We start from the raw sequence: 57,183 nt of genomic DNA, 5'->3' as shown, positions 1-57,183 counted from the left end.
ACGAACAGTGGCAATAGCCCATCGCCTCCGGCTCGCCATCGGCCTCGATCTCGACCGCGCCGCAGAAGCATTTGCCCTGATAGAGCGTCATGAGTGTTATCCCTCGTGTTTGTTTTGGATGTTGGACCGGCATGCTGACACACCTGAACGCTGAAATGGAATCCTAGAATGCAGCTCGCGGCGGGGAACATCTGGTGCAGCGCGGCGGTCGTCGTCCGTGATCCGCGACACGGAATGTTGCGGCGGGGGATCTGACGCATGGCCCCATACCCGCGCGGCGGCTTGCTAGGGAACATCAGGTGCCGTTAGCTCTGGCGACAACAAGGATCGAGGGAGCCGACGCCACGATGGGACCGCTTGCGGGCATCAAGGTCATCGACATGACCACCGTGCTGATGGGGCCGTATGCCGCCCAGACGCTCGGCGACTACGGCGCCGATGTCATCAAGGTGGAATCGCCGGAAGGAGACGTCACCCGCAAGATCGGCCCGTGGCATCATCCGGGCATGGGGCCGGTCTATCTCAATACCAACCGCAGCAAGCGCGTGATCTGCCTCGACCTCAAGAAGCCCAGGGGACGCGAGGCCGCGCTGCGGCTCATCAAGGACGCCGACGTCCTGCTCTACAACATCCGGCCGCAGGCGATGGCGCGGCTGAACCTCGGCTATGACGTGGTCTCCGCGCTCAATCCGCGGCTGGTCTATGCCGGTGTGTTCGGCTTCGGCCAGGATGGTCCCTATGCGGCCAAACCGGCCTATGACGACCTGATCCAGGGCGGGGCGGCGCTGTCGCATCTGATGGCGGTCGCCGGTGACGGCACGCCGCGTTATGTGCCCAATGCGCTGGTCGACCGCATCGTCGGCCTGACGGCGGTCGGTGCCATCTGCGCCAGCCTCGTGCACCGTGACCGCACCGGGCGCGGCCAGCGCCTGGACGTGCCGATGTTCGAGACCATGTCGGCCTTCATCATGGGCGACCACATGGGCGGGCTCACCTACCAGCCCCCGCTCGACAAGGGCGGCTATGCGCGGCATTTGTCGCCCGACCGCAGGCCCTACAAGACCGCCGACGGCCATATCTGCGTGATCGTCTACAACGACAAGCAATGGGACGCGTTCTTCACCGCGTCCGGCCGCACCGACCTGCGCGCGGATGACAGGTTCAACAGCTTTGCCCGGCGTGCCGCCAACATCGATTTCGTCTATGCCGAGCTCGCGCGCATCTTTCAGACGCGCACCACGGCCGAATGGACCGATCTGCTGGATGCCGCCGATGTGCCGGTCATGCCGATGCACGACCTCGAAAGCCTGCTGAACGATCCGCACCTCGTGGCGACCGATTTCTTTCCCGTGGTCGAACATCCGACCGAAGGTCCGATCCGCAGCACCCGCGTGTCCGCGACCTGGTCCGAGACCAAGGCCGAGCCGCTGCGTCTGGCGGCACGGCCGAACGAGCATGGCGCGGTTATCCTGCACGAGCTTGGTTTCTCGGACGAGGAGATCGCCGCGATGATCCGCGACGGCGTGACGACGCCGGCGCCTGCCAGGGAGTGAGACGATGGATTTCGCGCTCTCCGCCAACCAGGAATCGATCCGCGATGCGGTGGCCAAAATCTGTGCTCGCTTCGACGATGCCTACTGGCTGAAGAAGGACAAGGAGGGCGGTTTTCCCGCCGACTTCCACAGGGCCTTGGCCGAGGCTGGCTGGCTCGGCATCTGCATCCCGGAGGCGTATGGCGGCTCCGGGCTCGGCATTCTCGATGCTGCGATCATGATGCGCACCATCGCCGAATCCGGCGCCGGCATGTCCGGTGCCTCGGCGATCCACATGAACGTGTTCGGGCTCAATCCGGTCGTCGTGTTCGGGACCAAAGAGCAGTGTGCGCGGATGCTGCCGGGCATCGTCGATGGCAGCGAGAAGGCCTGCTTCGCCGTGACCGAGCCGAACACCGGCCTCAACACCACCCAGCTCAAGACGCGTGCCGTGCGCAAGGGCGACCGCTACATCGTCAACGGCCAGAAGGTGTGGATCTCGACCGCGCAGGTCGCCGAGAAGATCCTGCTGCTGGCGCGCACGACGCCGCTGGAGGAGGTGAAGCGCCCGACCCATGGGCTCAGCCTGTTCTACACCGATTTCGACCGCAGCCGGATCAAGGTGCACGAGATCGAGAAGATGGGCCGCAAGCCGGTCGACTCCAATGAGCTGTTCTTCGAGGATGTCGAGATTCCGGTCGAGGATCGCCTGGGCGAGGAGGGGCGCGGCTTCGACTACATCCTGCACGGCATGAATCCGGAGCGTATCCTGATTGCCGCCGAAGCCGTCGGGCTCGGTCATCTCGCACTGTCGCGCGCGTCGGCCTATGCGAAGGTGCGCAACGTGTTCAATCGCCCAATCGGCCAGAACCAGGGCATCCAGCATCCCCTGGCGAAGAACTGGATGGAGCTGGAGGCCGCGTGGCTGATGGTGCTGCAGGCCGGCTGGCAGTACGACCAGGGCCGGCCTTGCGGCCCGGCGGCGAACGCCGCGAAATATCTCGCCGCCGAAGCCGGCTTCCACGCCTGCGAGCAGGCGGTGATGACCCATGGCGGCTTCGGCTATGCGCGCGAGTATCACGTCGAGCGCTATTTGCGGGAATCCCTGATCCCCCGCATCGCCCCGATCAGCCCGCAACTGATCCTCAGCTTCATCGCTGAGAAGGTCCTCGGTTTGCCGAAGTCGTATTGAGATGGGTTCTGACTGAGATGATGAACGCAATCGTGATGGACGCACAATGCCTGCATTCCCGCCCCCCTTGTGGGGGAGGGGCAGGGAGGGGGGTACCCCACGAAGGCTCGTCGTGCGGCCATCCCCACCCCCGACCCCGCCCCACAAGGGGGAGGGGAGCGCAGCGGCGCTCGTGGTGGGGACCATGACCTACATCACCGGCACCGGGCTTACCTCGTTCGGCAGGCATGACGGCCGCTCGTCGCTCGACCTGATGAGCATGGCGGCGCAGCTTGCGCTGGATGATGCCGGGCTGACGCGGCGCGACATCGACGGCATCCTGTGCGGCTATTCCACTGTGTCGCCGCACATCATGCTCGCAACCGTGTTCGCCGAGCACTTCGGCATCACACCCTCTTACGCCCATGCGGTGCAGGTCGGCGGCGCCACCGGGCTCGCGATGGTGATGCTCGCGCATCACCTGGTCGAAGCCGGCGTCGTCAGGCACATGCTCGTGGTCGCCGGAGAGAACCGGCTGACCGGGCAGAGCCGCGATGCGTCGATCCAGGCGCTGGCCCAGGTCGGCCATCCCGATTATGAGCTGCCGCTCGGGCCGACCATCCCTGCCTATTACGGCCTCGTCGCCTCGCGCTACATGCACGAATACGGCGTCACCGAGCATGACCTCGCCGAGTTCGCCGTGCTGATGCGGGCGCATGCGCTCGATCATCCCGGCGCGCAATTCCATGAGCCGATCACCATCGCGGACGTCATGGCATCGAAGCCGGTGGCGCGGCCGCTCAAGCTGCTCGACTGCTGTCCGGTGTCCGACGGCGGCGCCGCCATCGTCGTCAGCCGCGAGCCGACCGGAGCGATTGCGGTGCACGTGCGCGGCTGTGCCCAGGCGCATACGCATCAGCACGTCACGGCGGCGCCGGCCCTGAGCGAGCTCGGCGCCGAAATCGCGATCGCGAAGGCGAAGGCAGCAGCGGGTGTAGACATCAAAGACGTCGACTACGCCGCCGTCTATGACAGTTTCACCATCACGCTCTGCATGCTGCTCGAGGATCTCGGCCTCGCCGGCCGCGGCGAGGCGGCGGCGCGGGTCAGGGCCGGTCATTTCAGCCGCGACGGCGCCGTGCCGCTCAACACCCATGGCGGGCTGCTCAGCTACGGTCATTGCGGCGTCGGCGGCGCCATGGCGCATCTGAGCGAAGCGCATCTGCAGATGACGGGGCGCGCCGGACCTCGCCAAGTCCGCGAAGCAGCGCTGGCGCTGCTGCACGGCGATGGCGGCGTGCTGTCGTCGCATGTCAGCATGTTCTGGGAGCGTGTGCGATGAGCGAATCGTCCGACTGGACCAGGGGGGTTGCAGCGATTCGCTTTCAGCGCTGTGCGTGCTGTGCCCACCTGCAGTATTTCCGCCGCGGCTTCTGCGCGGCCTGCGGCTCGCTTGCGCTCACCGATCACGCGGCGACGGGCGAAGGTACCATCTATGCGGCATCATTGGTCTGTCGTGCCGCGACGCCGGAGACGCGCGCGCATGTGCCCTACAACATCGTGCTGGTGGATATGCGCGAGGGCTTTCGCATCATGGCCCATGGCGACCACGAACTTGCGATCGGCGATCTCGTCATGGCCCGCTTCGTCACCTTCGCAGGCGGCATCGTGCCGTACTTCGGGAAAGTCAAATGAAGATGGGGAACAGAACGACGTCTGAAAAGGTCGACCGCGGGCGGCCGAGGCGGGACGATACGCATGAAAAATTCGTCCCGACCCGGATCGCCGCGCGATTGACACAATACTGTTACGCTACGCCTACTAACTCAAACGCAACTCAACTCGGTCGTTCGCGTGAGCAATCAAGCTCACATTCCTACCTACGGGCGATGAAGAAACTGCGACGCAGAACCTCCAGACAGCCCTTCATCGCCCGTAGAACAGGACGCTGGCGATGACGATCATGGACGTCACCGCCAGCATATGCGCGAGTGCCTCCGACGTTGCCCTCTTAGTGGCTTCCTTCATGCCGTTTCCTCCCTGGACACTGGACACGACTCTCCGTGGCGCAAATACACACGCTACGTCGGCTGGAATTTTACTCGGAACACCCCACTTCGACGTTCGCTTCGCGAGTCCCCACTCGGCGTTCATCGACGGTTCAGAACATCGTCGGGTAATGCGGCGTGAATTGGGCTCGCTTATGGTTGTCCTGCGACCGAGTCCCGGTAACGTTTAGGCGAGCCCGTACAAATACGAGTGATGCGAATTATCGACCAGAAGCCGTTAGTTACTGTGAATTACAACCTTGAGTATTTGTTTGCTTCGACCGCGTGCGACGCTTCGATGACTGACTTCGACGCACTGAAATCAGTCTGCCGCGAGCAGGTTGAGCCGCGCATTGGCGACCGTCAGACGCTCGGCCAGCAGTTGCGCCAGATTGCGCATGATGCGCTCGCCGGCTTTCGGATGGCGCACGCGGAAACGCTCGAAATCCACCAGCGAGATCTCGAAAGCGGTGGCGGAGAAATCCGCGACGACGTCGGCGGAGCGCACGGGCTCCAGCAGCGCCATCTCGCCGAAGCATTGCCCCGCCGTCAGCGTCGCCAGCCGGATGCCGTCGGGCAGGGTGACGTGGACGACGCCGGAGCGCAGGAAGAAAAGCGAGGCCGCAGCATCGCCGGCCGCCAGGATGCGTTCGCCCTGTTGATAGTGCCGGATGGTCGCGAGCGCCGCGAGCTCGTGGCGCTCGTCCGCGGAGAGCCCGGCGAGCAGCGGCTGCTCGGCGAGCTCGGTGGTTTCGAGGAAGTCGATCGCCCCGCCATAGCGATAGACGATCTGGTCCTCGGCCCATTCGATCGCGGCGTCGAGCAGGTAGAAGTCGCGGACGTTCCTGATGTCGCCGGTGCGGGCCGCGATCTCCTGCCATTCCGGCGAGCTGCGGCGGATGCCCGACAGCACGACGGTCACGTCGAAGTCGGCGAGCTCGTGAAACAGCTCGGAAAGCAGGCGCACGCCTGCTTGTGTCATCGCGGTGACGCGATGGAGGTCGACGATGACGAATTGCGGTCGCGTGCTCGCCGCAAGCTGGCGCGAGACGTAGTCGACGTTGGAGAGCGACAGCGTGCCGACCAGCTCGAGCACGCGCACCGCGTCCGGATGTGCGGCGAGGATGTTGCGCTCCTGCGCGCGGCGGCTGCGTCGCGACGGGCTGGCGCCGATGTCGTAGTCGGCGATGATCGTGGTGCGCGCATCGTCGGAACGGTTGAGCATGTGCAGGCCGTAATGCGCCGACAGCGCCTCGCAGACCTTGATGCCGCGCACGCTGTTGCCGTGACCGTCGAGCCTGGGCGAATAGCTGCCGAGCCCGAGCCGCGCGGGCAGGCTCGCCAGGATGCCGCCGCCGACGCCGCTCTTGGCGGGAATGCCGACGCGGTAGATCCATTCGCCGGCGAAGTCATACATGCCCGACGAGGTCATCACCGACAGCGTGCGCGACACCGCATAGGGCGTCACCACCTGCTCTCCGGTGACGGGATTGACGCCACGATTGGCGAGCGTGGCCGCCATGATCGCGCAGTCGCGCGCGGTGACGAGCACGGCGCATTGCTGGAAGTAGACCGCGAGCACGTCGTCGACAGGCTCCCTGATGACCTCCGACGTCCGCAGCAGATAGGCGATCGCGCGGTTGCGATCGCCGGTGGCGGCTTCCGACGCGAACACCGCGTCGTCGACATCGAGCTTGCGGCCGGCGAAGCGGCCGAGCGCGTCGCGAATGGTCTCGAAGGCGTCATTCTGACGTGCCTTGCGGATCAGGCCGCTGCACGCGATCGCGCCGGCATTGACCATCGGATTGAACGGGTGGTTCTCCGCATTGAGCCGGATCGAATTGAAGGGATCGCCGGACGGCTCGACGCCGATCACGCGCTCGACCTCGTCGGAGCCGAGCGTATCGAGCGCGAGCGCGAACACGAACGGCTTCGACATCGATTGGATCGTGAACGGCACGCGGCTGTCGCCGACCTCGTAGACGTGGCCGTCCAATGTGGCGAGGCCGATGCCGAAATGCGCCGGGTCGGCCTTGCCGAGCTCGGGGATGTAGTTCGCAACGGTGCCGTCATGATCGGGCCAGAAGTCGGCATGGCAGGCCGACAGGAAGCGCTGCAGCGGCGGCATCGCGGCCGTCGCCCAATGCTGCGGATGTCGGATCGGCCTCGGGTGGGTGGTCATGGCAAGCTCGGCGGGAACAAGGTCTCGCGCCGGTTATGTCGCAGCCGCGACGGCGCAGCCAGCCCACACTTGTCGCAACGCTGGTCAAATGTTGCCGCTGCTCACCGATTGAGCGGGTTTGCGGGCGCGATGACCGTCCCGTGTTGCCATGCGCGAGAGGCGATGCCCATCGAAAGCCGCCGCTGCGGTACCGCGCGTTGGAACCGGCGACGATCGTCCCTCCCGCATCCTGCAGCCGATTGCCTGAGGATGCCGAGTCTTGTGCCAACACGCTGAAGAATGGCGGGTTTTGGAGACGGTCTGCTGTTGTGACGGCAAAACGGCTGGGCTAGCTTGTTCAACAAGCGGAATATCATTCCGCATGACGGAATTGGTGGGAAACGCATGGGACGACGGTCTGAGCGATTGAGCAGGGGCAGCATGCTGCCCGGAGATCTCGCCGGCGAGGGCGAGGTCATTCAGGTGGTGTCGCGGGCGTTCGACGTGCTTCGCTGTTTCGAGGGGCACGAGGCGCGGCTCGGCAATCTCGAAATCTCCAACCGCTGCGGCCTGCCGCGGTCGACGGTGTCGCGGCTGACGCACACGCTGACGCGCATGGGCCAGCTGGTCTACCTGCCGCGCGATCAGAAATACCGCATCGGCCCGAGTGCCGTGGCGATGAGCACGTCGATGACCAGAGGCTTGCAGCTGCGCAATCTGATCCGGCAGCGGCTGCAGGACGTCGCGGAGCAGTTGCCCGGCACCGTCGGCTTCGTGATTCCCGATCGCTTCCACCTCGTCTATCTGGAGTTCGGCCGCGCCGCGAATGCGCTCGGACTGCATGAGACCACCGGCAGCCGCATCTCGATGGCCTCGACCGCGGCCGGTCATGCCTATGTCGCCGCGCTCGAGCCGGAGGTCGGCGACGCCTTGCTGGCCGAGATGGAGCGCGAGATGCCTGACGCGGCCAAGCTGCTGCGGCCACGCCTCGAGCACAACAGACAGTTTCTCAAGGAGCATGGCTACGTCGTGGCCTGCGGCCTGTGGAGTCCGCACATCAATGGCGTCGCGCTGCCGCTGTGGTCGCCGCAATACCAGACCTATGTCGTGCTCACGATCGGGCTGTTGTCGGCGATGTACGACGAGCAGCGGCTGCATGACGAGGTCGCCCAGCCGATGCGCGAGCTCGGCCGCAGCATCGCCGCGCTGCTGCAGGGCGCGGAAGCCGACGTCTTCAACAACCGGATGGACAGAAAACCGCTCCAGGTGAACGCGAAGACTAACCACAAGAACAAGACCATCACCGGGGCAGGGGGAACGAATGAGTTGGCAGCCGGAGCTCGAGGAACTGGCCCGGCGCGAGGCCTTCGCGCGGGAGATGGGCGGGCCTGACAAGGTCAAGCGTCAGCACGACCAGGGCCGTCTCACCGTTCGCGAGCGCATCGACGGCGTCGTCGATCCCGGCAGCTTTCACGAGATCGGCGCGGTCGCCGGCCTCGGCGAGTATGACGAGCAGGGCGAGCTCAAGCACGTCACGCCCGCCAATTGCGTGTTCGGGCGCGCCCGCGTCGACGGCCGCACCGTGGTCGTGGTCGGCGACGATTTCACCGTGCGTGGCGGCTCGGCCGATGCCTCAATCGCCGCCAAGCCGTTGATGGCGGAGGAGATGGCGCACGACTTCCGTCTGCCCATCATCCGTATCATCGAGGGCTCCGGCGGCGGCGGTTCGGTCAAGACGATCGAGACCAAAGGCGCGGCCAATCTGCCCGGCGGCATCGGCGGCAATCGCTGGTACCGCTACACGACCGAGAACATGTCGCTGGTCCCGGTGGTCGCGCTCGGCCTCGGCTCGGTCGCGGGGCTTGGCGCAGCGCGGCTCGCGGCGAGCCACTACTCGGTGATGACCAAGCAGTCGGCGATGTTCGTCGCCGGGCCGCCGGTCGTGAAGCGCCTGGGCCAGGACCTCGGCAAGATGGAGCTCGGTGGCGCCGACATCCAGACCAAGGCCGGCGGCGTCGATCATGCTGTGGACACCGAGGCGGAGGCGTTCGCCTGCGCGCGGCGCTTCCTGTCCTATCTGCCGTCGTCGGTCTACGAGCTGCCGCCGACCTTGCCTTGCACCGACGATCCGCAGCGCGTCGACGAGCAGCTCATCAGCGCGGTGCCGCGGGATCGCCGGCGCGTCTACAAGATGCGGCCGATCATCGAGTCCGTCGTCGACAACGGCTCGTTCTTCGAGGTGGCGCAGAACTATGGCCGTCCGATCATCATCGGCCTCGCGCGGCTCGAGGGCCGCGCGGTGATGGTTCTGGCGAGCGATCCCTATCACTTCGGAGGCTCATGGACGGCGGACGCCTGCCAGAAGGTGATCCGCTGGGTCGACTTCGCCGAGACCTTCCATCTGCCGATCGTCTACCTGATGGATTGCCCCGGCTTCATGGTCGGCCTCGAGGCGGAGAAGGCCGCGACCATCCGCCACGGCGTGCGCGCGATGGCCGCCGTCAACCAGTCGACGGTGCCGTGGTGCACGGTGATCGTGCGCAATAATTTCGGCGTCGCTGGCGTCGTTCATCAGCCGGCCGATCGATTCTCCATCCGCTATGCCTGGCCGTCGGCCCATTGGGGCTCGCTGCCGCTCGAGGGCGGCATCGAGGCGGCGTATCGCGCCGAGATCGACGCCGCGCCGGATCCGAAGGCCAAGCTCAAGGAGATCGAGGAGCGGCTGACCAAGCTGCGCTCGCCGTTCCGCTCGGCCGAGAAGTTCTGGGTCGAGGAGATTATCGATCCCCGCAAGACGCGCGCGCTGCTGTGCGAGTTCGCCCGCCTCGCCGAGCCGCTGCGCACGCCCGGGCCGCCCACGGCGATGACGACGCGGCCGTGAGCTTACGCCGCGGCGGGCTTCGCCTGCCGCGCGATCGCCAGCGCCAGAAGCGCCGCGACGATGCAGAGCGCGCCGGCGGTGAAGAACGCCGGCAGGTAGCTCTGGAGCAGTGTGCGCGACAGGCCGGCGCCGAACGCGGCGGTGCCGGCGCCGAGCTGATGTCCGGCGAACACCCAGCCAAACACCAGGTTGGCCCGCTCGGGCCCAAACCGCTGCGCCGTCAGCCGCACCGTCGGCGGCACGGTGGCGATCCAGTCGAGGCCATAGAACATCGCGAACAGCGACAGGCCATAGAACGAGAAGTCGGTGAACGGAAGGAACAGCAGCGAGAGACCACGCAGGCCGTAGTACCAGAACAGCAGCCAGCGATTGTCGTACCGGTCCGACAGCCAGCCCGAGACGATCGTGCCGACGAAATCGAACATGCCCATCGCGGCGAGCAGGCTCGCCGCCTGCACCTGAGGAATTCCGAAGTCGAGGCACATCGGGATGAGATGCACCTGGACAAGGCCGTTGGTCGAGGCGCCGCAAATGAAGAACGTCGCAAACAGCATCCAGAACACCGGCGCCCGCGAGGCGTCGCGGAGGGTGCCGAGGGCGGCGGCGAGGATCGGCGTGGTGACGGGCGAGGGGGCGGCGATCGGGTCGGTGCCGTTGTCGCCATAGGGCCGGAGGCCGAGATCACTCGGGCGATCGCGCATCAGCAGCAGCACGGCGGTGGCGGAAACGCCGAGCATGATGCAGATCAGCCCGAGCGCGACGCGCCAGCCGAGCCGCTCGGTGAGACTCGCGAGCAGCGGCAGGAACACCAGCTGTCCGGTCGCGACGCTGGCCGTGAGAATGCCGACGACGAGGCCGCGCCGCGCGACGAACCAGCGCGTGGCGATGGTCGCGCCGAGCACCAGCGCGGTCATGCCGGTGCCGATGCCGATCACGACGCCCCACAGCAGCACGAGGTGCCACACCTGTGTCATCGCGAGCGACGCCAGCAGCGCCGACACCACGATCAACTGGGCCAGCAGCGTGATGTTGCGCAGGCCGTAGCGGTTGAGCAGGGCGGCGGCGAACGGCGCCATCAGCCCGAACAGCACGAAGCGGATGGAGAGCGCCGAGGAGATCTCCGCGGTGCTCCAGCCGAATTCCTGCTGGAGGGGCACGATGAACACGCCGGGTGCGCCCACCGTGCCGGCGGACACCAGGGCCGTGAAGAACGTCACGGCGACCATCACCCAGCCGTAATGGATGTTGCGCCGTCCAAGGATCGCTGCAAGTTGGTTCGAGATCATGAGGCTCTCAGTACAATGGGGTTGCGCGCCCATTCTGCCAGGGCGCCCAAATGACATAAATGGCTAAGTTCCCTCGTTTCAGGACATCAGGGTCGCTCCACGGCGATCGCAGTCGCCTCGCCGCCGCCGATGCACAGTGCGGCCACGCCGCGCTTCAGCCCGCGCGCTTTCATCGCATGCAGCAGCGTCACGATCAGCCGCGCGCCGGTGGCGCCGATCGGGTGGCCGAGCGCACAGGCGCCGCCGTTGACGTTCAGCCGGTCACGCGGGATGCCAAGGTCGCGCTGCGCGGCCATGGCAACGACGGCGAAGGCCTCGTTGATCTCGAACAGGTCGACATCCTCGACGCGCCAGCCGACCTTGTCGAGCAGTTTCCTGATCGCCGGAATCGGCGCCGTCGTGAACCATTTCGGCTCCTGGCTGTGGGTGGCGTGGCCCTTGATCTCCGCGATGACAGGCAGCCCGTCGCGATCGGCACGCGACCGCGCGGCGAGCACGAGCGCCGCGGCACCATCCGCGTTCGCGGAGGACGCTGCGGGCGTGATCGTGCCGTCCTTGCGGAACGCCGGGATCTTCACCGGATCGACCTTGAGCGGATGCTCGTCGTTGGCGACCAGGCGCGGGCCGGATTTCTCGACGATCGTGATCGGGGCGATCTCGGCCTTGAACGCCCCGCCTTCGACCGCCTTGCGCGCACGCGTCAGCGTCTCGATGGCGTAGGCATCCTGGTCGGCGCGGGTGAACTGATAGGCCTCGGCCGTGGCCTCGCCGAAATCGCCCATCGAGCGTCCGGTCTCATAGGCGTCCTCCAGGCCATCCAGCATCATGTGATCGAGGATCCGATCGTGGCCAGCACGATAGCCGCCGCGCGCCTTGGTCAGCAGATATGGCGCATTGCTCATGCTCTCCATGCCGCCCGACACGACGATCTCGGCGGAGCCCGCCCGAATGACGTCGTGCGCCAGCATCGCGGCCTTCATTCCGGAGCCGCAGACCTTGTTGATGGTGGTGGCGCCGGTGGCGTCGGGCAGGCCGGAACCGCGCGCGGCCTGCCGTGCCGGAGCCTGGCCCTGGCCGGCCGACAGCACGTTGCCCATGAACACCTCCTGGACCGCATCGGGCGAAACGGTGGCGCGTTCGAGCGCGGATCCGATCACGTGCGCGCCGAGCTTGTTCGCACTCAGCGGCGAGAATTCGCCCATGAAACGGCCCAACGGCGTGCGGGCGGCGGACAGGATCACGACGGAATCGGACGAGGCCATGACAAGGCTTTCTGATGAAATATGATAATCATCATATAATAATCTCTCGCAAGAGGAAACCCCGGCGGTCCCTGCTGAACCGTCGTGAAGCTGGCGCGAGGCTGCCGGGATCTGCGAGGCGAGACTTGGAGAAACTTGCTATCGCTTGCGGTCGATGAAATGTTGCATCAGCCGTTTCGGCTCGTCGGTGAGGAACGACCGTCCGAAGGCGCCGATCGATATCTCGATGGACTCCTTCAGCGGCAGCTCCTCCCATTGCCGCAGCAGAGCCTTCTGCGTCCGCAGCGCTTCGGGACCGCAGGCGAGCAGGGATGCCACGGCCTTCTCGACCGCGATGTCGAGTTCTCCCTCGGCGGCGACGGCATCGACGAGGCCCCAGGCGAGAGCGGTCGGCGCGTCGATCGTCTCGGCGGTCATCAGCAGCCAGCGCGTGCGGCCCCAGCCGATGAGACGTGGCAGCAGCGCGGCATGAATGGCCGAGGGAATGCCGACACGCACCTCGGGCATGCCGAACTTGGCGTCGTGTCCCGCGACACGGATATCGCAGGCCGCTGCGACCTCCAATCCGCCACCCAGACACCACCCCGGCATCCGCGCAATCACGGGGGCAGGAAAATGTCGCACCGCTTCGCAGAGCCCGGCAAGTCGCGAGATGAAGGTTTCCGCTGAAGCCTGGTCCAGCGTTGCCATCTCCTTGATGTCGGCGCCGCCGATCATGCTCTTCCCGCTTTCGCCGGCCAAAACGAGAACGCGAATGGCGGCGTCGGAGGCGAGCGATCGCAGCCCGGCTTCCACGTCGAGAATCGCTGCCGAACCGAGAATGTTGAGCGCGCCTGCATTGCAGATCGTCAGCCGAACGACGCCTTGGCCGTCACGACTCACGCCGCAGTGGGAATTGAGCATGTCCATGGTCGTCCTCGTCGGGTTCCTGGGCAACAGGGGTGTGCCGGGAATAAATCAGGCCAGCGAAGTTGATTTAGATCAACTCGAATTCATCAAATAGCTGCAGCGAGCAGGACGCAGAGCTGTTATAGTATGACCGCAGACATTCAATGGGACGGCAATGCGTTACTCTCCGGAACACAAGGCGGAAACCCACGCGCGGATCGTGCGCAAGGCATCGGTGCGGCTGCGCGAGCGTGGCGCTCATGGTGTCGGGGTTGCAGACCTGATGAAGGAGGCCGGACTGACTCACGGCGGCTTCTACGCGCATTTCGATTCGCGCGAGGCGTTGGTCGTGGAGGCGTTCGGTTATGCGATCGATCGTTCGATGGAGCATTGGCGCAAGCTGCTGGACCAGTTGCCGCCGCAGAAGCGGCTCTCGGCCATCGTCGACGGCTATCTGTCCGCCGGCCATCGCGACGATGTCGGTCACGGCTGCGCGGTTCCTGCGCTCGGAGCGGAAATCGCCCGCGAGAGCGCCAAGACCCGCAAAGCCTTTGCTGCGAAGCTGGAAGAGTTGATCGACCTGTTCGCCGAGTACATCGTCGACGTACCGGCCAAGACTGCGCGAAAGCGGGCTTCGGCGATGCTCGCGACTCTGGCGGGGACGCTCGTGATGGCGCGACTCATGGGCAGCGGCGAATTGTCAGACGATATCCTGAACTCCGGGCGCGAGGTGGCGCTGGCCGTCGCCAGCGGAGGTGGGCCGGCGGGCAGGGCACCTGTGCGGGCACCCGCAAAAAGGCCCGTGAAGAAGGCGGTAGCCGCGAAGCGCTGATCCGTCGCGCGGCTCGGATGCGGGACGCGGCACGCTGCACGCCGCGGGGTCTGCAGTGATCGTGCCGACCGAGCGAAGGGGCGGCATTTTCGCAGCGCCGATCAGCGCTTAGACCCTTCCCAAACGCCGCAAAGACTGCAAGATGCCGGCCAATTCGGCACTGCTTACCCCTGCGGAGGATACCCCATGCGTTCGATCGGTCATTTTATTGGCGGCAAAGAGGTCAAGGGCACGTCTGGACGGACGGCCGATGTCTTCGAGCCCATGACTGGCGACGTTCAGGCCAAGGTCGCGCTGGCGTCCCGCGCCGAGCTCCGGGCCGCGGTCGAGAACGCCAAGGCGGCGCAGCCGGCCTGGGCCGCCACCAATCCGCAGCGCCGCGCGCGCGTCATGATGAAGTTTCTGGAGCTCGCGCAGCGCGATTACGACCAGCTCGCCGAGCTGCTGGCCCGCGAGCACGGCAAGACCGTTCCAGATGCCAAGGGCGACATCCAGCGCGGCCTCGAGGTGGTTGAGTTCGCCTGCGGCATTCCGCATTTGATGAAGGGCGAGTACACCGAAGGTGCCGGTCCGGGCATCGACATCTATTCGATGCGCCAGCCGCTCGGTGTCGTTGCCGGCATCACGCCGTTCAATTTCCCGGCGATGATTCCGATGTGGAAGTTCGCTCCCGCCATCGCCTGCGGCAATGCCTTCATCCTGAAGCCGTCGGAGCGCGATCCGGGCGTGCCGATGAAGCTCGCCGAGCTGATGATCGAGGCCGGTCTGCCGCCGGGCATCCTCAACGTCGTCAACGGCGACAAGGAGGCGGTCGACGCCATCCTCGAGGATCCGGACATCATGGCGATCGGCTTCGTCGGCTCGTCGCCGATCGCGCAGTACATTTATGAGCGCGCCGCCGCCCACGGCAAGCGCTGCCAGTGTTTCGGCGGCGCCAAGAACCACGCCATCGTGATGCCCGACGCCGATCTCGACCAGGCCGTCGATGCGCTGATCGGCGCCGGCTACGGCTCGGCCGGCGAGCGCTGCATGGCGGTGTCGGTTGCGGTGCCCGTCGGCAAGACCACGGCCGACCGGCTGATGGAGAAGCTGATCCCGCGCGTGGAAAGCCTCAAGATCGGCACGTCAGTCGACCCATCGGCCGATTTCGGCCCGCTGGTCACCCGCGAGGCGGTCGAGCGCGTGAAGAACTACGTCGACATCGGCATCAAGGAGGGGGCGACGCTCGCCGTCGACGGCCGCGGCTTCAAGATGCAGGGCTACGAGAACGGCTTCTACATGGGAGGCTGTCTGTTCGACAACGTCACCAAGGACATGCGGATCTACAAGGAGGAGATCTTCGGGCCGGTGCTGTCGGTCGTTCGTGCCAAGGACTATGCTGAGGCGCTGGCGCTGCCGTCGGAGCATGATTACGGCAACGGTGTCGCGATCTTCACCCGCGACGGCGACGCCGCGCGCGACTTCGCGGCCAAGGTCAATGTCGGCATGGTCGGCATCAACGTGCCGATCCCGGTGCCGATCGCCTACTACACCTTCGGCGGCTGGAAGAAGTCCGGCTTCGGCGATCTCAACCAGCACGGCCCGGATTCGATCCGCTTCTACACCAAGACCAAGACGGTTACCTCGCGCTGGCCGTCCGGCGTCAAGGAAGGCGCGGAATTCTCGATCCCGCTGATGAAGTGATGAGATGAACTGACAACAGTGGGAGCCCGCTAGGGCTCCCACTCCGTCATCGCGAGGAGCGAAGCGGCGAAGCAACCCAGGCTGCCTCCGCGGAAGGACTCTGGATTGCTTCACTTCGCTCGCAATGACGGAGTGTGAAGAGGCGCCACGGCCAACAAACAAGACCAGGAAACGCGGAGAACGGATGCAGTTCGCTCTCGACGAGGATCAGATCGCGGTGCGCGACATGGCGCGCACCTTCGCGGCGGAGAAGATCGCGCCGCATGCGCTGCGCTGGGACGAGGAGAAGCATTTTCCCGTCGATGTGATGCGAGAGGCCGCAAGCCTCGGCATGGGCGGCATCTACATCCGCGACGATGTCGGCGGCTCGGGTCTCAGCCGGCTCGATGCGGCGCTGATCTTTGAGGCGCTGGCGACGGGCTGCCCCACGGTGTCGGCCTTCATCTCGATCCACAACATGGCCTCGTGGATGATCGACACCTTCGGTACCGAGGCCCAACGCCAGGCTTACCTGCCGAAGCTCTGCGCCATGGACCTGATCGCGAGCTATTGCCTCACCGAGCCGGGCGCGGGCTCCGATGCGGCGGCGCTGCGCACGCGCGCGGCGCGCGAGGGCGACGACTACGTGCTCAACGGCCAGAAGCAGTTCATCTCCGGCGCGGGCGCCACGGATATCCTCGTTGCGATGGTTCGCACGGGAGCCGACGGTCCCGGCGGCATCTCGACCCTGGTGATCGATGCCAATACCCCCGGCGTGTCGTTCGGCGCCAATGAGCGCAAGATGGGCTGGAACGCGCAGCCGACCCGCGCGGTGATCTTCGAGAATGCGCGCGTTCCGGTGGCCAACCGGCTCGGCGAGGAGGGCATCGGCTTCAAGATCGCCATGGCCGGGCTCGACGGCGGCCGCCTCAACATTGCCGCGTGCTCGCTCGGCGGCGCGCAGGCGGCGCTCGACAAGACGCTGGCCTATACGAAGGAGCGCAGGGCGTTCGGCAAGCGGCTCGACGAATTCCAGGCGCTGCAGTTTCGCATCGCCGACATGGCGATCGAGCTGGAGGCGGCGCGCACCTTCGTCTGGCGCGCGGCGGCTGCGCTCGACCGCAAGGATGCTGACGCGACCATGTTGTGCGCTATGGCCAAGCGCTTCGGGACCGATGTCGGCTTCGAGGTCGCCAACCAGGCGCTGCAGCTGCATGGCGGCTACGGCTATTTGAGCGAATACGGCATCGAGAAGATCGTGCGTGACCTGCGCGTGCACCAGATCCTCGAAGGCACCAACGAGATCATGCGCCTGATCGTGTCGCGCAAGCTGATCGAGGCGGCGCGATGAGCGAGGCTATCGAAGGCGACCTGATCGTCCGCCGCGAAGGCTCGGCCGGCATTATCCGGCTGAACCGGCCGAAGGCGATCAACGCGATGACGCTGGAGATGTCGATGGGCATCGACGCCGCGCTGGATCGGTTCGAGGGCGATCCGGCCGTCGCAATTGTCGTGCTCGAAGGCGCGGGCGAGCGTGGACTTTGTGCAGGCGGCGATATCCGCGGGCTCTATGAGAGCTCGAAGACGAATGGCGATCTCGGCAAGGTGTTCTGGCGCCAGGAATACATCATGAACGCGCGCATCGCGGCGTTTCCAAAACCCTATGTCGCCTATATGGACGGGCTGGTGATGGGCGGCGGCGTCGGGCTGTCGGCGCATGGCCGCCACCGCATCGTGACCGAGAAGACCAAGCTCGCAATGCCCGAAGTCGGTCTCGGCTTCTTTCCCGACGTCGGCGGCACCTGGCTCTTGTCGCGCGCGCCCGGCGAACTCGGCGCCTATTTCGGCCTGACGGGGCAGACCATGAACGGGCCCGATGCGATCCATGCGCGCTTTGCCGATGCCGTGGTGCCGACCGAGAAATGGCCGGCGCTGCGCGAGGTCCTGACCAAAGTCAGGCCGGGGACGCTGTCGATCGAGATCGACCGGCTGATCGCAGGCTTCGCGACGTCGGAGACGTCCGGCCCGGTGGCGGCGCAGCAGGCCAAGATCGACGCCTGGTTCGCCCATGACAGCATGCACGACATCTTTGCCGCCTTGAAAGCGGACGGCTCGGAGCTCGCGTTGGCGACGCTGAAGACGCTGCAGGAGAAGTCGCCGCGCGGCATGGTCGTGACGCTCGAGCTGCTGCGACTGGCACGCGGTGCGGCGTCCCTGGAGGAATGCCTGGTGCGCGAGTATCGTGCGGCGCTCGAAGTGTTCCGCAGCGACGATTTCCGCGAGGGCGTGCGTGCGGCGATCATCGACAAGGACCGCAATCCCAGATGGTCGCCGCCTGATGTCGATCAGGTGACACCGGACATGCTGGCGCCATATCTTGCCGAGATTGGCGCCGACGAGCTGACCTTTCCGCAGAGCAGATAACAATCAGGTCGAGGGGAGAGAACGAACCATGGCAACGATCGCATTCATCGGCCTCGGCAACATGGGTGGACCAATGGCCGCCAACCTGGTCAAGGCCGGCCACAAGGTGGTCGCGTTCGATCTGGTCGAGACCTCGCGCGCCCAGGCCAAGGCCGATGGCGCCGAAATCGCCGACAGCGCCGTCGCCGCGGCCAAAAGCGCCGATGCCGTCGTCACCATGCTGCCGGCCGGCAAGCATGTGCAGGCAGTCTGGAACGAGGTCGTGCCGGCGATGTCCAAGGGCGCGCTGATCATCGATTCCTCGACCATCGACGTCGAGAGCGCGCGCGCCGCGCATGCGCTGGCCACAAGGCACGGCATCGCCGCCGTGGACGCGCCGGTGTCCGGGGGCACCGGCGGTGCTAAGGCCGCAACGCTTACCTTCATGTGCGGCGGCGAGGAGAGCGCGTTCGCTGCGGCCAAGCCGATCCTTGAGAAGATGGGCAAGAAGATCGTCCATTGCGGCGGCGCCGGCGCGGGGCAGGCGGCCAAGATTTGCAACAACATGATCCTCGGCATTTCGATGATCGCGGTCAGCGAGGCGTTTGCGCTGGGTGAAAAGCTCGGCCTGTCGCATCAGGCGCTGTTCGACGTCGCCTCGACCTCGTCGGGGCAGTGCTGGTCGCTGACATCCTATTGCCCGGTGCCGGGCCCAGTGCCGGCTTCGCCCGCCAACAACGACTACAAGCCCGGCTTTGCGACCGCGCTGATGCTGAAGGACCTCACGCTGTCGCAGGACGCCGCCAAGGCCGCCGGCGCGGCGACCCCGCTTGGCCAGCACGCGCAGGAGATCTACAAGGCGTTCGAGGCCGCCGGCCATGGCGGCGTCGATTTTTCCGGGATCATTCAGCACGTTCGCAAGCTCGCCGGGACCACCTGATGACGACATTCAAGGACGCACGCGCGTTTCTGCTGGCGCATCGCACCGACTACGATGCGGCCGTGAAGGGTTTCCGCTGGCCCGATGCCGTCCCGTTCAACTGGGCGCTCGACTGGTTCGATGCCGAACTCGCGTCCGATCCGGAGAGCCGCGACCGCACCGCGCTTTGGATCTTCGACGCCGCGCAGGACCGCCAGACCAAGCTGTCGTTTGCGGCGTTGTCGCGCCGCTCCAACCAGGTCGCGAATTTCCTGCGCGCGCAGGGCTTGAAGCGCGGCGACCATCTGCTGCTGCTGCTCGGCAACGTCGTGCCGCTGTGGGAGACGATGTTGGCGGCGATGAAGCTCGGCGTCGTCGTGATCCCCGCGACGACGCTGCTGACCACCGACGAGTTGCGCGATCGTCTGGAGCGCGGCCGCGCCAAGGCCGTGGTCGCGGCGCAGGATCAGGTTGCGAAGTTCGCCGATCTGGGCGCCGATGATCTCGTCCGCATCGTCGTCGGCGCGCCGGCGGCACCTGCCGGCTGGCTGCCGTTCGAGCAGGCGGCCGGCGTAGCCGAGGCGTTCACGCCGGATGGGCCGACGCAGCCGGATGATCCGATGCTGCTCTATTTCACCTCGGGCACCACGGCCAAGCCGAAGCTGGTGCGGCACAGCCATCGCAGTTATCCGGTCGGCCATCTCTCGACCATGTACTGGCTCGGCCTGCAGCCGGGCGACGTGCACCTCAACATCTCCTCGCCGGGCTGGGCCAAGCATGCCTGGAGCTGCTTCTTCTCGCCCTGGAATGCCGGCGCCACGGTATTCGTGGTCAATCAGCCGCGCTTCGACGCCAAGGGGCTGCTCGCGATCATCAAGCGCTGCGGCGTCACGACGCTGTGCGCGCCACCCACGGTGTGGCGGCTGTTCATCCAGGAGCATCTCGCCGACTTCAAGGTCTCGCTGCGCGAGGCCTGCGGCGCCGGCGAACCGCTCAATCCGGAGGTGATCGATCAGGTGCGTGCCGCCTGGGGGCTGACGATTCGCGACGGCTATGGCCAGACCGAAACCGCGGCGATCGTTGGCAACTCGCCGGGCCAGAAACTGAAGATCGGCTCGATGGGGCGGCCGCTGCCGGGCTATCGCGTCGAGGTCGCCGACATCGACGGCAATCTCTCCGGCGAAGGCGAGATCACGCTGGCGCTCACCGGCGAGCGTCCGGCCGGCCTGATGCAGGGCTATCAGGGCGACGACGGTCAGCTGTCCGGCGCCGATGGCATGCGCTACCGTACCGGCGACGTCGTGTTCCAGGACGATGACGGCTATCTCACCTTCGTCGGCCGCTCCGACGACGTTTTCAAATCGTCCGACTACCGCATCTCGCCGTTCGAGCTGGAAAGCGTGCTGCTGGAGCATGAGGCCGTCGCCGAGGCTGCCGTTGTGCCGTCTCCGGATCCCATCCGTCTTGCTATACCGAAAGCCTATGTGTTGCTGACGGCGGGCGCGGAGCGCTCGCGCGCCACGGCGCTGTCGATCTTCACCCATCTGCAGGCGCGCCTGGCGCCATTCAAGCGCATCCGCCGGCTCGAGCTCGTGAGCGAGCTGCCGAAGACGATCTCCGGAAAAATCCGCCGGGTGCAGCTGCGCAGGCTGGAGCACGAGGACAACCGCACGGACCATCTGCGCGGCACGGAATTCAAGGAAGAGGATTTCCCGGAGTTGAAAACGAGGCCATCCGGGCACGAGGTGTAGGAACGCATGAACAAGATCTGGAAGAAGCCGCCGATTTCGCTCGAAGCCTATCAGGCCATGGTCGGCCAGGAGATCGGCGTGTCGTCATGGCACGTGCTCGATCAGAAGCGCATCGATACCTATGCCGACGTGATCGAGGATCATCAGTTCATTCACGTCGACCCCGAGCAGGCCAAAGCGACGCCGTTCGGCACCACGATCGCGCACGGCTTCCTGACGATGTCGCTGCTGTCGGTCATGTCCTATGAGGTCATGCCGGCGATCGAGGGTACGGCGATGGGCGTGAACTACGGCTTCGACAAGCTGCGCTTCATCTCGCCGGTGAGATCGGGAAAACGCGTGCGCGGCCGCTTCGTCCTTGCCGAAGCCACTCTGCGCAAGCCGAAGGAGCTGCAGTCGCGCACCAACGTCACGGTCGAGATCGAGGGCGAGGACAAGCCCGCGCTCGTCGCCGACTGGATCGGACTGATCTATCTCAGCTAACTCACCTCGTCACAACCCACCCTTCGTCATCGCCGGGCTTGACCCGGCGATCCATCAAGTCCGAGAGTCTTTCGAAGTGGATGGATGCCCGGGTCGAGCCCGGGCATGACGAGCGACAAATAGGAACGACACATGGCAATCAGATTCGACGGGCGCGTCGCCATCGTCACCGGCGCAGGCAATGGTTTGGGGCGCGCGCATGCGCTGGGGCTGGCGAGCCGCGGCGCCAAGGTCGTGGTCAATGATTTCGGCGGCGCGCGCGACGGCACCGGCGGCTCGATGACCGCGGCGGAGACGGTGGTCGAGGAGATCCGCAAAGCCGGCGGCACCGCGATGGCCGACGGTGCCGACGTCTCGAATTTCGAGCAGGTCACGGCGATGGTCGAGCGCGCCAGCAAGGAGTGGGGCAGCGTCGACATCATGTGCGCCAATGCCGGCATTCTGCGCGACAAGTCGTTCGGCAAGATGGAGGTTGCCGATTTCGCCAAGGTGCTGGATGTGCATCTGGTCGGCACTTTCTACTGCTGCAAGGCGGTGTGGAACGGCATGCGCGAGCGCAACTACGGCCGCATCGTCATGACGACATCATCCTCCGGTCTGTTCGGCAATTTCGGCCAGGCCAACTACGGCGCGGCCAAGACCGGCATGGTCGGCCTGATGAACGTGCTGGCGGAGGAGGGCCGCAAGACCAACATCCGTGTCAACATCATCTCGCCGACGGCCGCGACCCGCATGACCGAGGAGCTGCTGCCGCCGCAGGCTCTGGAGCTGATGAAGCCGGAATCGATCACGCCTGCGGTGGAATATCTGCTCAGCGAGGACGCGCCCACGCGCACCATCATGGGCGCCGGCGCCGGCTCCTTTGCGGTGATCAAGATCCTCGAGAGCGAAGGGATCAACCTGCCGCCGGAGGAGTGGACACCGGACGCGATCGCCGCGCATTTTGCCGAGATCAGCGACATGTCGAAGGCGCGGGCGCTGCAGGGTGCGTTCGAGCAGACACAGAAATACGTCGGTCAGGCCGCCGCGCGGCTGGGGCTCAAGCTGTAAGGCACCATACGCATCGCACCCTCCGCCGTCATGGCCGGGTCAAGCCCGGGCATGACGACCTGTTGTGTGGTGACGCCATGGCCTAAACTCCAGTCATGACCTTATCCAAGCAAGTTGCCGTCATCGGAGCCGGGCCGGCCGGGCTGATGGCGGCCGAGGTGTTGGCTGAGGGCGGTGCCGCCGTCACCGTCTACGATGCGATGCCGTCGGTCGCGCGCAAATTCCTGATGGCAGGGCGCGGCGGCCTCAACCTCACCCATAGCGAAGAGCTGTGCGCCTTCCTGTCGCGCTATCGCGAGGCGGCGGCGTGGCTGGAGCCGGCCATCCGCGCTTTCCCGCCGCAGCGGCTGCGCGACTGGTGCGAGGCGCTCGGCGAGCCCACGTTCATCGGCTCCTCGGGCCGCGTGTTTCCGACCGCGATGAAGGCCTCGCCGCTGCTGCGCGCGTGGCTGCGCCGGCTGGCCACGCAGGGTGTGCGCTTCGAGCTGCGGCATCGCTGGACCGGCTGGGACGAGGCAGGGCGGCTGACATTCGAGACACCGGCAGGACTGCGCGCGATCACGGCCGATGCGACCGTGCTCGCGCTCGGCGGCGCCAGCTGGCCGCGGCTCGGCTCCGACGGGGGCTGGGCATCGCTTCTCGCCGCGAAGGGTGTCGCGATTGCGCCGCTGCGGCCGGCCAATTGCGGCTTCACTGTCGCCTGGTCGGACATCTTCCGCGGCCGCTTCGAAGGCCAGCCGCTCAAAGGCATCGCGCTGTCGTTTGCTGATCGCAGCGTCCGCGGCGAGGCTATCGTCACGCGCGACGGCATTGAAGGCGGCGCGGTCTATGCGCTGTCCGCCGAGTTGCGCGAGGCAATCGCTCTGGAAGGCGCGGCCATTCTTGACGTTGCGCTGCGACCTGATCTTGCGACCGCCGATCTGGTCAAGCGGCTGTCAGCGCCCCGCGGCAAGCAGTCGTTCTCGAATGTCCTGCGCAAGGCGCTGCAACTGTCCCCCGTCGCGATCGGCCTGCTGCAGGAGGCGGCAAAAGCGCAAGGCCTGTCGCTGTCATCGCTGTTGCCGGACCGTCTCGCTGCACTGATCAACGCCGTGCCGATCAAGCTGACGGGCACCGCCGGACTGGCGCGCGCGATCTCCAGCGCCGGCGGCATCGCGCGTGACGAACTCGACGCCGACTTCATGCTCAAACGCCTGCCCGGCGTGTTCGCCGCCGGCGAAATGCTCGACTGGGAAGCCCCGACCGGCGGCTACCTGCTGCAGGCGTCGTTTGCGACCGGGGTCGCCGCGGGGAAGGGCGTGTTGAAGTGGCGCGCGGGGGGAATGGCAGGCAATGTCTGACCAGCTTCCCGAGCCCTGGTCTTGGATGACGGACGATCAGCTCCGCGCCGCGTTCGAAGAAGAACTTGCGCGCGAAGTAGGTCCCAATCATGCGCTGGCTAATCGGTCCCTCAGGATCGCCGCCCGACGCGAGGACTGCGACGACGTTCTTGTAGCGCTCGGGGGAGGCTGCGTGGCTCAAGTCCATTTGACGTGGACACGGCGCCGCGAGCTTGATCCTCGCTGGCCCGAGGCCGTCATCTACGATTCCATGGAAGATTGGCGGAACAGTTGCAGTGAATAGCCGAGCGGGCGGCCACACCGTCGTCATTCCGGGGCGCCCGGAGGGCGAGCCCGGAATCCATAACCACGATCGGGCGTATGGATTCCGGGCTCAGCCGCTAGCGCGGCTGCCCCGGAATGACGCTGCGAGAGAGTTTCGCCCTACCGCAGCTTGCCACGGGCGGCGACCGGCAGCGTGCCCAGGATCTCCTCGCCGCGGACCATGACGACCTCGTCCATCATGTTGACGACGACGCAGACGTGGTTGGGGATGATGCGCACGACGTCGCCGACATTGGGGCGGGTATTGCTGCGCGACAGATCGAGGAAGCCGTGCTCCTCGGCGAAGCGCGCGATCTTCGCTTCCGGGTGCTCCAGGATCAGTCCGTGGCCGTCGAGGCCGCCGGTATCCGTCGTCAGCGTCTTAGAGCCGGCGTCGAGGATGCCGCGCTCCGGTGCGGCGCGGCTGACGACGGTCGAGTAGATGTGCAGCGCGCAGTCGTCCCAGGTCGCGACACCGGCGGCGACCTGCATGCGGTCGTTGTAGATGTAGGTGCCGGGCCGGTGCTCGGTGGCGCCCTTGAGCTTGCCGAGATTCTTCAGGTTGGGCGAGCCGCCGGTCGAGACGATGGCCGCGTCCAGCCCGTCGGCGCGGACGCCGGCCAGCGCCTCGTCATAGAACCGCTGCGCCTCGTCCCAGCCGGTCTCGGTCGGATACAGCATGAAGCCGGCGAAGCGCAGGCCGTCTGACGCTGCGATCTGGCGCGCGAGCTGGATCGCTTCCGTCGGCGTCTCGACGCCGGCGCGCTTGCGCCCAGTGTCGCATTCGACCACGACCGAGAGCGTGCGGCCGGATTGTTTTGCCGCCTGCGGCAGGCCGGCGATCACGGTCGCGTTGTCGGCGGCGACCGTCATGTCGGCCTTGGCTTGCAGCGCGGCGAGGCGTGCCATCTTCTCCTCGCCGATCAGGTTGTAGCTGATCAGGATATTGTCGATGCCGGCACCCGCCATGATCTCAGCCTCGCCGATCTTCTGGCAGGTGATGCCTTGCGCGCCCGCCTCGATCTGCAGCTTCGCGAGCACCGGGCTCTTGTGCGTCTTGATGTGCGGCCGGTTGGCGACGCCCGCGGCCTCGCACTGGGCCTGAATGCGCGCGATGTTGCGCTCGACCCTGTCCATGTCGATGACGGCACAGGGCGTGCCGTACTCCCGGGCGATCCTGGCGGCGAGCGGGGTGGTCATGTCATTTACTCCATGTTGCCGTCATTGCGAGGAGCTAAGCGACGAAGCAGTCCAGAGTCCGGCTGCAGCCCCGGATTGTTTCACGTCGCTCGCAATGACGAAGTGATTTCGATGAACGTTACGCGCCCTCGATCTCCTCGCGCAGCACTTCGAGCTCGAGCCAGCGGTCCTCGGCGGCGGTGAGCTCGGCTTGCGCAGTGGCGATCGCGAGGGAGGCGGCGTCGAATTTCTTGCGGTCTTTCGCATACAGCGCGGGGTCGGCGAGCACGGCCTGCTGCTTGGCGATCTCGGCTTGCAGCTTGGCGATCGTCTTCGGCAAGGTCTCCAGCGCGTGCTTCTCGTTGAAGGAGAGCTTGCGCTTCGGCGCGCTCGCAGGCGCCGTGGCCGCGTGCTTGGTTTCCTTCTTCTCCTCAGCCGCCTTGGCATGCTGGCGCTTCAGGTCGGCGCCGCGTTGCGCCAGCATGTCGCTGTAGCCGCCGGCGTATTCCTGCCATTTGCCGTTGCCCTCGGGGACGATCACCGAGGTGACCACGCGATCGAGGAAGTCGCGGTCGTGGCTGATCAGGATCACCGTGCCCTCGTAGTCGCCGAGCATGTCCTCGAGCACATCGAGTGTCTCCAGGTCGAGATCGTTGGTCGGCTCGTCCAGCACCAGCAGGTTCGATGGCTTGGCCAGCGCGCGCGCCAGCATCAGCCGGCCGCGCTCGCCGCCGGAGAGCACTTCGAGCGGCGTGCGCATCTGCTCGCGCGAGAACAGGAAGTCCTCCATGTAGCCGACGACGTGCTTCGGCTTGCCGGCCACCATGACGTGATCGCCGCGGCCGCCGGTCAGCGCTTCGGCGAGCGTCGTCCGGGGATCGAGGCTCTCGCGGTGCTGGTCGAGCGTCGCCGTCTCCAGATTGACGCCGAGCCGGATGCTGCCGCTGTCCGGCTCGCTGCCGCCGGTGAGCAGGTTGACCAGCGTGGTCTTGCCGGCGCCGTTCGGGCCGACGATGCCGATGCGGTCGCCGCGCTGGATGCGGATGGAGAAGTTGTCGACGATCTTGCGATCACCAAAGCTCTTCGACGCGCCCTTCGCTTCGATCACCAGCTTGCCGGACTTGTCGGCCTCGGCCGCGGCGAGGTTGGCGGCGCCCGCCGTGCCGCGATAGTCGCGGCGCTGCTGGCGCAGCGCATGCAGGTTGGCGAGCCGCTTGACGTTGCGCTTGCGGCGGCCGGAGACGCCGTAACGCAGCCAGTGCTCTTCGTTGACGATCTTGCGGTCGAGCTTGTGCTGCTCGCGCTCTTCTTCCGCCAGCACCTCGTCGCGCCACGCCTCGAACGCCGCAAAGCCGCGGTCGATCTGCCTGATCTGGCCGCGGTCGAGCCAGGCGGTCGCGCGCGACAGATTGGTGAGGAAACGGCGATCGTGACTGATCAGCACCAGCGCCGAGCTTCGGCCGTCGAGCTCGTTCTCCAGCCATTCGATGGTCGTCAGGTCGAGATGGTTGGTCGGCTCGTCCAGGAGCAGGATGTCGGGGTTGGGCGCGAGCACGCGCGCCAACGCCGCGCGGCGCGCCTCGCCGCCGGAAACATGCGCCGGATCTTCCTCGCCGGTGAGGCCGAGCTGCTCGACGAGATAGCGCGCCTGATAATGATCGTCGCCGGGCCCGAGCCCGGCCTCCACGTAGGACAGCGTGGTGGCATGGCCGGAGAAGTCCGGCTCCTGCGGCAGGTAGCGCACGGTGGCGCCCGGCTGCACGAAGCGCGTGCCGCTGTCGCATTCGACGAGGCCCGCAGCGATCTTGAGCAGCGTCGACTTGCCGGAGCCGTTGCGGCCGATCAGGCAGACGCGTTCGCCCGGCGAGACCGACAGCTCGACGCCCTGCAGCAGGGCGGTGCCGCCGAAGGTCAGTCGGATGTCCTTGAGTTGGATGAGAGGCGGCGCCATGGGTCTAGCCTTGCTGCTGCATCCGCGCGGCGCGCTGGCGCTGCATGCGGCGGATGGTCTGATCGAGGGTGGAGAGGAAGGTGGAGCGGTCGCGCGGCGTGAACGAGCGCGGCCCGCCGGTGACCTCGCCGGACGAGCGCAGATCGGTCATGAGGTTGCGCACGGCGAGTGTCATGCCGATCGACTCCTCGGTGAACGCCTTGCCGTTCGGCGCAATCACGGCGCTGCCGGCCTTGACGCAGCGGCTCGCCAGCGGAATGTCTGCTGTGATGACGACGTCGTCGGCGCCGGCGCGCTCTGCGATCCAGTCGTCCGCGGCATCCATGCCGCTGCCCGCCGCCACGCGCGTGATCAGGGGATCCTCGGGCACGCGGATGAAGCCGCCCGCGACCACGATCACTGGCAGGCCGTGGCGGATCGCGACGCGATAGATCTCGTCCTTCACCGGACAGGCGTCGGCGTCGACATAGATCGTGACAGGGGCGAACTCGGCGGTTTCGGTCGTCATCTGGCGTTCTGCTGGGGGTGGCCGGTTGGTACCCCATCGCCAGCCAAATTGCGAGCCAAACGCTGGCCTTGCCAGGACCTTTCCGGCCGTTACCATCGTCTGAAAAGGGTCAAAGGGAGGCAAGGATGGCAGACCGAATCGCGACCTATGCGGTCGAGGCGTTCAACACGGCCAAGCAGTCCGAGAACAAGATGCACGATGACAGCGTGGCGCGCCGGTTCGGCTTCGCCGGCGGCCTCGTGCCCGGCGTCGAGGTGCTGGCCTATATGCTGCATCAACCGGTTGCGCACTGGGGCCGGGCATTCCTGGAGCGCGGGCTGATCGAGGCGCGGTTCACCAAGCCGGTCTATGACGGCGAGATCGCCGAGGTCAGGGCGGAGGAGGTCGGCGACGGGCTCAGCCTGGAGGTCGTGAGTAAAGGCGAGATCTGCGCCACCGGTTCCGCGTCGCTGCCCGCGTCAGCGCCCGACATCGCTCTGGCCGAATATCGAGAGGTTCCAGCCGCGGCGGTGCGACCGCTCGTCAGCGCGGAGTCATTCGCTGTCGGCAGCTGGTTCGGCACGGCGCCACGCGCGTGGCCAGGGCAGGCGGCCACCGCCTATCTCTCTGAGATTCGCGAGCGCGATCCGATCTATGCCAGCGAGCGGCTCGGTCACCCGGGCATGTTGCAGAGGGTGATGAACCGGCTGCTGGTCGACAATGTCGTCCTCGGCCCCTGGATTCACGTCGGCAGCCGAATGCAATTGCTGTCGGCGATTGCAGAAGCCGACGAGATCACGGCGCGTGGCCGGGTGGTCGCGAACTACGAGAAGAAGGGCCACCGCTTCGTCGAGATCGATGCGCTGGTGGTCGCCAATGGCGACCGCCCACTTGCGCATTGCCATCACGTGGCGATCTATCAGCCGCGCGCGCAGGCGGCCGCCTAGCGGACGGACTTGGCAAGAGGCACGCGGCATCCAAAAGACAGCTGTCATGCTCCGCCTGCGCGGACGATGACGGCGAAGTTCTGGGTACGCTGCTTGCCCACACTCCCGTCATTGCGAGCGCAGCGAAGCAATCCAGAGTGTTGCCGTGGAGGCAGTCTGGATTGCTTCGCTACGCCGCTACGCTCGCAATGACGTGGAGAGGGCCCCACGGCCCGATCGACAGTCCGTAGCCCGGATGCGCGCACGCCGGCGCCCAGCGGGTGCAGGCGGGAGCGACATCCGGGCTCACCGACACAGCCCGTGAGACCCCGCATATCGCTGCGCTCATGCGGGCTACGGGCTTTTCGTTTGGCAATGAGATGTTTTCGCCTCATCGCGAGCGAAGCAGCTACGCCGCGGTCCTCGCCTTGCCGTCCTGGATCGCGCGCCAGAGCTTTTCGGTGGTGAGCGGCATGTCGAGATGCTTCACGCCGTAGTCGGACAGTGCGTCGATCACCGCGTTGATCACGGATGCCATCGAGCCGGCGCAGCCGGCTTCGCCGCAGCCCTTGGTGCCGAGCGGGTTGGACTTCGCCGGCACCGGATGGTTGTCGACCGTCATCATCGGCACGTCGGAGGCGCGCGGCAGCGCGTAGTCCATCAGAGATCCCGTGATCGGCTGGCCGCTCTCGTCGTAGCGCAGATGCTCCATCAGCGCCTGGCCGATGCCCTGGGCGACGCCACCATGGAGCTGGCCGGCGACGATCATCGGGTTGATCACCGTGCCGAAATCGTTGATCGCGGTGTAGGCCACGATCTGCGCGACGCCGGTGTCCGGTTCGATCTCGACCTCGCAGACATGACAACCATTGGGGAACGTCGATTCCGTTACTGTCGAGTTGTGGTCGACGTCGAGCGAGGCTGGCACGCCGTCGGGCATCTTGCCCTCGCGCAGGCGGCGCGCCAGCTCCATGATGTCGATGCTGCGATCGGTGCCGGCGATGGTGAACTGGCCGCCCGCGAACTCGATGTCGGCTTCCGAGGCTTCGAGCAGATGCGCGGCGGCCTGCTTGCCCTTGGCAATGACGAGCTGTGAGGACTCGACGATGGCCTGGCCGGTCGCGGTGATCGAGCGCGAGCCGCCGGTGCCGTTGCCGAACCGCACGAGATCGGAATCGCTCTGCTCCAGCCTGATCTTCTCGAACGGCACGCCGAGTTGCGCCGACAAGACCTGCGAGAACGGAGTCGCGTGGCCTTGGCCGTAATCCAGCGTGCCGGTCGTCAGGGTCACGCCGCCATCGGCGTCGAAGGTGATCTTGCCGAGCTCGCCCGACGGCGGCGCGGTCACCTCGAGATACGAGCCGACCGCGATGCCGCGAAGCTTGCCGTTCTTGCGGCTCTCGCGCTTGCGCTTGGCGAAGCCGGCGTAGTCGGAGACCTGCAGTGCCTTCTCGAACACCGCGGCGAAGTCGCCGGAGTCGTAGGTGACGCCCGACGCGGCCGGGAACGGCATCTGGCTCGGCTTGATGAAGTTGCGCTTGCGGATGGTGAGACGGTCGATACCCATCTCGCGCGCGGCGGTGTCGATCAAGCGCTCCATGAAGTAGTTGGCCTCGGGACGGCCGGCGCCGCGATATGCGCCCATCAGGGTGACGTTGGTCAGCACGGTCTTGATATCGACGCCGAGCAGCGGCGTCTTGTAGACGCTGGCGAGGTTCTTGCCGGTGTTGAGCGACAGCGGCAGCGGCGCCACGCCCATGATGTAGGCGCCGAGATTGCCGTAGCCGGACAGTCTGACAGCGAGAAACCGGCCGTCGGCGTCGAGCGCCAGCTCGCCATGGATGATCTGATCGCGTCCCTGGCTGTCGGACAGGAAGGCGGTGGTGCGCTCGTCGCGCCATTTCACGGGGCGGCCCAGCTGTTTGGCGGCGTGCAGGATGCAGACATATTCGGGATAGGAGACGTTCTTCATCCCGAAGGAGCCACCGACATTGGTGGTGAGGATGCGGACCTTGTCCGGCGCGACGTTCAGAATCTTCGCCAGCGTCGCCTTGTTGCCGGACACGCCCTGGGTCGGCACCTGCAAGGTGAAGCGCTCGGTCTTGCCGTCGAACGCCGCGAGCGCGACGCGTGGTTCCATCGACACCACGGCGACGCGGGTGTTGACGATGTCGAGCTTGGTGACGTGCGCGGCCTTGGCGAAGGCTTCTTCGATCTTGGCCGTGTCGCCGTAATGATAATCGAGCGCGACGTTGTTGGGGATATGGTCGTAGAGCTGCGGCGCGCCGGGCTTGGCGGCTTCCTCGGCATTGGTGACCGCGGGCAGGGGCTCGATATCGAGCTCGACCGCCTCGGCCGCGTCGCGGGCCTGGGCCGCGGTCTCCGCCACCACGAACGCAATGGGGTCGCCGACGAAGCGGACCTTGTCGGCGGCGAGCGCCGGCCGGTTGGTCTGCAGCAGCGGCGAGCCGTCCCGGCCCTTCAGCGGCAGGCCGCAGGTGAACGGACCATAATTGGCTCCGGCGAGGTCGGCGCCGGTCCACACCCCGAGCACGCCGGGCATCGCCTTTGCGGCCGCGGTATCAATTCCCTTGATGATGCCGTGGGCGTGGCTGGAGCGCACGATCCAGGCATGGGCCTGGCCGGGCAGGTTGAAATCGTCGGTATATTTGCCGTGACCGCGCACCAGCGTGTCGTCCTCCTTGCGCCGGACCGGCTGCCCGACGCCGAATTTCTGCAGCGCGATCGCGTTTTCGAGGGAAGCCGGGGAGGTGTGATCTTGCATGGATGAGGACCCAAGGGGCTGAATTGGTCGCAAATGCGGGCTGTTCCCAGATAGTGCAGCGCCCGCGGCCGGACAACGGTTGATTAGGAATGGTGCATCACGCCTGATGGAGGGGCTGTTGCGCCGGCGCTATCCACTGATAATGTCTCACGAAAGAGAACTTCCATCTGGGCCGGTTCGGCCAGCGGAAAGACATTTGAATGATCAATGACACGCGGCTGCGGGAGAGTCCCGCGCCGCGCGGGAACTTGGAGCCCGGCTTGCGTCCGGGTCTGGACGTCGCGACGCCTTCCTGCGCCAGCAATGGCAGCAGCGTCTACGCGGCCCTGGACCTCGGAACCAACAATTGCCGGCTCCTGATCGCCTGTCCTTCGGGCGACAGTTTCCGCGTGGTCGACTCCTTCTCGCGCATTGTCCGGCTGGGCGAGGGCATCTCGACCACCGGCTGCATCAGCGACGCGGCGATGGATCGGGCCATCGCGGCGCTCAGCATCTGCCGGGACAAGATCCAGTCGAAGAAGGCCAGGCGCCTGCGGCTGATCGCGACCGAGGCCTGCCGCGCTGCGGCCAATGCCGAGGGGTTCCGCAGCCGGGTTGCGGCGGAGACCGGCATCGAGCTCGAGGTGATCGACCGCGAGACCGAGGCGGCACTGGCCGTCAAGGGCTGCGCGCCGCTGCTCGATCCCGGCGGGCGAGGGGCGATCCTGTTCGACATCGGCGGCGGCTCCAGCGAGTTGGTCCGGATCGAGCGCGATGCGGGCGACCGCAACGCCGAGCCGCGGATCAAGGCCTGGATGTCGATCCCGCTCGGGGTCGTGACGCTGGCCGAACGGTTCGGCGGCCGTGACGTGACGCCGGAGATCTATGCCGCCATGGTCGAGGCCGTGGCCGAGCATGTTGGCCCGTTCGCGGCCGAGAACGGCGGCGATCTCGCCGGCATGCATCTGCTTGGAACCTCCGGCACCGTGACGACGCTGGCGGGCATCCATCTCAACCTCGCGCGCTACGATCGGCGCCGGGTCGATGGCATCTGGATCAACGACGCCGACATCACGACGACGATCGGCAGGCTGCTGGCGATGAGCTACCAGGAGCGCGCCGAGAACAATTGCATCAGCATCGACCGCGCCGATCTCGTTCTGGCGGGCTGCGCCATTCTCGACGCCATCCGCCGGTCCTTTCCGCTGCCGCGCCTGCGCGTCGCCGATCGCGGCCTGCGCGAGGGCATGCTGGTCGAGATGATGCGCGAAGACGGCGCGCTGCGCACGGCGTAGCGACTTCACCCTCCCCTGGAGGGAGGGTCGTCTCACATGGAGCGCAGCGCAATGTGAGACGGGGTGGGGTGAGTTCCACGAGCGGTCTTCGTGCGGCTCACCCCACCCCGATCGCTCGCTTCGCTCCCGATCGACCCTCCCCCTCCAGGGGAGGGTGACCTTTGTAGTTCCGCCAGACCTCGAGCGTGGACGGATTTTCGCCTCCCGCGTCTGGTCACGACGACCGAGAAACACATGGCAAAAGACACCACCGGCCGCATGCATGTGCAGGTCAAGACCGGAGGCAAGCGCAAGCTGTCCTCGAAACTCTGGCTGGAGCGCCAGCTCAACGATCCCTATGTCGCGCAAGCCAAGCGCGACGGCTATCGCTCGCGCGCGGCCTACAAGCTGCTCGAGATCGACGACAAGCATCATCTGCTCAAGCCCGGCATGACGGTGCTCGATCTCGGCGCTGCGCCCGGCGGCTGGAGCCAGATCGCGGCGCGTCGGGTCGGGGCCGAAGCCGGGAAGGGCAAGGTGATCGCGATCGATCTGCTGGAGATGGGCGAGATCCCCGGCGTCACCTTCGCCCAGCTCGACTTTCACGCCCAGGATGCGCCCGAAAAGCTCCGCGCGATGCTCGGCGGGCGTGCCGATGTGGTGATGTCGGACATGGCGGCCAACACCACCGGCCACCGCAAGACCGACCAGTTGCGCATTGTCGGTCTCGTCGAACTCGCCGCGCATTTCGCCAGCGAGGTGCTCAAGCCGGGCGGCAGTTTTCTCGCCAAGACGTTCCAGAGCGGCGCCGATGCCGACTTGATGGCGCAGCTCAAGCGCGATTACGCCAGCGTCCGCCACGTCAAGCCGGCGGCGAGCCGGCAGGATTCGTCGGAGCGCTACGTGCTGGCGATGGGTTTCCGCGGCGGAGAGCAGGCCGACCTGTTGTAATGGCGTCATTGCGGCCTTGGCGCCCTGGCGATACAGAGCAGGGGCAATCACCGTCTCGGGAATCGGCCTGGGCCGGCGAGACGTCGATTCCGGAGGTCCTGCATGCGTGTCCTCAACTGGAGCGCCCTCGCGCTGGGTTTGGCGGTCGGGTCCGTCCTATCGGGCTCTGCTCACGCCCAAGCCTACGATCCGCGCTATCCCGTGTGCATGAAGGTCTATGAAGGCGGCCGGTTTGGCGGTGGCGAGTGGATCGACTGCAGCTATACGTCGCTGCCGCAATGTCGCGCGACGGCGTCGGGCCGTGCGGCGATGTGCGACCTCAATCCCTTCTACGCCCCGCCGTCGCCTCCGCCGCGCCGCGCGCATCGGCGGCATCGCTGAAACATTTCATGACGGAACGGCCGTTGCCGTGCCGCAATCGAACTGAAGATTCGAGACCCTCGTATCCATCGGGCTGCCGTGATGCCGCATCGTTTCATCGTCGCGATCGTGATGCTTCTGCTGCTGGTGCCCGCGATCGCGTCCGCGGCGCCGTCGCACAAGCGCAAGGCGCACCGTTGGCAGGGCTATGGCTTCCTGCCCGGCTACAAGCAGCCGCCCAACAACAGCCTGCCGCTCTATGCCGACAAGGAGGCCATGCGCAACGGGCCGCGCGGCAGCCGCCGCCATTGGTATATCGACGGTACGCCGAAATACATGCTCTACAACGGCGAGTGGCATTATTTCGGCCAGCCCGGCTTCTATCGCGGCCATTACAATGGCGGCAGCTTCGGCCCGTGCTGGACGCGGACGCCGGTGGGGATGGTCTGGACTTGCGGTTAGGCCGCTCCTCCCACAACCGTCTCGTTCTCCCAAGGCTGCTGCTGCAACGCGGGCGACGGCGCGAGCAATCCCGTCTGGACAGCGGCCGCATTTCCCGCTGAAATGCCGTTCCTCAGAAGCAAAAGAAACGCGAGCCGTTCGTTCGGCCGACCGTGGAGGACCGCTTTGAATTCGTTCTGTACGCGCCTGTTCGGCGCGGTCGTCGCTTTGACTGTGCTTGCCGGTACTCCAGCCTTCGCCCAGCAACTCGAGTTGAAGGTCATGGCGCCGGCCGCGCCCGGCGGCGGCTGGGACCAGACCGCGCGGGCAATGCAGCAGGCCTTCGTGGCGTCGGGCGTGGCACGCAGCGTCCAGGTGACCAACGTCGCCGGCGCCGGCGGCACCGTCGGCATCGCGCAGTTCGTCACCGGCGCCAAGGGCGACGGCAACCAGCTGATGGTCAACGGCTTCGTGATGGTCGGCGCGCTCGCCATGAACAAGTCGCCGGTGACCCTGGAGCAGGTGACGCCGATCGCGCGGCTGACTGAGGAGATCCAGGTCATCGTCGTGCCGGCCGCATCGCCGATCAAGACCGCGCAGGATCTCGCCGCGGCGCTGAAGGCCGACATCGCCAAGGTCACCTTCGCCGGCGGCTCGGCCGGCGGTGTCGATCACGTCATGGCCGCGCTGTTCGCCGGCGCCGTCGGGGCCGACGCCAAGAAGGTCAACTACATCCCGTTCTCAGGCGGCGGCGAGTCGCTGGCGGCGATCCTCGGCGGCAAGGTCACCGCCGGCATTTCCGGCCTGTCCGAGTATGACGGGCAGATCAAGAGCGGCAAGCTGCGCGCGATCGGCATATCCTCGGAGAAGCGCATTCCCGGCGTCGACATCCCGACCTTCAAGGAGCAGGGCATCGATCTCGTGCTCGCCAACTGGCGCTCGGTCGTCGCTGCGCCCGGCATTACGCCGGAGCAGAAAAAGACGCTCAGCGAGGCCGTCGAGAAGATGGTGAAGTCGGATTCCTGGAAGGAGATCCTGAAACAGAAGGGCTGGGATGACGCCTATCTTCCGGGTGACGCCTTCGCCGAGTTCCTGAAGAAGGAGAACGTCCGCGTCACCGACGTGCTGAAGTCGGTCGGCCTCGTCAAGTCATGACGACGGAGCGCGCCGGCACCGAGACACCCGCCTCGGGAGGCGTCGACAAGGCCGGCATCGTCATTGCGGCGCTCCTGGCGGCCGTCGCGCTCGTGCTGGTCTACGACGCCAATCAGATCCCGGCGACCACGATGTACGGCATGGGCCCGCAGGTCATGCCGGTCGTGATCGCGATCGGGCTCGGCATTCTTGCACTGGCCAATCTGATCGATGCCGTCAGAGGCAACCTGCCGCCGCGCGAGAGCTCCGATCCGGTCGCGGTGCTGCTCATTCTTGTCGGACTTGCGCTGCTGATCGCCATCATCGGCTTCGGCGGCGGCTTCATCCTGGCGACGACGGCGCTGTTCGTGACGACGTCGGCGGCGTTCGGCCGGCGCGCCTTCGTCACCGATTTCGTCATCGGCGCGGTGCTGACGACCACGATCTATCTCGCCTTCGACCGCCTCCTGACCTTGAGCCTTCCCGCCGGTCCGCTCGAAAGACTGCTCTGATGGACACCTTTGCCGCGCTCGCGCATGGGATGGCGATCGCCGTCCAGCCCATGAACCTGCTCTATGCGCTGGTCGGCGTGTTCCTCGGCACCGCCGTCGGGGTGCTGCCGGGCATCGGGCCGGCGCTCACGGTCGCCCTGCTGCTGCCGGTCACCTACAAGCTCGATCCCGGCGGTTCGCTGATCATGTTCGCTGGCATCTATTATGGCGGCATGTATGGCGGATCGACCACCGCGATCCTGATCAACACGCCTGGCGAGAGCGCCTCGATGGCGACCGCGCTCGAGGGCAACAAGATGGCCAAGGCCGGCCGCGGCGGCCCGGCGCTGGCGACCGCGGCGATCGGCTCCTTCGTCGCAGGCACCATCGCCACCATCGGTCTCGCCTTCCTGTCGCCTTACCTCGTCGACATCGCTGTGCGCTTCGGGCCGGAGGACTACTTCGCGCTGATGTGCGTCGCCTTCGTCACGGTGTCCGCGACCTTCGGCGAATCACCGATCCGCGGCCTCACCAGCCTGTTCATTGGTCTCACGCTCGGCCTCATCGGCATCGACAAGCTCACCGGGCAGGCGCGGCTCGCCTTCGGCGTGCCCGAGCTGCTCGATGGCGTCGAGGTGACGACCTTGGCGGTCGGCCTGTTCGCGGTCGGCGAAGCGCTCTACGTTGCCTCGCGCCGGCATCACACCGAGGAGAAGATCGAGGCCATCAAGGGCTCGCTGTGGATGACACGTGAGGACTGGAAGCGGTCATGGAAGCCGTGGCTGCGCGGCACGATGTTTGGCTTTCCGATCGGCGCGCTGCCGGCCGGTGGGGCGGAGATCCCCACCTTCCTGTCCTATTCGACCGAGCGGCGGCTGACCAAATATCCCGAGCAGTTCGGCAAGGGCGCGATCGAGGGCGTCGCCGGTCCTGAGGCCGCCAACAACGCCTCCGCCGCGGGCACGCTGGTGCCGCTGCTGACCCTCGGCCTGCCCACCTCGGCGACCGCCGCGATGATGCTCGCCGGCTTCCAGCAATATGGCCTCAATCCGGGCCCGCTGCTGTTTGCCGAGCGGCCCGATCTGGTCTGGGGCCTGATCGCCAGCCTGTTCATCGCCAACACGATGCTGCTGGTGCTCAACCTGCCGCTGGTCGGTCTGTGGGTGAAGCTGCTCGCGATCCCGACGCCCTGGCTCTACGCCGGCATCCTCGTGTTCGCCACGATGGGGACGATCGCCGCAAAGCCGTCCGTGGTCGAATTGTCGATGCTGGCCGGCTTCGGCGTGCTCGGCTTCCTGATGCGCCGGTTCGATTTCCCGATTGCGCCCGTCGTGGTCGGGCTCATCCTCGGGCCGATCGCCGAGAGCCAGTTGCGGCGGGCGCTCGCGATCAGCCTTGGGGACCCCATGACCCTGCTGCAGTCGCCGATCTCTGCAACGCTTCTGGTCGTCGCGCTGATTGCTCTGATCGCGCCGTTCATCTTGAAGGGACTCGGACGCTTCAAGGCGAATGAGGATTGAGTGCGGCCGCAAGCGGAAACCGCGCCATCGCACTGCAACATAACGTGACCGGAGGTGAGCGCGGAGATCGGGCGCAGCTTGAAACGATGTGCCCGCGATCTGGTTTGGGTTGAGCCATCGAGACCGGAGCCTGGAACTCCGGATCAGCCGAGGAAGCGTCTTTCGGGGCGTGTCACCCCAAACCGAAAGAGACCTGATGACCGATCGCTTCGATGACGGTTTCAAGCCAGCCCCCGCGCAACGTCGCGCCACTCCGAAGACCGCAACCCAGCCACAGCGCCATCCCGTGATCCTCAGGGTGTCGGCGCTCGGCGTGGCCGGCATCCTCTCGGCGCTGATGCTGACCGCGGTGGTGCCGCCGATCGTGGCCGACCAGTCCGATCGCGCCGTGGTCGATGCGCCGGTGATGCTGCTGACGTCCCCGATCGCGGGCCAGGTCGATTCGCTCACGGCCAAGCCGGGTGGCGAGGTTCGGTCCGGCGACCGCCTCGCAGAGATCACCAATCCGCGGCTCGACCGCGCCACGCTCATCTTGCTGGAAGAAAAGGCGGGCGACGCGCGTCAGAAGCTCGACGCCACCCGCGCCAAGCATCAGTCCGACGTCGCTTATGTCAGCTCGCTCGATCAGGAGATCGCGAGCCAAGCCGGTCAGTTGAAGGCGCAGTTGCAGTCCCAGATCGAGGAGCTGCGTGCCCGCGTCGCGCAGTCGAACGCGCAGAGCAGCGAGAAGAAGGCCATCGTCGACCGCCAGAACCGCATGGTCGCGCGCGATGCCGCCAGCGTCGAGATGCTGAAGCCGACCGAGCAGCAATATGCGGCGGCGCTGCACGACACCGATGCGCAGACTGCCAAGCTGAACCAGAAGCTGACGCAGCTGAAGGCGCTCGACGCCGGCGTCTATGTCGGCGAGGATCTGGTCGCGCTGAACATGCTCAGTCAGAAGCGCCGTGACATCGATCTCGATGCAAGGCGGATGGAGATCGAGGAGAAACAGCAGGCGGCCGTGCTCGACGATCTCGAGGGCCTGATCAAGTCGGAGCGCGCGCGGCTGGCGCGGCTCGCTGCCGCGGACGTGCTCTCGCCCGGTCCCGGCAAGGTTCTGGCGGTGGGCGCCGACACCGGACGCCACGTCAGCGCCGGCGATACGATCGCCTCGGTGGTCGATTGCGACAAGCGTTTTGTGGTCGCGATCTTCTCCTATCGCCAGGGCGAAGCGATGAAGCCGGGCACCAAGGTGCGCATCGATGGCGGCGGCTTCCATAGCGGCATCGTCAGCGCCGTGCTGCCGAAGACCAGCGACAAGGTCGACGAGCGCTTTGCCGTGCCATTTCCGCAGACCGAGCGGCGCGAGCTCTATGTCATGATCACGCCTGATGCTGCCGACGAAAAGCCGGCGGCGCAGCCGACCTCCGCGGCGACACCGGCCTGCACGGTGGGGCAGTGGGTCACCGTGACGCGCGACAATGGCATCGTGCCGTCGATGTCGGTGACATGGCGCCGGCTCGGCCACCTCGTTGCGTCGCTGACCGACCTGGATCCGTCTGAGCCGGACGAAGCGACGCGCCGTGCCGGTGTCACCAAGCTCGACTCCGCCTTGCGGTCGCACCCGGTGCAGCAGCCGGTATTGGACGAGCAGTGGCTGCCGACGGCGCGCGCGGTCTCGGCACAATGAGGCTTCTCTCCATGACGATGGCGGTGATCGCTCTGCTCGGCGGCGCATCGCCGTTGCGGGCCGAGACTTCGCTCTGTGCGGGACTGGTGCAGGCCGTCGAGCCTGGCCTCGCCGGCCGTGACGCGGCGTTCATTCGCAGCTACGAGCCGGGTGCCGACGAGGAGGGGCTGCCGCTCGGCCTTTCGACGACGGCGTTCACCTATGACAACGCTCTGGCAGCGATCGCGCTGGTCGCATGCGGTCGCACCGACGAGGGCCGCGTGATCGGCAACGCGCTGGTGCATGCCGCCGCTCATGATCGCACCTTCGGCGATGGGCGCCTTCGCAATGCCTATCGCGCCGGTCCTGTCGGCCCCGGGGCGGCGCTGCTGCCGGGCTGGTGGGACGACCAGAAGAAGATCTGGGGCGAGGATGCCGCGCAGGACGGCACCGCGACCGGCAACGTCGCCTGGGCAGCGCTGGCGCTGCTGACGCTGCATCAGGCGACCGGCGAGGAGGGCTACTTGTCCAGCGCGCGGCGCCTGATGGACTGGATCATTGCCAGCGCAACGAACGGAGCGGACGGCTTCAGCGGCGGTTATCACGGTTACGATCCGCAGCAGGTGCGCCTCAGCTGGATGTCGACCGAGCATAATGCCGATGTCTACGCCGTGGCCTCCTGGCTCCATCGTATCACATTGGAGCCGCGCTATCAGGATGCCGCGCAGACGGCGCGCCGCCTGCTCGATCGCACGTTCCGCGGCGATCGCTTCCTGCTCGGCACCAAGCCCGATGGCCGCCTCGCCGACGACAATCTGCTCGCGCTCGACGTGCAGCTCTGGCCGTGGATGGCGGTGACGGATACGCCCGACTGGCGCAGGGCGCTGCGCTTTGCCGAAACTCATCTTGCCGTCGACGGAGGCTTCGATTTCAACGGCGATCGCGACGGCGTCTGGGTCGAGGGCACCGCGCAGGCGGCGCTGGCCTATCGCATGGCCGGGGATGCCGCTGCCAGCGAGGAGCTGCTTGCAGGGTTGCGTGCCGACCGCACGGCAACGGGACTGCTGAACGCGACGCGCAACGCGCGCCTCACCACGGGTCTGTCGATCGACCCGACGGGCGCGACCACCATCCAGGACTTCTTCTACTACAAGCGCCCGCATCTCGGTGCTACCGCCTGGGCCGTGCTCGCCGAGACCGGCTGGAATCCTTTCACCGGCGCAAGGGTTCCCTGATGTTTCCGCTGCCCAGCAATGACGCCTCGGTGTTGACCACCGATCTCGGAGTCCTGCTCGGGCTCCTCGTGATGGCGCGTCTGCTCGATCCGACGCGCCGGCGCGACCGCCTGCTGTTCGGCGCTACCGCAGCGTCGTTCCTCCTGATCTACACGCTGTGGCGCTGGCACGACACGCTGCCGGTGTTCGACCTGACCCTGCAGGCGCTGTGGCCGCGGCTGTTCATCACGCTCGAGATCGTGGCGATCTCCTACACGCTGATGTCGATTCTGATCTTGACCCGCAGCGTCGACCGCTCGGGACAGGCCGACGCCGCGCAAGCTGCACTGGCCGCACGGGGCGAGCAGCCGGCCGTGGACGTGTTCATCTGCACCTATGACGAGCCCATGGAGATAGTCGAGCGCTCGATCCTCGCCGCGCTCGCGCTCGACTATCCCAACAAGACCGTCTGGGTGCTCGACGACACCAGGCGCGATCGGCTCCGCGCCTTCTGCGACGAGGTCGGCGCGCGCCATCTGACGCGGCCCGACAACAAGGGCGCCAAGGCCGGCAATCTCAACAACGCGCTTGCGGCGACGGCGCAGCTATCGAACGCGCCGGTGATCCTGGTGCTCGATGCCGACTTCGCCCCGCGCCGCGACTTCCTCCAGCGGACGGTCGGCCTGCTGCTGTCCGAGCCCGATATCGCCGTCGTGCAGACGCCGCAATTCTACTACAACCCCGATCCGATCCAGCACAATCTGCTGGCGTCAAGCCACTGGGTCGACGACCAGCGCTTCTTCTTCGACGTGTTCCAGCCGGCGAAGGACGCCTGGGGCTGCGCGTTCTGTGTCGGCACCTCCTTCGTCGTCCGCCGCGAGCGGCTCATGGAGATCGGCGGCTTCCCGCACGCGGCGATCTCCGAGGATCTCAACCTCACCTACACGCTGCTCAAGCGCGGCCATCGCACGGTCTGGCTGAACGAACCGCTCAGCTTCGGCCTCTCGGCGGAAGGCGTGCCCGAATACATCACCCAGCGCGCCCGCTGGTGCCTCGGCACGATTCAGGTCGCGCTCTTGCGCGACGGCCCGCTGCGCAGCCGCGGCTACAGCTTCACCCAGCGCTGGCACTTCCTGCATGGCGTGCTCAACTGGGCCTGCAAGCCGTTCATGGTGCTGCTTCTGATCGCGCCGCCGATCTACTGGTTCGCCGGGCTGCCGGCGTTCGAGGCCGACTATCTGTCGTTCCTGCGCTACGGCGTGCCGGCGCTGCTCGGGACGATCATCTACATGGGCTGGATCTCGCGTTCCAAGACCCTGCCGCTGTTCATGGAAGCGACCCATGCAGTGACCTGCTTTGCCGTCACGGCCACCTTGTTCAGCGCGCTGGTCCGGCCGTTCGGCCGCCCATTCAAGGTGACCGACAAGGGCGGCGACCGCTCCAAGCCGCGCGTCCACGGCAAGCTCGCCGCGATCTTTGGCGGGATCGCCGCGAGCTCGGCGGCGGCCATCGTCTGGGCGTTCGTGTCGCCGAATGCAGCCAGCGAGATCTCGTCGATCGACTACTTCAATCTGTTATGGGCCGGCATCGCGATGCTCATCGCCTTCATCGCGTTTCTCGTCTGCTTCGAGCTGCCGCGCGGCGAGGACCTGTTTCCGAGCGACGAGGCGGGCTGGCTGGCGCAGAGCGGCGAGGTCGTGCCGTGCAAGATCGAGGCGCTGTCGCTGTCGTCGGCCCGCGTGGCCGGTCCACCGCATCATCGCATGACCCGGTCGGGCACCCGATTGCCGCTGCATCTCGACGGCCTCGGATGGCTCGAGGCGTCGGTCGAGGCCGTCTCCAGGACGACCACGCATCTGCGCCTGCAGCCCGACGAAGCGCAACGGCGGCAATTGGTGGTCCGCCTGTTCAGCTCATCCCGCGGCGTCATCACCGATCGCGCCCGCCTGCGCGGTGCGCTGGCAGGGCTGGCGCGACGCGGTTTCGTCGGGCGGTGAGTTGCCGATCGTGCTGTCGGGTAGGCAGAGAGGCCGCCGCAGGCGGCAGCGGGCCCCCCGTCGAACCGCGCACTTGGACGCGAGACGGTGGCACGGCGTTACCTCGAGCTCGCCTCGGAGAAGCATCACGGCAGCGCCATTGCCTCCAGCTCGTGCCATCCGGCAGAGGCTTATCGGTTGGTTAAGACTAACGCGAGAATACCTCCGATGTCCTGGCAGGCGCCGACGGCGCTGCAAAGCCGGCTGCGATATGACTTGGGGCGCTGACTTTGCAGCATCGCGGACCGGACGCGGGCTGCGCGACAGAGGCAGGACAAGTCGGGCATGGATGCTGGAACGCAGAGGGCAACGGCTGACACCGCGCGCACGGCGTGGATCGATTTCGCGCGCGGCCTCGGCGTCATCCTGGTGGTGTACGGTCATGTGCTTGGCGGTCTGGTGCGCCCCGGCATCTTCCCGGATGGAGCCGTCGCGCGCTGGATGGACTACACGCTCTATACGTTCCACATGCCGCTGTTCTTCTTCCTGGCCGGCTTGAACGTGCAGCACAGCTTGCGGCGCGGCGCGCGTCCCTTCCTCACCTCCAAGCTCTGGACCATCGCTTACCCCTACGTGCTGTGGTCGCTGATCCAGGGCGGGATCACGATGCTGCTGGCGCGGGATGCCAACATCCCGATACATCCCGGCGATCTCACCGCGATCTGGTATCGTCCAATCGCGCAATTCTGGTTCCTCTACGCGCTGATGATCTGCCACGTGATCGCGGTGCTGGTCCCGTCGCGGACGGTTTTGACCACGCTCGCGCTGGCCGGGCTCGGCGTGTTCCTCGCGTTGCCGATCCGGCCGGACCTCGCGCTCACGCTGCATCATCTGCCGTTCTATGTCGCGGGCGTCTACGGTGTCAGCGTCGTGGCGGAATGGCGGCCGTCCGGCTGGTCCGCGTTGGCCGTGATCGGGATCGCGTTTGCGGCCGCAGTGGCGCTGGGCGGCCAGCTGTCCGGCATGGACGCCAACGGACTCGCCTCCCTGCCGGCCTGTGTGCTCGGGATCGCCGGCACGGTCGGGCTCTGCAAGCTGCTCGCGCCAACGAGCCATCGCTGGCTTGCGGCCGCAGGCGTCGCGTCGATGACGATCTATGTGCTGCACATCCTTGCCGGCTCGGGCATGCGGATCATCATGCTGAAGCTGCACATCCCGCCATCGCCATGGGTCTATCTGCTGGCCGGAACGGCGGCCGGCGTGGTGCTTCCTCTGATCGCGCATGCCATCCTGCGGCGGCTCAATCTGCTGGCCGTCTTCGGGCTCGCACCGCCGGCCTCCCGCAAGCTCCAGACTGCGGCGATCACGCCGCGCGCTGCAACGTCCGATCAGGCGCCGGCCTGATGCTGCCGAGCGGCGACGGTGCGCCGTGCTCCGTCGGCCATCTGGTCGAGCGGACAGGCCATCGCGACGAGCATCCAGAACAGCGCCGAGACCTCGCCGGAGGAGATGCTGGTCAGCGGCAGCTGAATCAAGAGCGCACTGATGGCGAGCGCCCCGAGCACGGCGCCCTCGCGCGTCGGTATCCGCCACGCGGCGCCGGTGGCGGCGAGCCCAACCCAGACATAGGCCGCGAGGCAGATCAGTCCGACCGGAATGCCCATCGTCACCCAGCTTGCGATGATCTGCCCGTCGATCGGCATCGCGCCGGCGACGCCGACGTCGGTGATGGTGAAGCCCGATCCCAGGACCATGCTGTTCGGCGCATTCCACAGCGTGACGAACTCATCCAGCCGCTCGCTGCCGCTGCTGTCCTGCGACACGCTGCCGAGCGATTCCAGACGGGAGGTGATGACCTCCGCGAACGGCGTGAACATGACGGTGACGATCACCGCGCCGACCAATCCGACCGTGATCGATACGGCCCGACGCCGCGTCGCGGGGAACAACATGCAGAACAGCACGCCCACCGCAAGCGTGATCCAGCTGGTGCGGTAGAGCGACAGCAACAGGCCGAGCGCCGCGGGCGCCATCGCCGCCATTGCCAGCCATCCCGGGCGCAGGAAGCCCACCAGCAGCAGGCCGGTGGCCGTGAAGGTCGCGTAGCTGGCCGGGCCGTTCATCGTGCTGAACACGCGCACCATGTAGGGCAGCGGATAGCCGGCCGAGGTGATGCTGGCATTCACCATCCAGAACCGATCCCAGCCTTGCGGATCGACATATTGCCAGATGCCGTAAAGGCCTGTGACCGGCAGCACCAGCAGGAATACGCGCGTGATTGCATCGAGCAGGGCGCCGTCGGATCGCGCCCGCTGCTGCAGGGCGATCGCATAGAGTACGGGCGCGGCCCATTTCATTCCGCCATTGGCGGCGTTGAACCAGTCATTCTGGAAGATCGACAGCGCGCCGCCATAGACGATGCAGGCGAGGACGATGAAGGGCGCCACGAGCCAGGGATTGCCCGGCCTGTCCTTGTCCGAGGGCGAAAGCACCAGACTCGGAACTGGCGCGATGATGAACAGCAGCGGGCCGCTCAGCATGACGCCGGACGAATCGAATCCTGCGGAGATGTCGACCAGGCGGCGCACGAAAGGAGCAAAGGCGAACATCAGGATCGCCGACTGCACGTGGGCCGCGGGGCTGCGACGCCACGCGAACCAGCCGGCCACCGCGCAGCCGAGGATGAAGGCTGGTCTGACGATGCCGCCGAGTGCCGGGGCGGCAAGCGCCGTCGCTGCCAGGAGTAGCGCGGACGGCCAACAGTTCATCGCCATCGCCGCGAGCGGCTGCGGATCGATTCGGCTCTCTTTCATGAAGTCGGACTATAATGGAAATCCGGTCTCCTCAGGCATGTTCGAGGCTGGGAGTAAGATGCCCGGCGCCTGAGGCGGCCGTCAGCCGAGGCGACGAAAGAAGTGATCCGAGCATGATGCGACGCGCAATCGTGGCCACGCTTGTCGCAGCGTGGTTGGCCGTCTCGTTGACCGCGACGGCAGGAGCTGCGGAGGTGCTGCCGGCCCGCGACGTCTGCCAGCCGACCACCTCGGCCAAATCGCGCGACGGCAATTGCGTTCCCTGCGCCGTCGGACCCATCTCGACCGCCCCTGGGTTCCTGGCACTGCTGGAGCAGGTGCGCACGCGGCGCGCCGCCTTTGCCGACATCGACCGTCGTATCGATGGCGCGAGCGGAGACCCGGAGGTGCAGAGCCTGCTGCAGGGACGCAACCTGGCCCGTGCACTGTACGGTTCTGATGCGGATTTCATCGCGGGCGGCAACGCCTCGCGCTGCCTCCTGCCGGACAACGAGGCTGTGCGTGCCAGGGCCACGTCGATTGCCTGCGACGCGATTCCGCGCGAGGGGCTGGTGGTGCTTCTGACCGCGGGCCAGTCGAACATCTCCAACACCGGCGCGCCCGATCAGAGTGGCCGGCTCTATCAGCCTCACAACCGGTTCTACAATTTCGACCGCTTCGACGGCCGCTGCTACGTGGCGCGCAATCCATTGCTGGGAACGCCGGGCGAGGGCGAGAACGTCGCCACCCGGTTGGGCGACGAATTGATCGATCGCGGGCTGGCGAAGACGGTCGTGATCGCACCCGTTGCGATCGGCGGGACTTATCTCGAGGAGTGGCGCGCCCGCGGCGGCAAGTATTTCGAGGTGCTGCTCGCAACCGTCGCCGGCCTGCGCGACGTAGGTCTCGAACCGAGCGCGGTGCTCTGGCATCAGGGCGAGTACAACGCCTTCGCGTTCTCCACCAATGGTGCGGAGGACGGCGCGTCCCTGCACGTCACTGCGAAAATGAAGGAAGCGGGACGACTGTCCTACTTGCGCAATTATCTTGAGATCGTTGCCGGCCTGCGGGCGGCCGACCTGACGGCGCCGATCTTCGTCGCCACGGCGACGCTCTGCGGCAGTGTTCCCGACGAGATCATCCGTTCAGCCCAGGCCGCCGTGCCGAACCCGGCACTCGGCGTTTATCCTGGCCCGGATACCGACCAGATCGGGCTCAAGCTGCGCCACGATGGCTGCCACATGAGCCATGCCGGCACCGAGTTGCACGCGCGGATGTGGGCCGATCGCCTGGCCGACTACTGGAAGTCCGGGGCGAGGCGGCCTTGAGCCGGAAGCGGGACGATCAGCCGAGCTTCTGATCCCGCGCATCATGCGTGGTCTCGCTCGCCGATTTCCTGGCGGCCTTCTCCGCGCCCTTCTCGGCGCCCTTGCGGCTCGCGATCGCGGCCACCTTGCGGCCTGAGATCTCGCTGCCGGCGTCATCCGGCATCTGCCAGAACAGGATCGACGACAGCGCCGACGTGATCGCGACGACGATGAAGGCGGGCGCGAAGGACGCCGCGGTGAGCTGGCTCGCGCCGTGCATCCACATCGTGGTCTCCACCGAGAACGCGCCGACCGCGACGCCGGCGGAGATCGCGAGCTGCTGGTTGACGCTGGTGAGCGTCGTGGCGCGGCTCATCTGGGCAGTCTCGACCTCGGCATAGGCGACGGTGTTGATCGCGGTGAACTGCAGCGAGCGGAAGAAGCCGCCGACCACGAGAATGATCAGGATCAGCAGCAGCGGGGTCGCCGGCGTGAACAGCGCGCAGGCGGCGAGGAAGACCGAACTGACGACGGCATTGACGGTCATCAGATGGCGGAAGCCGAAGGCGCGGATGAGGCGCGCGGCCAGCGCCTTCATGCCCATTGCGCCGGCGGAGGAGCCGAAGGTGACGAGGCCGGACTGGAACGGCGACAGCCCGAAGCCGAGCTGCATCAGCAGCGGCAGCAGGAAGGGCAGGGCGCCGATGCCCAGGCGAAACATGAAGCCGCCGACGATCGAGGCACGCAGGGTCGGCAGCCGCAGCAGCGAGAAATCGAGCACCGGAGAGTTGGTGCGCCAGGAGTGGCGGACGTAGAGCGTCATCGAGATCGCGCCGATCGCAACGAGACTCGCGACCACCGGCCACGGCAGCAGGTTGAGACCGGCGACCGAGAGACCGAAGGCGAGGCCGGCGAGGCCGATGCCGGCCAGCACCATGCCATAGAGATCGAACGGCTCGGGATTGTCGCTCTTGATCGGATCGATGAAGCGCAGCGCCATGATAATGCCGACGATGCCGATCGGGATGTTGATCAGGAAGATCCAGTGCCAGGAGAAATAGGTGGTGATGAAGCCGCCGACCGGCGGTCCGATCACCGGACCGATCAGCGCGGGGATGGTGACCCAGGCCATGGCGCCGACCAGCGCGCTCTTGTCGACCGAGCGCAGCAGCACGAGGCGCCCGACCGGCGTCATCATCGCCCCGCCCATGCCCTGCAGGATGCGCGCGAACACGAAGTTCTCGACGGAGTTGGCGAGCGCGCAGCCGATCGAGCCGATCATGAACACGGCGACCGCGCTCGAGAACACGCGCCGCGCGCCGAAGCGGTCGGCGGTCCAGCCGCTCGCCGGGATGAACACCGCCAGCGACAGCAGATAGGAGGTGATGGCGAGCTTGAGCGTCAGCGGGCTGGTGCCGATGTCCCTGGCGATCGCCGGCAGCGAGGTCGCGATGACCGTGGAGTCCATGTTCTCCATGAACAGGGCGGTGGCGACGATCAGCGGAATGACGCGTTGCTTGTTCATCGGAGGTCGGCAGCGGGAGGACGAGGGCGGGCGCCGGGGCTTTAACACCCTGCGACGAACGGGGCCATTGCGCTGCTGGCATGGCCCCATAGATGCAGCGTGACGCTGCCGCGTCCCGTTTTGTTGGAGATGTGCCGATGATCTACCTGCTCGCCGCTTTGGTGCCGCCGCTGGGTCTGCTGCTCAACGGGCAGCCGTTCGCGGCGATCTTCAACCTGCTGCTGTGTCTGGTGTGCCTGGTCCTCGGCCTGTTCTTCCACGTCCTGCTGCTGGTGCCCTCGGCGCACGCGCTGATCGCCGTGCACATGCGGCGGGAGGACCGGCGGCACCGTGAGGTGGTCGAGGCCATCCGCCGCTACGGGCCACCGCCGGGCGCATGGCGCTAGAGGCGCGGAACTTCTGCTCCGGAATCGGGGTCTTCGCGACCTTTTGTTGCGCGTTTCGGACCTGATCAGGGCCGGTCTGGGCCGTTCTTCGCAATCGCGGGAGGACAGCGGATCGGCCCTTTGATTCGTCACAGGCCCATGCTATCGACCCGCGTCAACCCCACCGATGGGCACCGATTCGACGGCGAGGCATGGTCTCGACGGCGGCGTCGCTCATCTGTACCCGCATCGCGGCCGTTTTGGCCGCAGACAAGGAGTTGACGATGGCGACCGTCCAGACACTTCGCGAAGCCTTCACCTTCGACGACGTGCTCTTGAAGCCGGGCCTGTCCGATGTGCTGCCCTCCGAGGTCGACATCCGCTCGCGCGTGACGCGCGAGATCCCGCTCAACATTCCGATCATGGCCTCGGCCATGGATACCGTCACCGAGGCGCGCATGGCGATCGCCATGGCGCAGGCCGGCGGTATCGGCGTCATCCACCGCAATTTCGATCCCGAGGGCCAGGCCGCCCAGGTGCGCCAGGTCAAGAAGTTCGAATCCGGCATGGTGGTGAACCCGCTGACCATCGCGCCGGACGCCACGCTCGCCGACGCGCTGGCGCTGATGAAGGACTACGGCTTCTCCGGCATCCCGGTGGTCACCGGCGGCGGCAAGGGCATCCCCGGCAAGCTGGTCGGCATCCTCACCAATCGCGACGTGCGCTTCGCCACCGATCCGCGCCAGAAGATCTCCGAGCTGATGACGCATGAGAACCTCGTCACCGTGCGCGAAGGCGTCGGCCAGGACGAGGCCAAGAAGATCCTGCACAAGCACCGCATCGAGAAGCTGCTCGTCGTCGACGACCAGTATCGCTGCGTCGGCCTGATCACCGTGAAGGACATGGAGAAGGCGGTCGCGCATCCCTTGGCCTGCAAGGACGGCCAGGGCCGGCTCCGCGTCGCCGCCGCGACCACCGTGGGCGAGGGCGGCTTCGAGCGCACCGAGAAGCTGATCGAGGCCGGCGTCGACCTCGTCGTGGTCGACACCGCGCACGGCCATTCCTCGCGCGTGCTCGAGGCGGTCAACCGCATCAAGCGCATCTCCAACGCGGTGCAGGTGATCGCCGGCAACATCGCCACCCGCGACGGCGCGCAGGCGCTGATCGATGCCGGCGCTGACGCGGTCAAGGTCGGCATCGGCCCGGGCTCGATCTGCACCACGCGCATCGTCGCCGGCGTCGGCGTGCCGCAGCTCACCGCGATCATGGACGCGGTCGAGGCCGCCAAGAAGGCCGACGTGCCGGTCATCGCCGACGGCGGCATCAAGTTCTCCGGCGACCTTGCCAAGGCGCTCGCCGCCGGCGCCGACGTCGCCATGGTCGGCTCGCTGCTCGCCGGCACCGACGAGACCCCAGGCGAAGTGTTCCTGTGGCAGGGCCGCTCCTACAAGGCCTATCGCGGCATGGGCTCGGTCGGCGCGATGGCGCGCGGCTCGGCCGACCGCTACTTCCAGCAGGACATCAAGGACACCTTGAAGCTCGTGCCGGAGGGCATCGAGGGTCAGGTGCCGTACAAGGGCCCGGTCGGCAACGTCATGCACCAGCTCGCCGGCGGCCTCCGTGCCGCCATGGGCTATGTCGGCGCCAAGGATCTCGGCGAATTTCACTCCAAGGCCGAGTTCGTCCGCATCACCGGCGCCGGCCTGCGCGAGAGCCACGTCCACGACGTGACGATCACGCGCGAAAGCCCGAACTATCCGGGCGGGGCGTAAGCCGCACGCCCGCTTTTTCCGTCATTGCGAGCGAAGCGAAGCAATCCAGGGCGGCGCGTGAAGCCCTGGATTGCTTCGTCGCTTCGCTCCTCGCAATGACGGTGCCCGTGGGGCTAGCATCGAACGTCACAACCAACAAAAGAGGAAACACCATGTCCCAAGCCAAGCGCATCGTTCTCGCCGCCCGTCCCGTCGGCGAGCCCAAGCCGACCGACTTCCGTCTCGAGGACTACGCCGTCCCGACGCCCGGTGCTGGCGAGGTGCTGCTGCGCACGATCTGGCTGTCGCTCGATCCCTACATGCGCGGGCGCATGAGCGACGGGCCGTCCTATGCCCAGCCGGTGCCGGTCGGCGGCGTGATGGAGGCGGGGACCGTGTGCGAGGTGGTGGCCTCCAACAATCCCGGTTTCAAGGCCGGCGACATCGTGCTGGCGCGCGCCGGCTGGCAGACGCACGCGATCTCCGACGGCAAGGGCCTCGCCAAGGTCGACCCGAAGCTCGCACCGATCTCGACCGCGGTGGGCGTGCTCGGCATGCCCGGCATGACCGCCTATACCGGCCTGCTCGACATCGGCCAGCCCAAGGCCGGCGAGACCGTGGTGGTCGCCGCGGCCTCCGGCGCGGTCGGCTCGGCGGTCGGGCAGATCGCGAAGATCAAGGGCGCCCGCGTCATCGGCATCGCCGGCGGCAAGGACAAATGCGACTACGTGAAGTCCGAGTTCGGCTTCGACGACTGCCTCGACCACCGCGATCCCGATCTCGCCGCGAAGCTCAAGGAAGCCTGTCCCAAGGGCATCGACATCTATTTCGAGAATGTCGGCGGCCCGGTGTTCGAGGCCGTGTTCCCGCTGTTCAACGCCTTCGCCCGCATGCCGGTCTGCGGCCTGATCGCGCATTACAACGACACCCAGTCGGTGGCGCCGAAATGGGCCGGCGCGCTGATGCGCAATGTGCTGACCAAGCGGCTGACCATCCGCGGCTTCATCGTCAGCGATTTCGCCTCCCGCCATGGCGACTTCCTCAAGGACATGTCGGCCTGGGTCCGCGACGGCAAGGTCAAGTACAAGGAGTACGTCACCGAGGGCCTGGAGAACGCGCCGTCCGCGTTCATGGGCCTGCTCAAGGGCGCCAATTTCGGCAAGCAGCTGGTGCGGGTCGGACCCGACAAGGCCTGAGCACACCTGATGTAATTCTTAAGCCTGTCTGGAAAAAAGCGGGAACCACGGGCGCTTATCGGGAGTCCTGAGGGAACCGGTTCATCCACGAGGGCCCGGCATCATGCCGGGCCTTCGACTTTCCCAAGGGGGATTTCCATGTCGCTGACCATGGTGCTGCTGCCCGTCTTCGTGCAGGTCGGGCTCACCTTCGCGCTGCTGTTCTGGAACAGGACACGGGCACAAACCGCTGACGTCGCTGACGAATTCGGCCTGCCGACGCTGTTCTACGCGCTGATCGCGATTGCGCTGCCGCTGCGGCATGCCGATCTGGTCATCGTGCTGCTGTCCTGGGTGTTCGTGGTGACCCGCTTCGTCAATGCCGGCCTCGTCAGCGGCGCCAAGGACAGCCGCCAGCGCGGCCTCGCCTGGACCGCCTCGGCGCTGGTGCTGCTGGCGATGTGGCTGTATTTCGCGCTCAAGATCCTTCTCCTGATCTAGAACTGGACCTCCTGAATGACCCCCGCCGCCCGGCTGTCCGCCGCCATCGACATCATCGAGACCATCGAGGCCCAGCGGGCGCCGGCGGCCAAGGCCTTGAAGGACTGGGGCACCAGCCACCGCTTCGCCGGCTCCGGCGACCGGGCCGCCATCGCGGGCCTGGTCTGGGACGTGCTCCGCCGCCGTGCCTCCAGCGCCTATGTCATGGAGGACGACACGGCGCGGGCGCGGGTGCTCGGCATGCTCAAGCTCGAGCGCGGCCTCGATGTGCCGACCATCGCGGCGATGTGCGACGGCAGCCGTTTCGCGCCGCCGCCCTTGACCGCGCAGGAGGAGACCGCGCTGGCCTCGCGCACGACCGAGGGCGCGCCGCCGCCGGTCGCCGGCGACTATCCCGACTGGCTCGACCCGTATCTCACTGCGGTGTTCGGCGACGACCGCGTCGCCGAGGCCATGGCGATGGCCAGCCGCGCGCCGCTCGACCTGCGCGTCAACACGCTCAAGGCCAAGCGCGAGAAGGTGCAGGCCTCGCTGAAGCATCTCGGCGCGGTGCCGACGCCGTGGTCGCCGATCGGCCTGCGCATCACGCTCGGCGCCGACGCGCGCAATCCCGGAATCCATGCCGAGGAGGATTTCATCAAAGGCGGCATCGAGGTCCAGGACGAGGGCTCGCAGCTCGCGGCGCTGTTCACGGCCGCCAAGCCCGGCGAGCAGGTCATCGACCTCTGCGCCGGCGCCGGCGGCAAGACGCTGGCCCTGGCGGCGATGATGGGCGGCAAGGGCCGGCTGATCGCCACCGACCACGACAAGCGCCAGCTCGCGCCCATCCACGAGCGGCTGTCGCGCGCCGGCGTCCACAATGCCGATGTGCGCAGCCCCAAGGGTGACGCCGACCCGCTCGCCGACATCAAGGCCTCGGCGGATCTGGTGGTGATCGACGCCCCCTGCACGGGCACCGGCACCTGGCGCCGCAACCCCGACGCCAAATGGCGCATGCGCCCCGGCGCGCTGGAGATCCGGCTGAAGGACCAAGCCGAAGTGCTCGACCGCGCCGCCTCCCTGGTCAAGCCCGGCGGCCGCATCGCCTACATCACCTGCTCGGTGCTGCAGCCGGAGAACGGCGACCAGGTCCGCGCCTTCGTCGCCCGCCACCCGGCCTTCACCATCCAGCCCCCCGACCAGACCGCCACCGTCCTCTGGGACAAGGCCGAGGCCTTCGCCGAGGCCGCCCTGAAGACGCCGGAGGGCTGGCTGATGACCCCGCGCCGGACCGGTACGGACGGGTTCTTCGTGTCGGTGCTGAAGAAGCAGGCGTAGCCGCACCCACGCTGCCGTAGGGTGGGCAAAGGCGCTGCCGCGCCATGTCCGCGCACGACAATGGCAATGGCGCCGTGCCCACCGCATCGCCGCAGTGAACGCCGCCCGACGGTGGGCACGGCGCGCACCAGCGTGGACCAAATGGAAGGCCTGCCACGCGCCTTTGCCCACCCTAGGGCCCATCTCTCTCCGTCGTCATGCCCGGGCTTGTCCCGGGCATCCACGTCGTTCCAACCGCGCCGGTCGACGTGGATAGCCGGGACAAGCCCGGCCATGACGGAGGCCTGGGAGGCGGCCTTCCCGTCGATGACGCACCGGTGAATCGCTTGCTGGCAAGGGTTGCGAGACTCCCCGCAGCGGCGTAATTGCTTGCCATGACAGCCCAAGACAACGCCCCGAACACCCCCGCCGCCGCCGACACCTCCGTGGCCGCGCTCCACGACAAGATCCTGATCGTCGATTTCGGCAGCCAGGTCACGCAGCTGATCGCGCGCCGGGTGCGCGAGGACGGCGTGTATTGCGAGATCGTGCCGTTCCAGAAGGCGGAGGCCGCCTTCCGGCAGATGCAGCCCAAGGCCGTGATCCTCTCCGGCGGTCCGGAATCGGTCCACGAGGAAGGCTCGCCGCGCGCCCCGCAACTGATCTTCGAGAGCGGCGTGCCCGTGATGGGCATCTGCTACGGCCAGATGACGATGGCCGCCCAGCTCGGCGGCACCGTCGAGGGCGGCCACCACCGCGAGTTCGGCCGCGCCGACGTCGAGGTGAAGACGGAAAGCCGCCTGTTCGAGGGCGTCTGGCAGACCGGCGAGCAGCACCAGGTGTGGATGAGCCATGGCGACCGCATCACGCAGATGCCGCCCGGCTTCTCCGTCGCCGGCGTCTCGCCGAACGCGCCTTTCGCCGTGATCCAGGACGAGCAGCGCAAATATTACGGCCTGATGTTCCACCCCGAGGTGGTGCACACGCCCGACGGCGCCAAGCTGATCCGCAACTTCGTCCGCAACATCGCCGGCCTCGGCGGCGACTGGACCATGCACGCCTTCCGCGCCGAGGAGATCAAGAAGATCCGCGCCCAGGTAGGCAAGGGCAAGGTGATCTGCGGCCTCTCCGGTGGCGTCGATTCCGCCGTAGCCGCCGTGCTGATCCACGAGGCGATCGGCGACCAGCTCACCTGCGTGTTCGTCGATCACGGCCTGCTCAGGCTCAACGAGGCCGAGACCGTCGTCGACCTGTTCCGGCACCACTACAACATCCCGCTGGTGCACGTGGACGCGTCAAAACTCTTCCTCGGCGAGCTCGCCGGCGTCACCGATCCGGAGCAGAAGCGCAAGACCATCGGACGACTCTTCATCGACGTGTTCGAGGCCGAAGCGAAGAAGATCGGCGGCGCCGATTTCCTGGCGCAGGGCACGCTCTATCCCGACGTGATCGAGAGCGTCTCCTTCACCGGCGGCCCCTCGGTGACGATCAAGTCGCACCACAATGTCGGCGGCCTCCCGGCCCGCATGAACATGAAGCTGGTCGAGCCGTTGCGCGAATTGTTCAAGGACGAGGTCCGCGTGCTCGGCCGCGAGCTGGGTCTGCCCGACGTGTTCGTCGGCCGCCACCCGTTCCCGGGCCCCGGCCTCGCCATCCGCTGCCCCGGCGAGATCACGACAGACAAGCTCGACATCCTGCGCAAGGCCGACGCCATCTACATCGACGAGATCCGCAAGGCCGGTCTCTACGACACCATCTGGCAGGCCTTCGCCGTGCTGCTCCCCGTCAAGACCGTCGGCGTCATGGGCGACGGCCGCACCTACGACTACGTCGTCGGCCTGCGCGCCGTCACGTCGACCGACGGCATGACCGCGGATTTCTATCCGTTTGATATGAAGTTTTTGGGCAATACGGCCACGCGCATCATCAACGAGGTGAAGGGGGTGAATAGGGTGGTGTACGACGTGACCAGCAAGCCGCCGGGGACGATTGAGTGGGAATAGAGACAGTTCTCAGCCCTTCGGTCCCTCTAAGACCCTAAACCAGTCTCGAATTGCAAGCTTAAGCCGGTCTACTTCGTCTTCGGCCAGAACTCCGCAATGTGCAATTGTGCCGCGCAACATGTTCAGTGCGGATAGGACGCGCGAAACTGCAGATTGGTTGCTTAGCATTCCTGCAAAATCAGACCAATTCTCACGAATGATGTCACCGAGTTGGCCGAACGTTGTATAGTCAATGTCGTCCTCAGAGCGGATTGAGACTGCGGCTTGTGCTTCCCGGGTGCGATTCTTTTTTACTTCGTCTAAGACCCCCTGGGGTACTCGCTTGTCCCACCAACTAGATCCATGTGCGGACTCCATTGTTTCGACGATCAAGCGGCGGATGTCATTCTCAAGAAGATAGAATATCTCATAGTAGCGAGACATCTCCGCGGCATTTTTTCTAGTAGTTAAGTCGAACTGCTTAATGAAGGGATCGAGTTGCTCGTCGTCAGCCTTGACTAGTCCCCCTGATCTTCCAGTATTGTACTCAGCTAACGTCGCACGCAGATTCGTCTCAATCACTGCGCATTTCAATACGAATAGCTCGACGGTATGATCGCTCATGTCAGCAGGTTCGCTTTAAGGCTTCGAAATATCGCGTTATAAACCTCGACATTGGTTGTCTCAGGCAAGACAACGTTGATGTTGTACGCGAGTTGCAGCCGTCCCGTGCCGAGTCGACCTGAAGGTGGACTTTGTGATGTATCCGATTGTTGCTCAGTGTCTCGTTTTTCGTCGTTGGTAGTTTCTTCTCGCGCGAGCTTTGCCGTATCTTGAAATACCTGGAACGTATTCAAGATGTATCGAACGATGTTTTCCTTTTTTGGTAGCCCGGTAATTGCAACAATCACGTCGATCAGTGCGGGCTCCTCAGCGCGGTGGGCATACTGATTTCGTCGGAATATCTCTCCAAACCCATTCCGAAGTGCTTGCAATGCCGCTCCGGGGCGGCCCGCATCTGTCTGAAACTGAGAGTATAGCTCCGTAGGAGTGCCTGACTGATTGAGAAGCCCTGTAGCTTTGAGTATCGGAATGATTGGCCGAGCTGCTCCTCCCGAGGCACCCATTACGGTGCTGAGGAAGTCCGAGTTAAATACTCCGGGCTTTTCCGATGTGGGTATCTTTTCCAGTACTCGTCGCAACACACCCGGGCTGGATGTGTAAGGAAGATTCCCTGGAATTTTTCGGCGAGCAGCTCTTTCAGCGCTTGTGACTTCGGGCGCTGATTCTTGATCCGTTTCCACCTGGTTGCCCTCGTGTGCCACTAATCAAAATTTCCCTCCTGAAGAGGGCTGTCAACGAAATCTTCGGGGTATTCAAATCAGAAATCCAAGGGGGCGGTTGGAGGCTGTCGAGCGTCCATGCGAGACTTTACGGATCCTGTTCCTCGCCAACCTTGAATTCATTCTCAGGAAGATCCCAAGTTGGAAACGCGTAGTGTGAACCGTAGGCTGGCAGTTTCGTAGCGCCAAAAGAGGTGCCCAACGCTCCGAATGTATTGAGCGTAATCCATTTCCGGTCGCGGAAGGCATCGAAAAGATCTAAGCCAAATGCGATGCCAACATTCGGGGCCGCATTTGCTAACTGAGCGTCCAGTTGCTCCTTGACTTTGGTGGCAAGCTCGTCGTCCATCAATGCCCTCCTTGCGGCGCGAGTACGATAGATACCACAGATTGCATGAATGGAAAGCTGGTTTGCGTTGAGTAATCTATCTGCTGCCGACCGACATGAAAAATGGTTGGACGATGGGGAAAGAGTCCAGACTACTCACGAACACCCGGCCGGCGCGTCGGGCCGGGCTTGTTCTTGTGGGGGCAAAGCTCTTCGGCGCGAAGACGTCGGCGGATCATCCACCCGACGGGCAATCCGCGCATGCCCCACATGCGCCAACTGCCCGTCGTGCCAGTTTGTCGCAAAGTTCTCCCTTGCCACGTCGGGCAAATCACCTCCACATTCTCGCGCATCCCGGCTCGCTGAAGAGGGACGTTTCGCGATCGTCATGAAGCGTCGAGCTGGGGAGGCGATGGGCGCGTTGCTCTGCAGCCGGGTGTCACAGCCCGTGCCGACGAACGGAGCGATGCGACGGCGAAGTGGTGTGGTCCTGGCATCGCGGTGCTGATGCCAAGCCGGCGGTGATG

General features: G+C 66.2%; 47 protein-coding genes and 1 pseudogene (1 of these 48 only partly in view). 34 read left to right on the top strand and 14 right to left on the bottom strand.

Annotation, left to right across the window (positions count from 1 at the left end):
- A protein-coding gene (locus tag ACQR0U_RS14125) for a GFA family protein (protein WP_315749742.1) crosses the window boundary here: on the bottom strand, positions 1–91 show its 5' portion. The gene continues 335 nt to the left of window position 1, outside the view; only the first 91 of its 426 coding nucleotides appear in the window; the start codon lies at positions 89–91; the stop codon falls past the left edge of the window.
- A gap of 256 nt (positions 92–347) precedes the next feature.
- On the opposite strand from ACQR0U_RS14125, the gene ACQR0U_RS14120 reads away from it, so the two are divergent.
- The 4 genes from ACQR0U_RS14120 to ACQR0U_RS14105 all read left to right on the top strand — a co-directional run bounded on the left by ACQR0U_RS14120 (position 348) and on the right by ACQR0U_RS14105 (position 4,398).
- Positions 348–1,553, top strand: a complete 1,206-nt coding sequence (locus ACQR0U_RS14120) for a CaiB/BaiF CoA transferase family protein (RefSeq protein ID WP_315749743.1) — start codon at positions 348–350, stop codon at positions 1,551–1,553.
- Between the two features lie 4 nt (positions 1,554–1,557).
- The gene (locus ACQR0U_RS14115) at positions 1,558–2,724 is read left to right on the top strand and encodes an acyl-CoA dehydrogenase family protein (RefSeq protein ID WP_315749745.1); all 1,167 of its coding nucleotides are present in this window, start codon (positions 1,558–1,560) and stop codon (positions 2,722–2,724) included.
- 184 nt (positions 2,725–2,908) lie between these two features.
- Complete coding sequence (locus ACQR0U_RS14110) at positions 2,909–4,045, top strand: thiolase family protein (RefSeq protein WP_315749747.1); 1,137 nt, start codon at positions 2,909–2,911, stop codon at positions 4,043–4,045.
- Positions 4,042–4,398, top strand: coding sequence for a Zn-ribbon domain-containing OB-fold protein (locus ACQR0U_RS14105; RefSeq protein WP_316164608.1), 357 nt, complete (start codon positions 4,042–4,044; stop codon positions 4,396–4,398). The genes ACQR0U_RS14110 and ACQR0U_RS14105 overlap by 4 nt, the downstream gene beginning before the upstream one ends.
- Before the next feature lie 675 nt (positions 4,399–5,073).
- Here the strand turns inward: ACQR0U_RS14105 and glsA are convergent.
- The gene (gene glsA / locus ACQR0U_RS14100) at positions 5,074–6,933 is read right to left on the bottom strand and encodes a glutaminase A (RefSeq protein ID WP_316164609.1); all 1,860 of its coding nucleotides are present in this window, start codon (positions 6,931–6,933) and stop codon (positions 5,074–5,076) included.
- A gap of 384 nt (positions 6,934–7,317) precedes the next feature.
- Between glsA and ACQR0U_RS14095 the strand changes: the two genes are divergently transcribed.
- Entirely contained in the window at positions 7,318–8,304 is a 987-nt protein-coding gene (locus ACQR0U_RS14095; protein ID WP_316164610.1) for an IclR family transcriptional regulator, read from the top strand.
- Positions 8,234–9,793, top strand: a complete 1,560-nt coding sequence (locus ACQR0U_RS14090; RefSeq protein ID WP_315749753.1) for an acyl-CoA carboxylase subunit beta — start codon at positions 8,234–8,236, stop codon at positions 9,791–9,793. The genes ACQR0U_RS14095 and ACQR0U_RS14090 overlap by 71 nt, the downstream gene beginning before the upstream one ends.
- A 2-nt stretch (positions 9,794–9,795) precedes the next feature.
- Here the strand turns inward: ACQR0U_RS14090 and ACQR0U_RS14085 are convergent, their stop codons facing one another.
- The 3 genes from ACQR0U_RS14085 to ACQR0U_RS14075 all read right to left on the bottom strand — a co-directional run bounded on the left by ACQR0U_RS14085 (position 9,796) and on the right by ACQR0U_RS14075 (position 13,250).
- On the bottom strand, positions 9,796–11,079 hold the full coding sequence (locus ACQR0U_RS14085) for an MFS transporter (protein ID WP_316172009.1): 1,284 nt from the start codon (positions 11,077–11,079) through the stop codon (positions 9,796–9,798).
- Between the two features lie 86 nt (positions 11,080–11,165).
- Positions 11,166–12,341, bottom strand: coding sequence for a thiolase family protein (locus ACQR0U_RS14080; RefSeq protein WP_316172008.1), 1,176 nt, complete (start codon positions 12,339–12,341; stop codon positions 11,166–11,168).
- 138 nt (positions 12,342–12,479) lie between these two features.
- Positions 12,480–13,250 carry an enoyl-CoA hydratase gene (locus ACQR0U_RS14075; RefSeq protein ID WP_316225320.1) on the bottom strand — a complete coding sequence of 257 codons (771 nt, stop codon included), beginning with the start codon at positions 13,248–13,250 and terminating at the stop codon, positions 12,480–12,482.
- A 154-nt stretch (positions 13,251–13,404) separates the two neighbouring features.
- On the opposite strand from ACQR0U_RS14075, the gene ACQR0U_RS14070 reads away from it, so the two are divergent.
- The 9 genes and pseudogenes from ACQR0U_RS14070 to ACQR0U_RS14030 all read left to right on the top strand — a co-directional run bounded on the left by ACQR0U_RS14070 (position 13,405) and on the right by ACQR0U_RS14030 (position 23,669).
- The gene (locus ACQR0U_RS14070; RefSeq protein WP_316192704.1) at positions 13,405–14,061 is read left to right on the top strand and encodes a TetR/AcrR family transcriptional regulator; all 657 of its coding nucleotides are present in this window, start codon (positions 13,405–13,407) and stop codon (positions 14,059–14,061) included.
- Between the two features lie 186 nt (positions 14,062–14,247).
- Positions 14,248–15,744 (top strand): CoA-acylating methylmalonate-semialdehyde dehydrogenase, encoded by a 1,497-nt coding sequence (locus ACQR0U_RS14065; protein ID WP_316225321.1) that lies wholly within the window; start codon positions 14,248–14,250, stop codon positions 15,742–15,744.
- Between the two features lie 184 nt (positions 15,745–15,928).
- Positions 15,929–17,074, top strand: coding sequence for an acyl-CoA dehydrogenase family protein (locus ACQR0U_RS14060; protein ID WP_316172005.1), 1,146 nt, complete (start codon positions 15,929–15,931; stop codon positions 17,072–17,074).
- A complete protein-coding gene (locus tag ACQR0U_RS14055) occupies positions 17,071–18,147 on the top strand; it encodes an enoyl-CoA hydratase/isomerase family protein (RefSeq protein ID WP_316225322.1) in 1,077 nt (358 codons plus the stop codon). Before ACQR0U_RS14060 ends, ACQR0U_RS14055 begins: the two co-directional genes overlap by 4 nt.
- Positions 18,148–18,157: 10 nt before the next feature.
- A pseudogene (mmsB, locus tag ACQR0U_RS14050) lies at positions 18,158–19,066 on the top strand (3-hydroxyisobutyrate dehydrogenase); the annotation flags it as partial.
- A complete protein-coding gene (locus ACQR0U_RS14045) occupies positions 19,066–20,796 on the top strand; it encodes an AMP-binding protein (protein WP_315714436.1) in 1,731 nt (576 codons plus the stop codon). The pseudogene mmsB and the gene ACQR0U_RS14045, both read left to right, overlap by 1 nt.
- A 6-nt stretch (positions 20,797–20,802) precedes the next feature.
- Entirely contained in the window at positions 20,803–21,279 is a 477-nt protein-coding gene (locus ACQR0U_RS14040) for a MaoC family dehydratase (protein ID WP_315827400.1), read from the top strand.
- A gap of 132 nt (positions 21,280–21,411) precedes the next feature.
- A complete protein-coding gene (locus ACQR0U_RS14035) occupies positions 21,412–22,329 on the top strand; it encodes an SDR family NAD(P)-dependent oxidoreductase (RefSeq protein ID WP_434843371.1) in 918 nt (305 codons plus the stop codon).
- A gap of 95 nt (positions 22,330–22,424) precedes the next feature.
- Positions 22,425–23,669 carry an NAD(P)/FAD-dependent oxidoreductase gene (locus tag ACQR0U_RS14030; protein WP_315749770.1) on the top strand — a complete coding sequence of 415 codons (1,245 nt, stop codon included), beginning with the start codon at positions 22,425–22,427 and terminating at the stop codon, positions 23,667–23,669.
- A gap of 423 nt (positions 23,670–24,092) precedes the next feature.
- Here the strand turns inward: ACQR0U_RS14030 and ACQR0U_RS14025 are convergent, their stop codons facing one another.
- The 3 genes from ACQR0U_RS14025 to ACQR0U_RS14015 all read right to left on the bottom strand — a co-directional run bounded on the left by ACQR0U_RS14025 (position 24,093) and on the right by ACQR0U_RS14015 (position 27,610).
- The gene (locus tag ACQR0U_RS14025; protein ID WP_316164617.1) at positions 24,093–25,172 is read right to left on the bottom strand and encodes a D-TA family PLP-dependent enzyme; all 1,080 of its coding nucleotides are present in this window, start codon (positions 25,170–25,172) and stop codon (positions 24,093–24,095) included.
- A gap of 118 nt (positions 25,173–25,290) precedes the next feature.
- Positions 25,291–27,102: an ABC-F family ATP-binding cassette domain-containing protein gene (locus ACQR0U_RS14020; RefSeq protein WP_316172000.1), complete on the bottom strand. Its 1,812-nt coding sequence runs from the start codon at positions 27,100–27,102 to the stop codon at positions 25,291–25,293.
- 4 nt (positions 27,103–27,106) lie between these two features.
- Positions 27,107–27,610, bottom strand: coding sequence for a YaiI/YqxD family protein (locus ACQR0U_RS14015; protein WP_434862696.1), 504 nt, complete (start codon positions 27,608–27,610; stop codon positions 27,107–27,109).
- A gap of 125 nt (positions 27,611–27,735) precedes the next feature.
- Here ACQR0U_RS14015 and ACQR0U_RS14010 point away from each other — a divergent pair, with 125 nt between their 5' ends.
- Positions 27,736–28,536, top strand: a complete 801-nt coding sequence (locus ACQR0U_RS14010; RefSeq protein ID WP_434872177.1) for a hypothetical protein — start codon at positions 27,736–27,738, stop codon at positions 28,534–28,536.
- Between the two features lie 388 nt (positions 28,537–28,924).
- On the opposite strand, the gene ACQR0U_RS14005 is transcribed toward ACQR0U_RS14010, so the two are convergent.
- Entirely contained in the window at positions 28,925–31,300 is a 2,376-nt protein-coding gene (locus ACQR0U_RS14005) for a xanthine dehydrogenase family protein molybdopterin-binding subunit (protein WP_434872176.1), read from the bottom strand.
- 200 nt (positions 31,301–31,500) lie between these two features.
- Here ACQR0U_RS14005 and ACQR0U_RS14000 point away from each other — a divergent pair, with 200 nt between their 5' ends.
- The 11 genes from ACQR0U_RS14000 (at position 31,501) to ACQR0U_RS13950 (ending at position 43,695) form a co-directional block, all read left to right on the top strand.
- Positions 31,501–32,574, top strand: coding sequence for a Ppx/GppA phosphatase family protein (locus tag ACQR0U_RS14000; RefSeq protein ID WP_315714425.1), 1,074 nt, complete (start codon positions 31,501–31,503; stop codon positions 32,572–32,574).
- A gap of 234 nt (positions 32,575–32,808) precedes the next feature.
- Positions 32,809–33,504, top strand: coding sequence for an RlmE family RNA methyltransferase (locus ACQR0U_RS13995; protein WP_434843369.1), 696 nt, complete (start codon positions 32,809–32,811; stop codon positions 33,502–33,504).
- 102 nt (positions 33,505–33,606) lie between these two features.
- Complete coding sequence (locus tag ACQR0U_RS13990) at positions 33,607–33,885, top strand: DUF3551 domain-containing protein (RefSeq protein ID WP_315714423.1); 279 nt, start codon at positions 33,607–33,609, stop codon at positions 33,883–33,885.
- An 81-nt stretch (positions 33,886–33,966) separates the two neighbouring features.
- Positions 33,967–34,326: a hypothetical protein gene (locus ACQR0U_RS13985; protein WP_315714422.1), complete on the top strand. Its 360-nt coding sequence runs from the start codon at positions 33,967–33,969 to the stop codon at positions 34,324–34,326.
- Between the two features lie 165 nt (positions 34,327–34,491).
- Positions 34,492–35,460: a Bug family tripartite tricarboxylate transporter substrate binding protein gene (locus ACQR0U_RS13980; RefSeq protein WP_315714421.1), complete on the top strand. Its 969-nt coding sequence runs from the start codon at positions 34,492–34,494 to the stop codon at positions 35,458–35,460.
- Entirely contained in the window at positions 35,457–35,951 is a 495-nt protein-coding gene (locus tag ACQR0U_RS13975) for a tripartite tricarboxylate transporter TctB family protein (protein ID WP_315714420.1), read from the top strand. Before ACQR0U_RS13980 ends, ACQR0U_RS13975 begins: the two co-directional genes overlap by 4 nt.
- Entirely contained in the window at positions 35,951–37,450 is a 1,500-nt protein-coding gene (locus ACQR0U_RS13970; protein WP_434872175.1) for a tripartite tricarboxylate transporter permease, read from the top strand. The genes ACQR0U_RS13975 and ACQR0U_RS13970 overlap by 1 nt, the downstream gene beginning before the upstream one ends.
- 196 nt (positions 37,451–37,646) lie before the next feature.
- Positions 37,647–39,122, top strand: coding sequence for an HlyD family secretion protein (locus ACQR0U_RS13965; RefSeq protein WP_434843367.1), 1,476 nt, complete (start codon positions 37,647–37,649; stop codon positions 39,120–39,122).
- Between the two features lie 11 nt (positions 39,123–39,133).
- A complete protein-coding gene (locus tag ACQR0U_RS13960; protein WP_434843366.1) occupies positions 39,134–40,336 on the top strand; it encodes a hypothetical protein in 1,203 nt (400 codons plus the stop codon).
- Positions 40,336–42,312, top strand: a complete 1,977-nt coding sequence (locus ACQR0U_RS13955) for a glycosyltransferase family 2 protein (protein ID WP_434843365.1) — start codon at positions 40,336–40,338, stop codon at positions 42,310–42,312. The genes ACQR0U_RS13960 and ACQR0U_RS13955 overlap by 1 nt, the downstream gene beginning before the upstream one ends.
- Positions 42,313–42,636: 324 nt before the next feature.
- On the top strand, positions 42,637–43,695 hold the full coding sequence (locus ACQR0U_RS13950) for an acyltransferase family protein (RefSeq protein WP_315714415.1): 1,059 nt from the start codon (positions 42,637–42,639) through the stop codon (positions 43,693–43,695).
- Here the strand turns inward: ACQR0U_RS13950 and ACQR0U_RS13945 are convergent.
- Positions 43,680–45,104 carry an O-antigen ligase domain-containing protein gene (locus tag ACQR0U_RS13945; RefSeq protein ID WP_315827412.1) on the bottom strand — a complete coding sequence of 475 codons (1,425 nt, stop codon included), beginning with the start codon at positions 45,102–45,104 and terminating at the stop codon, positions 43,680–43,682. The genes ACQR0U_RS13950 and ACQR0U_RS13945 overlap by 16 nt on opposite strands.
- Positions 45,105–45,217: 113 nt before the next feature.
- Between ACQR0U_RS13945 and ACQR0U_RS13940 the strand changes: the two genes are divergently transcribed.
- A complete protein-coding gene (locus ACQR0U_RS13940) occupies positions 45,218–46,411 on the top strand; it encodes a sialate O-acetylesterase (protein ID WP_316202145.1) in 1,194 nt (397 codons plus the stop codon).
- 16 nt (positions 46,412–46,427) lie between these two features.
- Here the strand turns inward: ACQR0U_RS13940 and ACQR0U_RS13935 are convergent, their stop codons facing one another.
- A complete protein-coding gene (locus tag ACQR0U_RS13935) occupies positions 46,428–47,915 on the bottom strand; it encodes an MDR family MFS transporter (RefSeq protein WP_315749788.1) in 1,488 nt (495 codons plus the stop codon).
- Between the two features lie 137 nt (positions 47,916–48,052).
- On the opposite strand from ACQR0U_RS13935, the gene ACQR0U_RS13930 reads away from it, so the two are divergent.
- From ACQR0U_RS13930 to guaA, 6 genes are all read left to right on the top strand, one after another.
- Entirely contained in the window at positions 48,053–48,301 is a 249-nt protein-coding gene (locus ACQR0U_RS13930; protein WP_315749790.1) for a hypothetical protein, read from the top strand.
- A 263-nt stretch (positions 48,302–48,564) separates the two neighbouring features.
- Entirely contained in the window at positions 48,565–50,052 is a 1,488-nt protein-coding gene (gene guaB / locus ACQR0U_RS13925; RefSeq protein ID WP_315827414.1) for an IMP dehydrogenase, read from the top strand.
- 152 nt (positions 50,053–50,204) lie between these two features.
- On the top strand, positions 50,205–51,227 hold the full coding sequence (locus tag ACQR0U_RS13920) for an NADP-dependent oxidoreductase (protein ID WP_434843364.1): 1,023 nt from the start codon (positions 50,205–50,207) through the stop codon (positions 51,225–51,227).
- Positions 51,228–51,365: 138 nt separating this feature from the next.
- Positions 51,366–51,707: an MAPEG family protein gene (locus tag ACQR0U_RS13915; protein WP_315827416.1), complete on the top strand. Its 342-nt coding sequence runs from the start codon at positions 51,366–51,368 to the stop codon at positions 51,705–51,707.
- Between the two features lie 15 nt (positions 51,708–51,722).
- Positions 51,723–53,024 (top strand): RsmB/NOP family class I SAM-dependent RNA methyltransferase, encoded by a 1,302-nt coding sequence (locus ACQR0U_RS13910; protein WP_434843363.1) that lies wholly within the window; start codon positions 51,723–51,725, stop codon positions 53,022–53,024.
- A 374-nt stretch (positions 53,025–53,398) separates the two neighbouring features.
- On the top strand, positions 53,399–55,006 hold the full coding sequence (guaA, locus tag ACQR0U_RS13905) for a glutamine-hydrolyzing GMP synthase (protein ID WP_434872174.1): 1,608 nt from the start codon (positions 53,399–53,401) through the stop codon (positions 55,004–55,006).
- Between the two features lie 9 nt (positions 55,007–55,015).
- On the opposite strand, the gene ACQR0U_RS13900 is transcribed toward guaA, so the two are convergent.
- The 3 genes from ACQR0U_RS13900 to ACQR0U_RS13890 all read right to left on the bottom strand — a co-directional run bounded on the left by ACQR0U_RS13900 (position 55,016) and on the right by ACQR0U_RS13890 (position 56,677).
- Complete coding sequence (locus tag ACQR0U_RS13900; RefSeq protein ID WP_434872173.1) at positions 55,016–55,609, bottom strand: Swt1 family HEPN domain-containing protein; 594 nt, start codon at positions 55,607–55,609, stop codon at positions 55,016–55,018.
- The gene (locus tag ACQR0U_RS13895) at positions 55,606–56,289 is read right to left on the bottom strand and encodes a DUF5343 domain-containing protein (protein ID WP_434872172.1); all 684 of its coding nucleotides are present in this window, start codon (positions 56,287–56,289) and stop codon (positions 55,606–55,608) included. The genes ACQR0U_RS13900 and ACQR0U_RS13895 overlap by 4 nt, the downstream gene beginning before the upstream one ends.
- A 127-nt stretch (positions 56,290–56,416) precedes the next feature.
- Positions 56,417–56,677: a hypothetical protein gene (locus tag ACQR0U_RS13890; protein ID WP_434872171.1), complete on the bottom strand. Its 261-nt coding sequence runs from the start codon at positions 56,675–56,677 to the stop codon at positions 56,417–56,419.
- Positions 56,678–57,183 lie beyond the last annotated feature (506 nt).

This window comes from Bradyrhizobium sp. HKCCYLRH3097 (assembly GCF_051167875.1).
Lineage (GTDB): Bacteria > Pseudomonadota > Alphaproteobacteria > Rhizobiales > Xanthobacteraceae > Bradyrhizobium.
This window is presented reverse-complemented; position numbering and strand designations above follow the sequence as displayed.

Coding starts and splice junctions, on each gene's coding strand:
- ACQR0U_RS14020 (WP_316172000.1), bottom strand. CDS start 27,102: ATGGCGCCGCCTCTCATCCAACTCAAGGACATCCGACTGACCTTCGGC.
- ACQR0U_RS14000 (WP_315714425.1), top strand. CDS start 31,501: ATGATCAATGACACGCGGCTGCGGGAGAGTCCCGCGCCGCGCGGGAAC.
- ACQR0U_RS14120 (WP_315749743.1), top strand. CDS start 348: ATGGGACCGCTTGCGGGCATCAAGGTCATCGACATGACCACCGTGCTG.
- ACQR0U_RS14040 (WP_315827400.1), top strand. CDS start 20,803: ATGAACAAGATCTGGAAGAAGCCGCCGATTTCGCTCGAAGCCTATCAG.
- ACQR0U_RS14080 (WP_316172008.1), bottom strand. CDS start 12,341: ATGGCCTCGTCCGATTCCGTCGTGATCCTGTCCGCCGCCCGCACGCCG.
- ACQR0U_RS14055 (WP_316225322.1), top strand. CDS start 17,071: ATGAGCGAGGCTATCGAAGGCGACCTGATCGTCCGCCGCGAAGGCTCG.
- ACQR0U_RS13930 (WP_315749790.1), top strand. CDS start 48,053: ATGATCTACCTGCTCGCCGCTTTGGTGCCGCCGCTGGGTCTGCTGCTC.
- ACQR0U_RS13945 (WP_315827412.1), bottom strand. CDS start 45,104: ATGAAAGAGAGCCGAATCGATCCGCAGCCGCTCGCGGCGATGGCGATG.
- ACQR0U_RS14115 (WP_315749745.1), top strand. CDS start 1,558: ATGGATTTCGCGCTCTCCGCCAACCAGGAATCGATCCGCGATGCGGTG.
- ACQR0U_RS14035 (WP_434843371.1), top strand. CDS start 21,412: ATGGCAATCAGATTCGACGGGCGCGTCGCCATCGTCACCGGCGCAGGC.
- ACQR0U_RS14090 (WP_315749753.1), top strand. CDS start 8,234: ATGAGTTGGCAGCCGGAGCTCGAGGAACTGGCCCGGCGCGAGGCCTTC.
- ACQR0U_RS14070 (WP_316192704.1), top strand. CDS start 13,405: ATGCGTTACTCTCCGGAACACAAGGCGGAAACCCACGCGCGGATCGTG.
- ACQR0U_RS14105 (WP_316164608.1), top strand. CDS start 4,042: ATGAGCGAATCGTCCGACTGGACCAGGGGGGTTGCAGCGATTCGCTTT.
- ACQR0U_RS13900 (WP_434872173.1), bottom strand. CDS start 55,609: ATGAGCGATCATACCGTCGAGCTATTCGTATTGAAATGCGCAGTGATT.
- ACQR0U_RS13950 (WP_315714415.1), top strand. CDS start 42,637: ATGGATGCTGGAACGCAGAGGGCAACGGCTGACACCGCGCGCACGGCG.
- ACQR0U_RS13955 (WP_434843365.1), top strand. CDS start 40,336: ATGTTTCCGCTGCCCAGCAATGACGCCTCGGTGTTGACCACCGATCTC.
- ACQR0U_RS13995 (WP_434843369.1), top strand. CDS start 32,809: ATGGCAAAAGACACCACCGGCCGCATGCATGTGCAGGTCAAGACCGGA.
- ACQR0U_RS14060 (WP_316172005.1), top strand. CDS start 15,929: ATGCAGTTCGCTCTCGACGAGGATCAGATCGCGGTGCGCGACATGGCG.
- ACQR0U_RS14015 (WP_434862696.1), bottom strand. CDS start 27,610: ATGACGACCGAAACCGCCGAGTTCGCCCCTGTCACGATCTATGTCGAC.
- ACQR0U_RS13970 (WP_434872175.1), top strand. CDS start 35,951: ATGGACACCTTTGCCGCGCTCGCGCATGGGATGGCGATCGCCGTCCAG.
- guaB (WP_315827414.1), top strand. CDS start 48,565: ATGGCGACCGTCCAGACACTTCGCGAAGCCTTCACCTTCGACGACGTG.
- ACQR0U_RS14095 (WP_316164610.1), top strand. CDS start 7,318: ATGGGACGACGGTCTGAGCGATTGAGCAGGGGCAGCATGCTGCCCGGA.
- ACQR0U_RS13920 (WP_434843364.1), top strand. CDS start 50,205: ATGTCCCAAGCCAAGCGCATCGTTCTCGCCGCCCGTCCCGTCGGCGAG.
- ACQR0U_RS13990 (WP_315714423.1), top strand. CDS start 33,607: ATGCGTGTCCTCAACTGGAGCGCCCTCGCGCTGGGTTTGGCGGTCGGG.
- ACQR0U_RS14025 (WP_316164617.1), bottom strand. CDS start 25,172: ATGACCACCCCGCTCGCCGCCAGGATCGCCCGGGAGTACGGCACGCCC.
- glsA (WP_316164609.1), bottom strand. CDS start 6,933: ATGACCACCCACCCGAGGCCGATCCGACATCCGCAGCATTGGGCGACG.
- ACQR0U_RS13890 (WP_434872171.1), bottom strand. CDS start 56,677: ATGGACGACGAGCTTGCCACCAAAGTCAAGGAGCAACTGGACGCTCAG.
- ACQR0U_RS14065 (WP_316225321.1), top strand. CDS start 14,248: ATGCGTTCGATCGGTCATTTTATTGGCGGCAAAGAGGTCAAGGGCACG.
- ACQR0U_RS14005 (WP_434872176.1), bottom strand. CDS start 31,300: ATGCAAGATCACACCTCCCCGGCTTCCCTCGAAAACGCGATCGCGCTG.
- ACQR0U_RS14045 (WP_315714436.1), top strand. CDS start 19,066: ATGACGACATTCAAGGACGCACGCGCGTTTCTGCTGGCGCATCGCACC.
- ACQR0U_RS13975 (WP_315714420.1), top strand. CDS start 35,457: ATGACGACGGAGCGCGCCGGCACCGAGACACCCGCCTCGGGAGGCGTC.
- guaA (WP_434872174.1), top strand. CDS start 53,399: ATGACAGCCCAAGACAACGCCCCGAACACCCCCGCCGCCGCCGACACC.
- ACQR0U_RS13960 (WP_434843366.1), top strand. CDS start 39,134: ATGACGATGGCGGTGATCGCTCTGCTCGGCGGCGCATCGCCGTTGCGG.
- ACQR0U_RS13965 (WP_434843367.1), top strand. CDS start 37,647: ATGACCGATCGCTTCGATGACGGTTTCAAGCCAGCCCCCGCGCAACGT.
- ACQR0U_RS13985 (WP_315714422.1), top strand. CDS start 33,967: ATGCCGCATCGTTTCATCGTCGCGATCGTGATGCTTCTGCTGCTGGTG.
- ACQR0U_RS13940 (WP_316202145.1), top strand. CDS start 45,218: ATGATGCGACGCGCAATCGTGGCCACGCTTGTCGCAGCGTGGTTGGCC.
- ACQR0U_RS13935 (WP_315749788.1), bottom strand. CDS start 47,915: ATGAACAAGCAACGCGTCATTCCGCTGATCGTCGCCACCGCCCTGTTC.
- ACQR0U_RS14075 (WP_316225320.1), bottom strand. CDS start 13,250: ATGGACATGCTCAATTCCCACTGCGGCGTGAGTCGTGACGGCCAAGGC.
- ACQR0U_RS14085 (WP_316172009.1), bottom strand. CDS start 11,079: ATGATCTCGAACCAACTTGCAGCGATCCTTGGACGGCGCAACATCCAT.
- ACQR0U_RS14030 (WP_315749770.1), top strand. CDS start 22,425: ATGACCTTATCCAAGCAAGTTGCCGTCATCGGAGCCGGGCCGGCCGGG.
- ACQR0U_RS14010 (WP_434872177.1), top strand. CDS start 27,736: ATGGCAGACCGAATCGCGACCTATGCGGTCGAGGCGTTCAACACGGCC.
- ACQR0U_RS13915 (WP_315827416.1), top strand. CDS start 51,366: ATGTCGCTGACCATGGTGCTGCTGCCCGTCTTCGTGCAGGTCGGGCTC.
- ACQR0U_RS14110 (WP_315749747.1), top strand. CDS start 2,909: ATGACCTACATCACCGGCACCGGGCTTACCTCGTTCGGCAGGCATGAC.
- ACQR0U_RS13910 (WP_434843363.1), top strand. CDS start 51,723: ATGACCCCCGCCGCCCGGCTGTCCGCCGCCATCGACATCATCGAGACC.